Below are 56310 nucleotides of genomic sequence, written 5' to 3' on the forward strand. Positions count from 1 at the left end.
CTGCTCGCCGGCGCCAGCGCCCTGGCCCCGGCGGCCGTTCTGCTGATCACCGCGCGCCGTCGCCTCCGCGCCGCGACCGCGCCGGGAACCACCACGGCCCCTCGGCCCGAGAGCACGCGCTGAACGCACGAACCCCCGCCACCCATCGGGGTGGCGGGGGTTCGCGGGACGCGGAACTCAGACGTTGAAACCGAGAGCGCGCAGCTGCTCGCGGCCATCGTCGGTGATCTTGTCGGGGCCCCACGGGGGCATCCAGACCCAGTTGACGCGGAAGTCCTCGACCAGGCCACCGCTGACGAGCGCGGCCCGGGTCTGGTCCTCGATCACGTCGGTCAGCGGACACGCCGCCGACGTGAGCGTCATGTCGATCGTGGCGACGTTCGCGTCGTCGACGTGGATGCCGTAGACGAGCCCGAGGTCGACCACGTTGATGCCGAGCTCGGGGTCGACCACGTCACGCATGGCCTCTTCGACGTCGTCGATCTTCGCGATGTCCAGGGCGGCACCGCCGCCGGCTACCGGCTCCGTCATGCCTCAGCCCCTTCTTTGGCGACGGCCTGCGCCGTCGCGTCCTTGAACGCCATCCACGCCAGCAGCGCGCATTTCACCCGCGCCGGGTACTTCGCGACACCGGCGAACGCGATCGCGTCCTCCAGCACTTCCTCGTCCGGCTCGATCTGCCCACGCGACTGCAGCAGCTCGACGAACGTGTCGACGGTGGCGAACGCTGTGTCGACCGACTGCCCGACGATCAGCTCGTGCAGTACCGAGGCCGACGCCTGGCTGATCGAGCACCCGGCACCGTCGTACGACACGTCGACGACCGACTCACCATCGAGGTGCACCCGCAACGTGACCTCGTCACCACAGGTCGGGTTGACGTGGTGCACCTGCGCCTCGAACGGGTCGCGCAGACCCTTCCCGTGCGGGTGCTTGTAGTGGTCCAGGATGATCTCCTGGTACATCGAATCGCCGAATAGTCCGCTCATGACCCGAAGAACCTCACAACCTGGTTCAACCCGTCGACGAGCGCATCAATTTCCGCTTCGGTCGTATAGAGGTAGAACGAGGCCCTGGTCGTCGCCGGAACACCGAACCGCACGCAGGTCGGACGGGCGCAGTGATGCCCCACCCGCACCGCGATGCCCAGCTCGTCGAGGTACTGGCCGATGTCGTGCGGGTGGATCTCCCCGAGCGAGAACGAGATCGTCCCGCCCCGGTTCTCCGCGGTGTCGGGGCCGACGATCGTGAGCCCGGGAACCGACTTCAGCCGCGGCAGCGCGTACTCCACCAGCCGGTGCTCGTGCGCCTGGATGTTCTCCAGCCCCAGGTCGGTCAGGTACCGCACGGCCGCGCCGAGCCCGACGGCCTCGGCGATCATCGGCGTGCCGGCCTCGAACCGGTGCGGGATCTCGGCGAACGTCGAGCCGTCCATCGAGACGGTCTCGATCATCTCGCCGCCACCGAGGAACGGCGGCATCGAGTTCAGCAGGTCGGCCCGGCCCCAGAGCACTCCGATGCCGGTGGGGCCGACCATCTTGTGCCCGGTGAACGCGATGAAGTCGACGCCCAGGTCGGCCACGTTCACCGGCATGTGCGGCACCGACTGCGACGCGTCGAGCATCACCAGCGCGCCCACCTGGCGGGCCCGCGACACGATCGGCTCGACCGGGTTCTGGGTGCCGAGGATGTTCGACTGGTGGACGTAGGAGACGAACCGCGTCCGCTCGTTGATCAGCGTGTCGAGTTCGGACAGGTCGAGCCGTCCGTCGTCGGTGATCCGGAACCACCGCAGCGTCGCGCCGGTGCGCTGGCAGAGCAGCTGCCACGGCACGATGTTCGAGTGGTGCTCCATCTCCGAGATCACGATCTCGTCGCCCGGGCCCACCAGCGGGAACTCCGAGTCGGCCGGGCGGCCGGCGGTGTTGCCGAGCGAGTACGCGACGAGGTTGAGCGCCTCGGACGAGTTCTTCGTGAAGATGACCTCGTTGCGGCTCGGCGCGTGGATCAGGCCGGCCACCGCGTCACGCGCGGCCTCGTAGGCCAGCGTCGCCTCCGAGCCGAGCGTGTGCACGGCCCGGGCGACGTTGGCGTTGTGGCGGGCGAGGTGCTCGCTCATGGCGTCGATGACGACTTGCGGCTTTTGTGAAGTGTTTGCCGAGTCGAGGTAGATCACGGGAACGCCGTCGCCGCCGCCCTCGGTGTGCAGGCGACGGGAGAGGATCGGAAAGTCCTTCCGAACCAGCTCGACGTCATAGCTCATGAGGTGGCTCCGGCGGTGAGGAAGCGCTCGTACCCCGAGGCCTCGAGCTCGTCCGCGAGTTCCGGGCCGCCCTCCTCGACGATGCGCCCGCCGACGAACACGTGCACGAAGTCCGGCTTGATGTAGCGCAGGATCCGCGTGTAGTGCGTGATCAGCAGCGTGCCCAGCTCGCCGGACGCCTTGGCCCGGTTCACGCCCTCGGAGACGACGCGCAGCGCGTCGATGTCGAGGCCGGAGTCGGTCTCGTCGAGGATCGCGACCTTCGGCTTGAGCAGCTCGAGCTGGAGGATCTCGTGGCGCTTCTTCTCACCACCGGAGAAGCCCTCGTTGACGTTGCGCTCGGCGAACGACTGGTCGACGCCGAGCTGCTCCATCGCGCCCTTGACCTCCTTCACCCAGGTGCGCAGCTTCGGCGCCTCGCCCCGGACCGCGGTGGCCGCGGTGCGCAGGAAGTTCGACACCGAGACGCCGGGCACCTCGACCGGGTACTGCATCGCGAGGAACAGGCCGGCGCGGGCCCGCTCGTCGACGCTCATCGCGAGGACGTCCTCGCCGTCGAGCAGCACCGCGCCGCTGGTGACGGTGTACTTCGGGTGCCCGGCGATCGAGTAGGCCAGCGTGGACTTGCCGGAGCCGTTCGGCCCCATGATCGCGTGGGTCTCCCCCGACTTCACGGTGAGGTCGACCCCGCGCAGGATCGGCTTGCTGTCCTCGCCCGTGTTGACGCTGACGTGCAGGTCGCGGATCTCGAGCGTGCTCACTGGGGTGACTCCTGGTCGTTTGTCAGAGATACAAGAACGTCGTCGCCGTCGACCCGCACCGGGTAGACGGGCACCGGCTTGGTGGCCGGCAGGCCGGTGGGTTTGCCCGAGCGCAGGTCGAAGCGCGAGCCGTGCAGCCAGCACTCGATCGCGCAGTCCTCCACGTCGCCCTCGGAGAGCGGGACGATCGCGTGCGAACACTCGTCGCGGATCGCGAAGAACTCGCCGTTGCTCCGGACCACCGCGACCGGCTGACCGTCGAGTTCGACGGCGAGGGCGCCTTCCTCCTCGACGTCGGCCACCGCGCAGACCCTGGTGTACGTCATCACGCGCCTGCCTTGGCCAGCCGGGCGTCGATCGTGGCGGTGATGGCCTCGACCAGCTCCGGGTCGCCGATCTTCTGGGTGATCTCGGCGAAGAAGCCGCGGACCACCAGGCGCCGGGCCTCGTCGGCGGGGATGCCCCGCGACTGCAGGTAGAACAGCTGCTCGTCGTCGAAGCGGCCGGTGGCGCTGGCGTGGCCGGCGCCGACGATCTCGCCGGTCTCGATCTCGAGGTTGGGCACCGAGTCGGCGCGTGCGCCGTCGGTGAGCACCAGGTTGCGGTTGATCTCGTACGTGTCGGTGCCGGTGGCCTCGTCCTGGATCAGCACGTCGCCGACCCAGACCGTGTGCGCGTCCGCGCCCTGCAGCGCGCCCCGGTAGACGACGTTCGAGCGGCAGTCGGGCACCGAGTGGTCGACGAACAGCCGGTGCTCGAGGTGCTGGCCGGCGTCGGCGAAGTAGATGCCGTACGCGTCGACCTCGCCGCCGCGCCCGGTGAACTCCACCGACGTGTACTGCCGGACCAGGTCGCCGCCGAGCGTCACCGCGATGTGGGTGATCCGCGCGTCGCGGCCGAGCTTGATGCGCTGGTGCTGCAGCTGCACCGAGTCGGCCGACCAGTCGGTGCGGGTGACGAGCGTGACGCCCGCGTTGTCGCCGACGAGGATCTCGACGTTGTCGGCCAGCGCGACGTTGCCGGCCTGGTCGAGCAGGATCTTGACCTCGGCGTTCGGCTTGATGTCGAGGACCAACTGGCGGTAGCTGGCCTTGCTCGCGTCCCGGCCGGTGAGGTCGATGACGACGTACTCGTCGACGACCCCGTCGACCGTGACGACGGTGGCCTGCCCGGCCCGGCCGTAGGCCTCGGCCGAGGGCCGGTCGAACGGGGTCAGCGCGCTCCCGACCCGTGGGTCGTCGGTGCCCACGTGCTCGATCCGGACGCCCTCCGCTGCGCCGACGCGCTCGTCGAGCGCGTCGGCGGCGGGTTCGGCGCTGCTGTCGTGCAGGCCGCGGAGCCGGTCGAGCGGCGTGAACCGCCACTCTTCCTCCCGGCCGGTGAGCCGGGGGAAGTCGGCCACGTCGTAGGAGCGCAGCGCCTCGGCCTTGCTGGCCGGCGGCTTGCCGTCGACGGGGCCACCGTGGCTGTGGGCAGCGACATCGCTAGACACTTACTCGTTCCCTCTTCGATCGTCGTCAATGTGAGCGCGGTAGAAGCGGCACTCTGAGCAACCCTGCGAAAAGACGCCATAGATCGCCCGCGGCCGCGGAGCGGCCGCTAACCAACCGCGCCTTCCATCTGGAGCTCGATGAGGCGGTTGAGCTCCAGCGCGTACTCCATCGGGAGCTCGCGGGCGATCGGCTCGACGAAGCCGCGGACGATCATCGCCATCGCCTCGTCCTCGGTCAGTCCTCGGCTCATCAGGTAGAACAGCTGGTCGTCGCTGATCTTGGAGACCGTGGCCTCGTGCCCCATCGCCACGTCGTCCTCACGGACGTCGACGTAGGGGTAGGTGTCGGAGCGGGAGACCGTGTCGACCAGGAGCGCGTCGCACTTCACCGTCGACTTCGAGCCGACCGCGCCGTCGAGCACCTGCACCAGACCGCGGTAGGAGGTGCGGCCGCCGCCGCGGGCCACCGACTTGGAGACGATCGTCGACGAGGTGTTCGGGGCCGCGTGCACCATCTTGGCGCCGGCGTCCTGGTGCTGACCCTCGCCCGCGAACGCGATCGAGAGCACCTCGCCCTTGGCGTGCTCACCGGTCATGAAGACGGCCGGGTACTTCATCGTCACCTTGGAGCCGATGTTGCCGTCGATCCACTCCATGGTGGCGCCCTCGTGGCAGACCGCGCGCTTGGTGACCAGGTTGTACACGTTGTTCGACCAGTTCTGGATCGTCGTGTACCGGCAGCGGGCGTTCTTCTTCACGATGATCTCGACGACCGCGGAGTGCAGCGAGTCCGACGAGTAGATCGGCGCCGTGCAGCCCTCGACGTAGTGCACGTAGGCACCCTCGTCGACGATGATCAGCGTCCGCTCGAACTGGCCCATGTTCTCGGTGTTGATCCGGAAGTAGGCCTGCAGCGGGATCTCGACGTGCACGCCCTTCGGCACGTAGATGAACGAGCCACCGGACCAGACCGCGGTGTTCAGCGCGGCGAACTTGTTGTCGCCGACCGGGATCACCGAGCCGAAGTACTCCTTGAAGATGTCCTCGTGCTCCTTGAGCGCGGTGTCGGTGTCGAGGAAGACGACGCCCTGCTCCTCGAGGTCCTCACGGATCTTGTGGTAGACGACCTCGGACTCGTACTGGGCCGCGACACCGGCGACGAGGCGCTGCTTCTCCGCCTCCGGGATGCCGAGCTTGTCGTAGGTGGCCTTGATGTCCTCGGGAAGCTCTTCCCAGCTCTGGGCCTGCTTCTCGGTGGAGCGCACGAAGTACTTGATGTTGTCGAAGTTGATGCCGCCGAGGTCGGCGCCCCAGTCGGGCATCGGCTTCTTGCCGAACAGGGTCAGACCACGCAGGCGACGGCGGAGCATCCACTCGGGCTCGGACTTCTTCGCCGAGATGTCCCGGACCACGGCTTCGTTCAGACCACGGGTGGCGGCCGCGCCGGCCACGTCGTTGTCGGACCAGCCGAACTGGTAGTTGCCCAGCGCCGCGATCTGCTCGTCCTGCGTGAGCGGCACGGTCGCGACGGGCGCGCCGGCCTCCGAGCGGTTCTCGGGCGTGATGGCGGTCATGAGGACGTCCTCCCGGGACGGGTGTGGGTCAGGTGGTTCAAACTGCTTTGCGCACCGGTATGTGCGTCGTACAGACGCCGTCGCCGTGCGCGATCGTCGCGAGCCGTTGGACGTGGCTGCCGAGCAACCGGGAGATGACCGCGGTCTCGGCTTCGCACAGCTGCGGGAACTCGGCCGCGACCTGGGCGACCGGGCAGTGGTGCTGGCACAGCTGCCCGCCGCCGGCCAGAGCCGACGCACTGGCCGCGTAGCCCTCCGCGGAGAGCGCACCGGCCAGGGCCTCGGCGCGGGCCAGCGGGTCGTCCCCCGCGTCGGCCATCGCCGAGCGGCACCGCTCCTCGAGCACCCGGACGCGCTCGGCGGCGAACGTCGCCACCGCGTCCTGCCCGTGGAGGCGGGCCAGGAACCGGAGCACCTCGGCGGCCAGATCGTCGTACATGTGCGGGAACGTCTGCCGGCCGGCGTCGGTGAGCACGAATTCCTTGGCCGGGCGCCCGCGGCCGCGCGGACCGCGGCCGGGCTTCTCCCGGCTCTCGACGGCCCCTTCGGCCAGCAGGGCGTCGAGGTGGCGGCGGACCGCGGCCGGGGTGAGCCCGAGCCGTTCGCTCAGATGCGTGGCGGTGGCGCCGCCGTCCTCGAGCAGCATTCGGGTGATCCGGTCGCGCGTTTTCACGTCAGAGCCCAGCCGGACGTCGGCACCCGGGGTGGGTGCCGCCGCGGTGGGCGTCTCGACGTTTTTCACAACATCATTGTTGCGGATATCCGCGCACCCGGCCAGTTCGGGTTACGCGGCGGTAGCAGTGAACAGGATCACGCAGGGTAGCCTAACCTGACTTCGAGACTTCCGTGATTGCTGTGATCTGGGGGGATTCCCGCGTGGCGGCCGCGTGCACCGTTCGCACCCACGGCACTATCTCCCCCGTGATCGTCCCGTCGAATTACGCAACACCGCCGGCCCTGGACCGCGAAGCCGCGGTCGTGGCCCGCACGCCGGCGCCGCGCACCCGGCGGACGCTCGCCGCCGACCTGCGCGCGCTCGGCGTGGAACCCGGCGACGTCCTGCTCGTGCACACCGCGCTCTCGGCGCTCGGCTGGGTGGCCGGGCGCGAACAGGCGGTCATCCTGGCCCTGCAGGACGCGGTCGGGCCGACCGGCACGATCGTCGTGCCGACACAGACCGGCAGCAACTCCGACCCGGCCGAGTGGCAGGCGCCCGCGGTGCCGTCGGACTGGTGGGACGCGATCCGCGACGGGATGCCGGCGTTCGACCCGGCACGCACGCCGTCCGACGGCATGGGCTGGCTGCCCGAGACGCTGCGCTCCTGGCCGGGGGCGATCCGCAGCGGGCACCCGCAGACGTCGTTCGCCGCGCTCGGCCCGGCCGCGTCGGACCTGCTGCGCCGGCACGACCTGGACTGCCGGTTCGGGAACCGCTCGCCGCTCTCGGCGCTGGCCGCGGCCGGGGCCAGGGTGCTGCTGCTCGGCGCCGGCTACGACACCTGCACCGCGTTCCACCTCGGCGAGGCGCGCTCGGCCGGGGCGCCCCGGGAGCGGCTGTCGTGCGCGGCGCTGGACTCCGACGGCGAACGCCGCTGGGTGCGGTACGTCGACGTGGTGGCCGACGAACGGGACTTCGCCGCGCTGGGTGCGGCGTTCGAGGCCACCGGCGCGGTCACGACCGGGCCGGTGGGGAGCGCCACCGGCCGCCTGTTCGCCCTGGACGAAGCCGCCCGCTTCGCCGCTACCTGGATCCCCGCCAACCGGACGGGCTGGAGCACCGGCGGGTAGCGGGCGCGACGAGCTCCCGGGCCTACGACCGATTCCCGGCCCTTCCCGGGCCGTGGAAGGCCCGGAGAAGCCGTCCGTCAGTCGAAGACCACCGTGCGGTCGCCGTTGAGCAGCACCCGGTGCTCCACGTGCCACCGCACCGCCCGGGAGAGCGCCAGGCACTCGACGTCCCGGCCCACCGCGACCATCTCGTCGGGGCTGTCGGTGTGGTCGACCCGGGCCACCTCCTGCTCGATGATCGGCCCCTCGTCGAGCGCACCGGTGACGTAGTGGGCGGTCGCGCCGATCAGCTTGACGCCACGCGCGTGCGCCTGGTGGTAGGGGCGGGCGCCCTTGAAGCTCGGCAGGAACGAGTGGTGGATGTTGATCGCCCGTCCGGCCAGGTCACGGCACAGGTCGTCGGAGAGCACCTGCATGTAGCGGGCGAGCACGACCAGGTCGATCCGCTGCTCCTCGACCAGCGCGCGCAGCTTCTCCTCCTGCTGCGGCTTGGTGTCGGGCGTCACCGGGAGGTGGTGGAACGGGACGTTGTGCCAGCGGGCGAGCGCGGCGAAGTCCGGGTGGTTGGACACGATCGCCGGCACGTCGATCTTCAACGCACCGGTCTCGCGTCGGAACAGCAGGTCGTTGAGGCAGTGCCCCTGCTTGCTGACCAGGATCAGCACCCGCGGGCGCACGGCCAGGTCGTGCACCGCCCACTCCATGCCGAACTCGGTCGCGGTCGCGGCGAACTCCTCGCGCAGCCCCCCGACGGTCGCGCCGGCCGGACCGCTGATGTGCACCCGCATGAAGAAACGACCGGTGAACGGGTCACCGAACTGCTGGCTCTCCAGGATGTTGCAACCGGCGGCGGCGAGTTGGCCGGCGACCGCGTGAACGATGCCTGGACGATCGGCGCAGGAGAGCGTCAGGACGTACTGGGGGGACGATTCGGGCACGTCGTGGAGGCTACCCGCCGACCCCGTCCATCCCGTTCCCGGGGAGAACGTCTACAGCCCATAGAATGCCCGCCATGAGCACCGCGACCGCGCAGCCCGCGACGGCCCCGCCCCGGGAACCCGGCCGGTTCGACCGTCTCCGGAACGCACCGAAGCTCGTACGGTGGCTCGCGTTCGGCACGATCGTCGGCAACATCGTGATCGTGCTCACCGGGGTGGCGGTGCGGCTGTCCGGGTCCGGCCTGGGCTGCCCCACCTGGCCCAAGTGCACCGACGACAGCTACACGAACACGCCCGAGTACGGCATCCACGGCTACATCGAGTTCGGCAACCGGCTGCTGACGTTCGTGCTCTCGGCGATCGTCGGCGCGGCGATCATCCTGGTCTGGCTCCAGCGGCGGCGGCGCCGGTCGCTGGTCTGGCTGTCGCTGGCCCAGTTCTTCGGCATCGTGGCCCAGGCGGTGGTCGGCGGCATCACCGTGCTCACCGGGCTCAACCCGTGGACGGTGTCCGCACACTTCCTGGTCTCGATGGCGCTGATCTACGCCGGCTACGCGTTCTGGCACCGCACCGGCGAGGGCGACGGGCCGCGCGAGTGGCGCGTCGGGGTGCCGCTGCGGTGGCTGGCCCGGGCCATTCCGATCGCGGCCGGGCTCACGATCGTGATCGGCACCGTGGTCACCGGCAGCGGCCCGCACTCCGGCGACCGCGGCGCCGGGCGCACCGGGTTCGACCCGGCCCTGGTCAGCCAGCTCCACGCCGACGCGGTGTTCCTGCTGATCGGGCTGACGATCGGCGGCGTGTTCGCGTTCCGCGCGGTGCCGGTGGCCCGCAACGCCGTGCTCGCGCTGCTCGTCGTCGAGCTGGCCCAGGGGCTGATCGGGTACGTGCAGTACTTCACGCACCTGCCGGTGCTGCTGGTCGCGCTGCACGTGCTCGGCGCGGCCGTGCTCTGGGTCTACGCGGTACGGGTGCTGTTCACGGTGCGGGAGCGACCTACAGTCGCCTAGTGGAGCTCAGACCTGAACAAGGTGGCCGGGGGCGCGGTGTCGCGGCGGTCATCGAGGGATTCTTCGGCGCGATGTGGTTCGCCTGGGCCACCAGCAGCGCGCCCGGCTGGCTGTTACCGGTGCTGATCGCCGGGGCGGTGGCCGGCCTGGCGGTGGTGGTGCTCGGCGTCGTCCTCGCCCGGCGGAGCCCGTCCGGCTCGTCGCCGATGGCCGACCCGGCGGTCCGCAAGCGCTACAACATCATCGTCGCGGTGGAGTTCGGGCTGATCTTCGCCGGCGCCGCCGTGCTCGGCCAGGTCGCCGAGGGCTACATCGCGGCCTGGATCGCGTTGATCGTCGGGCTGCACTTCGTGCCGCTCGGCCGCGTCTTCGCCCAGCGGCTGCTCGAGGCCGCGGGCTGGGTGATCACGGCCGTCGCGGTCGTCGCCGCGGTGGTCGCACTGGCCACGGACGGTGAGACCAGCACGGTCGCCGGCATCGGGGCCGGCGTCACGCTCGTCGCCACCGGCGTGCTGACCTTCCTGGGTGTCCGCGTGTTCGGCGACGGTCAGCCGGTCACGGAACGCTGACGCCGGTGGCGCGCTCGGAGAGGTCCCAGAGCCGCCGGGCGTGCGTCTCGTCGTAGCCGGTCGCGGTGTAGCGCACCCGCACCGGGTGGCCGCGGTACTCCCCCGGCCCGGACGGCCCGTAGTACTCGCCGCCCCGGACCGCCGGATCGGCCGCCGCACGCAGCGTGGGCAGCGCTCCGACCCGGTCGGACTGGCCCAGCACCTTCGTCGCCGCGCTCGACACGCGGGTCCAGAGCGTCGCTCCGTCCGCACCCGGCCCGGTGGTCACCAGGTTCGTGTCGGTGTACCCGGGGTGCGCGCCGACGCTCAGCACCGCCGCGCCGGCCGCACGCAGCCGCCGGTCGAGCTCGAGCGTGAACCACGCGTTCGCGAGCTTGGAGAAGCTGTACGCGCCGGTCGCCGAGTACGACCGCTCGCTCTGCGGATCGTCGAGCTGGGCGGCCCGGCCGAACCGGTGCATAACGCTGCTCACGGTCACCACCCGGGCGCCCGGACGGTTACGCAGCCGGGGCAGCAGCAGGCCGGTGAGCGCGAAATGACCCAGGTGGTTGGTGCCGAACTGCAGCTCGAAGCCCTGAGCGGTGGTGTGCCGGCTGGGCACGTGCATGATCCCGGCGTTGTTGATCAGCAGATCCACGTCATCGGAGGTGGCCGCGGCGAACGCGCGGACCGAATCCAGGTCGGCCAGGTCGAGCGGGCGCACCTGCGCCGACGCGCCCGGCACCGCCGCACGCAGGCGGGCGAGCGCCTCGGCGCCGCGGCCGGCGTGCCGGACCGCGAGCACGACCGACGCTCCGGCGCGGGCCAACCCTTCCGCGGTGCGGTAGCCCAGGCCGCTGTTGGCGCCGGTGACGATCGCCACCCGGCCGGTCAGGTCGGGCAGGTCGGCGGCGGTCCAGCGGGCCACGACGGCCCCTCAGCGCGTGCCGCCGCCGCGTGGGGTCTGATGGCCACCCATGTAGTCCCACTCGTACGAGCCGGTCTTGATGCCGGTGACGAGGTCGCGCTCCCACTCGTCCTTCACCGGGACGCCGGCCTCGTCGCACGCGGTCCGCGCGGCCTCGACACCCCCGGCGACGACCTGGTCGCCCCAGCGTCCGTCACTCCCGACCAGGACGATGCGCGCGCCCTTCTGCCCGAGGTACTCCACCACCGCGGTGGCCCCGCCGTGTGCGCCCGCGAAACCCTTCAGGCGCTTCACGATCGGCCCGATCTTGGGCTGGGGGGTGGTGGTCTCTTCCACGGTCTCCGCCATGGACGCATGTTACCGACCGGTACAGCGAATGTGCACGTTACGACAGCAGTGCGTCCACGGCCACGGCGACGAACAAGACGGTGAGGTACGTGATCGAGAGGTGGAACAGCCGCATCGGCTTGACCTTGAGTTCGCGTCGCACCTGCGAGTTGAGCCGATGAGCCTCGAGCAGGAACACCCCGCCGACGACGAGCGCGGTGACGCCGTAGATCCAGCCGGTGGCCAGCGGCCAGAGCAGCAGCGAGCACGCCACCATCGCCCACGAATACGCGAGGATCTGTCCGGTCACGACCTTGGGCGCGGCCACCACCGGCAGCATCGGCACGCCGGCCTTCGCGTAGTCGTCCCGGAACTTCATCGCCAGCGGCCAGTAGTGCGGCGGCGTCCAGAAGAAGATGACGCCGAACAGGACCAGCGGCGCCCAGGCCAGCGAGTTCGTGACCGCGGCCCAGCCGATCAGCACCGGCATGCAGCCGGCCGCGCCGCCCCAGACGATGTTCTGGCTGGTGCGCCGCTTGAGCACGGCGGTGTAGACGAGGACGTAGAACAGGATCGCGGCGAGCGCGAGGCCGGCCGCGAGCGCGTTGGTCTGCCACCAGAGGAAGCCGACCGCGACGACGCCGAGCAGGATGCCGAAGATCAGCGCGTTGCGCGGCTCGACGGTGTGCTGGGCCAGCGGGCGGCGCTTCGTCCGGGACATCTTCTCATCGATGTCGCGGTCGATGTAGCAGTTGAGCGCGTTGGCGCTGCCGGCGGCGAGGGTGCCACCGAGGACGGTCGCCACGATCAGCCAGAGCGAGGGCATGCCCTGCTCGGCCAGGAGCATCGTCGGCACCGTGGAGACGAGCAGCGTCTCGATGATGCGGGGCTTCGTCAGTGCCACGTAGGCCCGGACGACGGCGAGGCCACGGAGCCGCGTGGGCCGCTCGAGCTGGAGGGTCACGATGACTCCTGGATGCGGGGGGTCACAGCAGACCGTCCACCTTCCGATCGTTCCAGCCGCGCGCCGCCGAAAACCGGGCAACTGGCCGGGCACTGTCGCGCCTGGGTCATGGTAGACCGCGTCGAATCGTCTACACGCTGTGGGTGGGTCGGACGCGCCGAACGCGGGTCCTTCATTCACACGACACCAACCAGAGACGCGTCGTTACTTACTGGGTGGGTAGGGTTTTCAGAGGAGCCGGTCGCGGAACTCCCCCGGCCGGAACGGCATTCCGTCCTGAAGAAGGACATCGGACGAGGGACAAGCCTGTGAGCAGCTCGGAGAACGACGCAGTACTGGACTGGAACGATCAGGACGGCAAAGCGGTCGACACGGTTCGACTTCTCGCCGCCGACGCCGTTCAGAAGTCGGGCAACGGCCACCCGGGCACCGCGATGAGCCTGGCCCCGCTGGCCTACCTGTTGTTCAACAAGGTGCTCAAACACGACCCGACGGACCCCAACTGGACCGGGCGGGATCGTTTCGTGCTCAGCGCCGGGCACTCGAGCCTGACGCTCTACATCCAGCTCTTCCTGTCGGGCTACCCGCTGACGCTGGACGACCTGAAGTCGCTGCGCCAGTGGGGCAGCCAGACCCCGGGTCACCCGGAGCACGGCCACACGCCGGGCGTCGAGACCACCACCGGCCCGCTGGGCCAGGGTGTCGGCAACGCGGTCGGCATGGCGATGGCCGCCCGCCGCGAGCGCGGCCTGTTCGACCCGGACGCACCGGCCGGCCAGAGCCCGTTCGACCACCACATCTGGGCGATCGCGTCCGACGGTGACCTGGAAGAGGGCATCAGCGGCGAGGCGTCGTCGATCGCCGGCACCCAGCAGCTGGGCAACCTGACGCTGGTCTGGGACGACAACAAGATCTCGATCGAAGACGACACCAACATCGCCTTCACCGAGGACGTCGCGGCCCGCTACGAGGCCTACGGCTGGCACGTCCAGACGATCGACTGGACCGCCGGCGAGAAGTACCACGAGGACGTCGAGGCCCTCTGGAACGCGCTGCAGGCGTCGAAGGCGGAGACCAGCCGCCCGTCGTTCATCCAGCTGCGCACGATCATCGGCTACCCGGCGCCGAAGCTGCAGGGCACCGGCAAGGCGCACGGTGCCGCGCTGGGTGAGGACGAGGTCAAGGCCACCAAGGAGATCCTGGGCTTCGACCCGGCGAAGACCTTCGACGTGCCCGAGGACGCCCTGAGCCGGGCCCGCGAGGTCGTGGCCCGCGGCCGCGAGCGGCACGAGGCCTGGGACGCCGAGTTCGCGAAGTGGGCCGAGGCCAACCCGGAGCGCAAGGCGCTGTTCGACCGGATGGCCACCCGCACGCTGCCCGAGGGCTGGGCCGACAAGCTCCCGTCGTTCCCGGCCGACGCCAAGGGTGTCGCCACCCGCAAGGCCTCCGGTGACGTGCTGACCGCGATCGCGCCGTCGCTGCCGGAGCTGTGGGGCGGTTCGGCCGACCTGGCCGAGTCCAACCTCACCACGCCCAAGGGCGAGCCGTCGTTCCTGCCGCCCGACCGCCAGACCAAGATGTTCAGCGGCGGTCCGTTCGGCCGGGTGCTCCACTTCGGTATCCGCGAGCACGCGATGGGCTCGATCCTCAACGGCATCGCGCTGCACGGTGGCACCCGCCCCTACGGCGGCACGTTCCTGGTCTTCAGCGACTACATGCGACCGGCGGTCCGGCTCGCGGCGCTGATGAAGCTCCCGACCATCTACGTGTGGACGCACGACTCGATCGGCCTCGGTGAGGACGGCCCGACGCACCAGCCGGTCGAGCACCTCACCGCGCTGCGGGCGATCCCCGGCCTCGACGTCGTCCGCCCCGCGGACGCCAACGAGACCGTGATCGCGTGGAAGCAGGCGCTGGAGCACACCGACCGGCCGACCGCGCTGGCGCTGTCCCGGCAGAACCTGCCGACGTTCGACCGGTCCAACGGCGAGTACGCGCCGGTGGAGAACGCCGCGAAGGGCGCCTACGTGCTGGCCGAGGCGAGCGGCGGCACCCCGCACGTGATCCTGCTGGCCACCGGTTCCGAGGTGTCGATCGCCGACGAGGCGCGCAAGCGCCTGGAGGCCGAGGGCACCCCGACGCGGCTGGTCTCGGTGCCGTGCCTGGAGTGGTTCGAGGCCCAGGACGAGTCCTACCGCGAGTCGGTGGTGCCGCGGGGCGTCAAGGCCCGGGTCAGCGTCGAGGCCGGCATCGCGATGTCGTGGCGCGGCCTGATCGGTGACTGCGGCGAGTCCGTGTCGATCGAGCACTTCGGCGCCAGCGCGCCCTACACCGTGCTGTACGAGCAGTTCGGCTTCACCCCCGACCGCGTCGTCGCGGCCGCGCACGCCAGCCTCACCAGGGTCGGGGCCATCACCGGCAGCCCGACCGGTAACTGAAGGAAGGACGTCCACATGTCCGACGCACTCGCCGACCTGTCCGCCGCCGGCGTGGCAGTGTGGCTCGACGACATCTCCCGCCAGCGCCTGAACAGCGGCAACCTCGCTCAGCTGGTCAAGGAGAAGCACGTCGTCGGGGTCACCAGCAACCCGACGATCTTCGCCAAGGCGCTCGAGGACATCGACACCTACGCCGAGACGCTCACCGACCTGAAGGCCCGGAAGGTCTCGGTCGATGAGGCCATCCGGATGGTCACCGCGACCGACATCCGCGACGGCGCCGACCTGCTGCGCCCGGTCTACGACGCCACCGACGGCGTCGACGGCCGCGTGTCGCTCGAGGTCGACCCGCGCCTGGCGCACGACACCACGGCGACGATCGCCGAGGCCAAGGCGCTCTGGTGGCTGGTCGACCGGCCGAACGTGCTGATCAAGATCCCGGCCACCAAGGCCGGCCTGCCGGCCATCACCGCCGCGCTCGCCGAGGGCATCAGCGTCAACGTCACGCTGATCTTCAGCCTCGAGCGGTACGGCGAGGTCATGGAGGCGTTCGTCGCCGGCGTCGAGAAGGCCAAGGAGAACGGCCACGACCTGACCAAGCTCGCCTCGGTCGCGTCGTTCTTCGTCTCCCGCGTCGACTCCGAGATCGACAAGCGCCTGGACAAGCTCGGCTCGGACGAGGCCAAGGCGCTGCGCGGCAAGGCCGCGATCGCGAACGCGCGCCTGGCCTACCGCGACTACGAGCAGGTCTTCTCCACCCCGCGCTGGAAGGCGCTGGCCGACGCGGGCGCCAAGCCGCAGCGTCCGCTGTGGGCCTCCACCGGCGTGAAGGACCCGGCCTACGACGACACCCAGTACGTCGTCGAGCTGGTCGCCCCGGGCACCGTGAACACGATGCCCGAGGCCACGCTCAAGGCCGTCGACGACCACGGTGTGGTCCGCGGCGACACGATCACGCCGTACTACGCCGAGGCCCAGGCCACGCTCGACGCGCTGGCCGGCATCGGGATCAGCTACGACGACGTGGTGAACCTCCTGGAGAAGGAGGGCGTCGAGAAGTTCGAGCAGTCCTGGACCGAGTTGCTCGACTCGGTGAAGAAGCAGCTCTCCGCGGTAGATGCCTGAGTTCAGACGTTCCACCGCCGGCCCCGGCACGCGCGCGTCGCGTGCCGGGGTCGGCGTTCCGCTCGCCCCCTCGCCGGCCGCTCCGGCCGGCACCTTTCCGGATCCGGGCGGCCGCCCGGGTGTCCGGCTTCACCTCGCCGACCGGGCCGCCGGCCCGGTTCAGCTCCTTCCCGAGGCGGTGCGATGACCCAACCGGCCGCGGACGCACCAGAGGCGTCCGCCACGACTCCCGAGACCACTGACGCCGGGGCACCGCCGCCCGGCACGCCCGCCGAGGGCTCTCCCGCGACGAACACCATTCCGGCCGCGGAGCCCGCGGAGCCCGCCGGGACGAGCCCGATCCCGCCCGGGCAGCTCACCGCCACGCCCGGAGGCCGCGCGGCGAACCCCCTGCGTGATGCGGCCGACCGGCGCCTCCCGCGGGTGCCGGAACCGTGCGCGCTGGTGATCTTCGGCGTCACCGGCGACCTGTCACGCAAGAAGCTCATCCCGGCGATCTACGACCTCGCCAACCGCGACCTGCTGCCGCCCGGCTTCGTCGTCCTCGGTTTCGCCCGGCGGGACTGGGGCGACGGCGAGTTCGAGGACGTCTGCCGCGAGTGGGCCAAGAGCGGCGCGCGCACTCAGTGGCGTGAGGACGCCTGGGAGCGCCTCAGCGAGAACATCAAGTTCGTCGCGGGTTCCTTCGACGACGACGCCGCGTTCGACCACCTGGACGCCACGCTCAAGGAACTGCACGACGAGCACGGCATCCTCGGCAACGCCGCCTTCTACCTGTCGATCCCGCCATCGCTGTTCCCGGTCGTGCTCAACCAGATCGAGCGCACGAAGATGGCCGACACCACCACCGACGGCGGCTGGCGTCGCGTCGTGGTGGAGAAGCCGTTCGGCCACGACCTGGAGTCGTCCAAGGAGCTCAACCGCCTGGTCGACAACGTCTTCTCGCCGGAGAACGTCTTCCGCATCGACCACTACCTGGGCAAGGAGACGGTTCAGAACCTGCTGGCGCTGCGCTTCGCCAACCAGCTGTTCGAACCGATCTGGAACGCCCACTACGTCGACTCGGTGCAGATCACGATGGCCGAGGACGTCGGCATCGGCACCCGCGCCGGGTTCTACGACAAGACCGGCACGGCCCGCGACGTCATCCAGAACCACCTGCTGCAGCTGCTCGCGCTGGCCGCGATGGAGGAGCCGGTGAGCTTCACCGCCGACGCGATCCGCACCGAGAAGCTCAAGGTGCTGCACGCGACCAAGCCCCCGGCCGACCTGGAGCACGACGCGATCCGCGGCCAGTACGAACAGGGCTGGCTGGCCGGTCAGCGGGTGCCCGGGTACCTGCAGGAGAAGGACATCCCCGGCGACTCGACGACCGAGACGTACGCGGCGATCAAGCTGGGCATCCACACCCGGCGCTGGGCCGGGGTGCCGTTCTACGTCCGGGCCGGCAAGCGGCTGCCGCGCCGGGTCACCGAGATCGCGGTGCTGTTCAAGAAGGCGCCGCACCTGCCGTTCGCCAACACCGACACCGAGGCGCTGGGCCGCAACCAGCTGGTGATCAAGGTCCAGCCGGACGAGGGCATGACGCTGAAGTTCGGCTCGAAGGTGCCCGGCTCGGCGATGGAGGTCCGCGACGTCGCGATGGACTTCCTCTACGGCGAGGCGTTCACCGAGTCCTCCCCCGAGGCCTACGAGCGGCTGATCCTCGACGTGCTGGTCGGGGACTCGACGCTGTTCCCGAACGCCGACGAGGTCGAGGCCAGCTGGGTCGTCATCGACGCGCTGGAAGACTTCTGGCAGGGCACGACACCGCACAAGTACCGGGCCGGCGAGTGGGGCCCGCGGGCCGCGGACGAGATGCTGGAGCGCGAAGGCCGGAACTGGAGGCGACCGTGACGACACTCTGGGACACCACCGGCACCGACGTGGTGCGGGCGCTGGGCGAGTCGCGGCGTGCGGCCGGGTTCGTCGCGAGCGGCGTGGCGCTGACGCTCGTCGTCGTGGCGAACGAGAAGCACGTGTCGGCCGCCGAGGAGGCCGCCAGCGTCGCGGCCGCCGCGCACCCCTGCCGCCTGCTGATCGTCGTGCGGCGCCAGATCGACGCCCCGATGCCCCGCCTGGACGCCGAGATCTCGGTGGGTGGGCGGCTCGGCCCCGGTGAGGCCGTCGTGATGCGGATGTACGGCCGGCTCGCGCTGCACGCCGAGTCGGTCACGCTGCCGCTGCTCGCGCCGGACGTGCCGGTCGTGACGTGGTGGCACGGCGAGCCGCCGGAGAAGATCGCCTACGACCCGCTGGGCGTGTTCGCCGACCGCCGGGTCACCGACTCCCGCGAATCGGCCGACCCGATGAACTGCCTGCACGCCCGGGCCGAGGACTACGCGCCCGGCGACACCGACCTGGGCTGGTCACGCACCACGCCGTGGCGGACGCTGCTCGCGGGCGCGTTCGACACGGTCACCGGCCGCCCGAAGTCGGTCACCGTGGTCGCCGCGCCGAAGAACGTCACCGCGACGCTGCTCGTCGGCTGGTTGAAGGCCCGGCTGGGGCTGCCGGTCGACCTGCAGGAGACCGCCAAACGCGGCATCGGCGAGGTCACGATCGAGATCGACGACGGCACCCGCATCCAGGTGACGCGGCAGGACAGCAACCACGCGGTGCTGCGCCGCACCGGCGTTCCCGACCGGATCCAGCCGCTGGCCCGCCGCTCGCTCGGTGAGCAGCTCGCCGAGGAGATCAAGCGGCTCGACCCCGACCAGCCCTACGGCGAGGCGCTCGGCGCGGCTACCGGCCTGACCGGGCTCAACCACCGCTCGCCGTTCCGCTCCCACGTCTGGAAGGACCCGATGCCCACCGCAGCCCCCGCCAATCCCGCATGACCGTCGGCGAACTCTCCGTCGTCGTCCACCGCGACGCCGAGGTGCTGGCGGCCGCGGCGGCGGCGCGGCTCATGGTGCGCATCGTCGACGCGCAGAACGCCCGCGGGCGCGCGTCGATCGTGCTGACCGGCGGCGGCGTCGGCATCGGCACGCTGAAGGCGCTGAACGCGAGCCCGGCACGGCACGCGATCGACTGGGCCGCCCTCGACATCTGGTGGGGTGACGAGCGGTTCGTCGCGCCCGGCGACCCGGAGCGCAACGAGCTGCAGGCCAACGAGGCGCTGCTCGACCACGTGCCGGTGGACCCGGCGCGGGTGCACCGGATGCCCGCCGACACCGGCGGGTCACCGGAGAGCGCGGCCGAGCAGTACGCGGACGAGCTCGCGAAAGCCGCCCGGCCCGGGGCCGACCTGCCCCGGTTCGACGTGCTGATGCTGGGCGTCGGGCCGGAGGGTCACGTCGCGTCGATCTTCCCGGAGTCCCCGGCCGCCTACGACGAGGGCCTGGTCACCGCGGTACGCAACTGCCCGAAACCGCCGCCCACCCGGGTCTCGCTGACGTTCGGCACGATCACCAGCGCCGACGAGGTGTGGCTGCTGGCCGCCGGTGAGGGCAAGGCCGAGGCCGTCGGGCTCGCGCTGGCCGGCGCCGGGCGCGTGCAGATCCCCGCGGCGGGCGCGCGCGGTGGCGTCCGCACGCTGTGGTTGCTCGACGAAGCCGCCGCGGTCAACGTGCCGGCGGAGCTCCGGCTCCGCCGGTCGTGAACGAGCCGGCCCCCGCCCATCGGGCGGGGGCCGGCTCGAACGAATTACTCGCCGCGGCGCGCGCGGACCTTGGCCAGGGCCTCTTCGAGGATCGCCTCGCCGTCCGCGTCGCTGCGCCGTTCACGCACGTAGGCCAGGTGCGTTTTGTACGGCTCGTTGCGCGGAGCAGCCGGAGGAGCTTCCCGGTTCTTCCCGGCGGGCAGCCCGCAGCGCGGACAATCCCAGTGCTCCGGCTCCGCCGCCTCGACCGCGAACGACACACGGGTCATGTGCCCGTTCGCGCAGTAGAAGGGGATGTGACGACGGGGCGCTGATTCCCCCCGCTCCGCCTCACCCATCGGCCCCGCACCGACGCGGGTACCTCGGATGGCATTTCCACCAGCCACGGTTACAGCGCTCCGTTCCTTCCCAGAGGGGGTGGGGGTGGGTTGACCGCTGTCGACGGACCGACCGCCGCCCGGACTCAGGCGCCGGCGGTCGACTTCAGCAGCAACCCGAGCGTGATGATGCACGCCAACCAGATCACGCCGGTAGCGATCGTGATCCGGTCGAGGTTCTTCTCCGCGATCGAGGAGCCGGAGAGGTTCGAGGAGACCCCGCCGCCGAACATGCTGGACAAGCCTCCACCCTTACCGCGGTGGAGCAGGATCAGCAGAATCAGCGCCAAGCTCGTCAGGACGAGCACGGTCGACACGGCGATGGTCATTGCGGGTGGAGTTTCCTCTCGCTCTCGCGGGGGTCGTAAGCATCGGCCCGGTTCTCCGGAGTGCCGCGCTGGGGCCGCAGCACCACTCGCACAGGATAACTGCCGCGACGGCGGACACGTGCCATGGTCACCATCCACCCCGTTTTTCGTGGACGATGCAGCCGTTTTCGGATTTGGACCACCCGTTGGGACTAGGGCCTGTTTCACAGGTTCAGGCCGCCGTGGGCGTGGTCCAGGCGGCGAGCGGCAAGGCGGAGGTCTTTCCGGATACCGCTGTTGTATCCGGAAAGGCCGACAACGCGGCCGGTCGTCGTCTGGGCCGCGGCCACGGTGGGCTGCTGGCCTGTGAAACAGGCCCTAGTGGGGTTGCGGCCGGGCGACACCGCGGACGCGTGCGGGGGCCGCCTCCCGGGCCGGAGCGGTGAGCGCGGCCGCGACCGCGGGGTCCGCCGCCGGGATCAGCACGGTCACCTCCAGGCCACCGCCGGGCCGGGCGACCGCCTGCACGGTGCCGCCGTGCGCGCCGGCCACCGCGCGCACGATCGACAGGCCCAGGCCGGCGCCGCGCGTGCCGGTGCGTTCCACCCCGCCGCGCCGGAACGGTTCGAACAGGCCGGGCACCTCACGCTGGTCCAGTTCCGGCCCGTCGTTGGCGACCACCAGCCACGCCTGCCTGCCGTCGCCGCCCGTGCGCACGTTCAACACGCCGTGGCTGACGTTGTAGCGCACCGCGTTCTCGACCAGGTTGCCGGCCAGGCGCTCCAGGAGGCTGGGGTCGCCGATCACGACGGCGGGCGCGAAATCCGTGCTGACCTGCAACGACAGCCGCTCGGACTCGGCCTTCACGGCGGCCAGCGTGGACGGGACGCCACGCGCCAGGTCGACCGGGACCTGCTTGGCCAGCCGCCCGGCCTGCGCCTCCGTGCGTGCCAGCAGCAGGAGCGCCTCGATCAGCTCGTTCGCCCGGCTGGACGCGTCGCGCACGACCGTGCCCATCCGGCGCAGGTCGTCGACGGTGGCGTCGGGGTCGGCCATCGTCACGTCGATCTCGGTACGCATGACCGCGAGCGGTGTGCGCAGCTCGTGGCTGGCGTTGGCGACGAATCTCTTCTGGCTGCCGAACGCGGCCGACAACCGGTCGAGCATGCTGTCGAACGTGTCGGCCAGCTCCTTGACCTCGTCGTCCGGGCCGGTGTGGTGCAGCCGGTGATCGAGCGTCTCGGTGGACAGGCGCCGCGCGGTGGCGGTGACCTGGTGCAGCGGGCGCAGGGCCCGGCCGGTCAGCAGGTGACCGCCGACGACGCCGGCCACGCCGATCGCCAGCAGTGCCAGGAAGCCCTTCACGAGCAGCTCGGTCGTCGTGGTCGACGCCATGCTCGCCTGCCAGGCGGTGGCGCTCTCGGTGTGCGTGCTGCCGTCCGCGTCCACCAGCGTGACGTTGGAGCCCGGCGCGAGCTGGTCGGTGGAGATCAACTGGTCGCGGACCAGGAGCCAGGCGAGGACGAGCAGCAGCAGCCCGGCGCCGAAGAGCAGGACGCCGTTGAGCAGCGTGAGCCGGAGCCGCAGCGTCGGCCGGAGCGTCGGCCGCAGCCGCGCCGGGGCGTTGCCGCCGTAGACGGTCATCTCGGTGTCACCCGGTAACCGGCTCCGACCACCGTCTCGATCAGCGGCGGGTCACCCAGCTTCTTGCGCAGCGTCATCATCGTCACCCGCACGGTCGTGGTGAACGGGTCGGCGTTGGCGTCCCAGACGCGTTCCAGCAGCTCCTCGCTGGAGACGACCGCGCCCCGCGCGGAGAGCAGCACCTCGAGGACGCCGAACTCCTTGCGGGTCAGGTCGACCGGGCGGCCGGCCCGGCTGACCACTCTGCGGGCCGGGTCGAGCTCGACGTCGCCGACGGTCAGCACCGGGGGCGCCGGTGGCGTGGCCCGCCGCCCCAACGCGCGGACCCGGGCCACCAGCTCCTCGAACGCGAACGGCTTGGCCAGGTAGTCGTCGGCGCCGATGCCGAGGCCCTCGACGCGGTCGGCCACGGTGCCGCTGGCGGTGAGCATCAGCACGCGGGTGAGCGAGCCGGAGGCCGCCAGCTCCGTGCAGATCACGTCGCCGTGCACGCCCGGCAGGTCGCGGTCGAGCACGACGACGTCGTAGCGGGTGACGGTGGCCATCTCCTGGCCGTCGGTGCCGTTGTACGCGGTGTCGACGGCCATTCCCTCGCGGCGCAGCCCGCGCGCCACCGCGTCGGCCAGATTGCGCTCGTCCTCGATCACCAGCACCCGCACGTCCGTGCCCCTCACCGTCGTCCCGTACCGCCACGACGGTAAGCCGTTAAGTCACGTCACTGCCAGAACCCGGCGCGCGGAGCACCACCGTGGTGCCGGGCGCGTCGGCGGCCTGGAGCGTGCGCAGGTGGAGCAGCGCCGGGTGCTCCTCGAGCAGCCGGGCGGTGTTGGCCAGCGCGCGCAGCGCCGCCGCCTCGCCCCGGGCCCGCTCGAGCTCGGCGCGGGCCCGCTCGGTGGCGAGCGCGGTCTCCGCGTACGCGCGACGCAGCTCGGCTCCGAGCATGAGGTCCTTGACGTCGACCGCGTCGACCGTGACGCCGAGCGCCTCGACCGCGGTGGCCACCGTCGCCGTCAGACCCTCACCGAGGGCCGCACGATCGCGCAGGGCGTCCCCGAGGGCCAGCCCGGTCACCCGGTCGCGCAGCGCGGCCTGCACGGCCGCGTAGAGCATCTCCAGCGCGTCGGCGGCGGCCGCGTGGAACGTCGCCGGCTCGGCGACCCGCCACCGCACCGTCGCGCTCACCTTCACGGTGAGGCCGTCGGCGGTCAGCAGCTCCTGGCCGGGGACCGTGAGCAGCCGCGGCCGCAGGTCGACCGGGAACAGCTGGGTGCGGCGACGCCGGTAGGTGTGCCGTCCCGGCCCCAGCACGGGACCGGCCACGCCGTCCCGGTACGTCACGACCCGCTCGTACTCCATCACGGTGACCTTCGCCATCGTCGCCTCCTTTCGGTCTTTGTGGACACGGATCCGCGGCCTCCGACGCGGTGGTGGGGGCGTCGCCACGAGGGCAGCCCGCAGAACCACCGAACCGGGGGTTCGGCCGCGGACCCGTGCCGGGAGAGGGTGTGTGCAGCACCTGTTGGTGGAGCGCCTACACGCGGGACGAGGCCGGTGATACCGGTTCGCCGCTGGCCACCCCGGATTCACGGTAAGCCGGACCCGCCGAAGCGGCAATTGATAAACGGTGCATCACGACTTTTCCCGGGCACCACGCGCGATGCCCGATACGTCCACGTTGGACAGCGTCTGTCGCCGACCGTGCGTGAAGCGGTGTCGGCGCGGTGTGGTATCGATCGCGGGTGCGCATGCTGTCGACTCCCCCACCACCGCCCCCATCGACCCCGACACCACTCGTGGGCCTCGATGCGGTCCCGTGGAACCGGCTGCACCACGCCTACGGTGCCGCCACGGACGTCCCGGGGCACCTGCGATCGTTGCGGTCGAGCGACCCGGACGTCCGGCAGAACGCCTGCGCGGCGCTGCTCGGCACCGTCTACCACCACGGCACCCGCTGGCAGGCGACGCGGTACGTGGTGCAGTTCGTCGTCGGCCTGGTGGAGGCGCGGGACACTCCCGACCGCGCGGTGCTGATCGGCCTGCTGCGCGCGCTGTCGGTCGGCGACCGCGAGGACGGCGAGCTGCCGTTCTCGGCCGCCGCGGCGTTCGCGGCGGCGCGGGGCGTCACGTCGGAGACCGAGCGCACGGTGCTCACCTGGCTCTACGACGAACAGACGCGCCCCGACGAGGCCCAGCTGGCCGCCACCGACGCGGTCGCCGCGTACTGGGCCCAGGCCGCCTACGAGGCCGGCGCCCGCCACGGCTACCGGTACCTGAACTGGCTCTCCGACCCCGACCCCGCGGTCGCCGCCGGCGCCGCCGAGCTGCTGGTCTGGTTCCCCGAGACGCCGGGCATCGTCCCGTCGCTGCTCGCCGTACCGGCCGACGACGCGCACGCGCTCGCCCGCTCGTCGGCCAACCTGAGCCTCGGCCACCTGGCCCGCAGCACCGACGGCGGGAACGTCGAGATCGACTCCCGGCTGGTGGGCCTGCTCAGCGCACCGCACGTCACGGTGTCACTGACCGCCGCGGTGGCGCTGGCCTACCGCCACGGCACGTCGCTGCCGCCCGGTGCGCTCCAGGTGCTCGAGAACGCCCGCACCCACAAGGTGGGGCGCCGCGAGTGGGCCGACAGCTGGCCCTGGGACCGCCCGCCGGCCGCCTTCGCCGAACTAGCCCTCCGCCGGGCGACCCGCACCGCGCCCTGACGAGAGCGTTCCGACCTGCCCCCACCGACGCGATAATTCCTGGCGATGGACATCGTGTCCGCGCAAGGGGGGCTCAGTGAACGAGCGGGTAGCGACCACGTCCGGTTCCGGATCCAGCTACAAATTCGGTGACACCGATCTGGCGGCGACGCGACTGCGAACGGTTGCTCAGGTTTTCGAGCATTCGAGTCGCGATTTCATCACTGGAGCTGTCGATCGTCCGATCGGTTTGGCGGTAGACCTCGGTAGCGGCCCCGGTTACACCACTCGAATCGTGGCGGAGAGCACGCGGGCGGCAAACACCGTCGGCTTGGACAGTTCTCCGTCATTCCTCGCCGCGGCCGCCGCAGACACAAGTCGGCCGGGTCTCGTGTTCCACCAGCACGACGTCACGATCGTCCCGTTCCCTGTCGGCCCGGCGGACCTGCTCTATTGCCGATTTCTGCTCTCTCATCTGACCGATCCGGACGCCGTGCTGACGCGGTGGGCGGGCCAGCTCGCCGACGGCGGACTCCTCCTGATCGATGAGGTCGAGTACGTACGCACCGACCATCCGGTGTTGGCGTTCTACCAACAGGTGGTCACGACCCTGCTGGGTCGCAACAACCAGTTGCTCGAGATCGGCTCCACCCTGGCTCGCATGTCCGCGCCGCCGCGGACCGAACGTCTGGAGAGCGCACTCGTCACGGTCCGGCCCGCCGCACGCGACATCGGCACCATGTTCCTGTTGAACCTGAGCACCTGGCGACGCGACACCTCAATAACAGAGATATTTTCCTCCGTCGATCTGGATAGGCTCGAAGCCGACTTGAGCGACGTAGCTGAGGGCCGATTGGTCGCTAGCGCCGAGTGGGGAATGCGGCAAATACTGTATCGGCGCGTTCACGAGTGACACGCCGCGCAGTGGGGGGACCATGCCGGATTCCGCGCGACCGGATTCTGACGGCCGCAAGAACTTCTTCATCAGCTACACCGCCGCGGACCGGCAGTGGGCGGAATGGATCGCTTGGCAACTCGAGGGCGCCAATTATTCGGTCGTGATTCAAGCCTGGGATTTCCGGCCGTCGGAGAACTTCGTCAGCCGGATGAACGAGGCGCTCGAGATCGCCGACTGCACTCTTGCCGTCGTGTCACCCGCCTATGTGGCCTCGAAATACTGCACCAAGGAGTGGACGGGTGCATTCATCCGCGCGACGGAAGGCGACGGGCGCCTGCTCCTGGTCCAGGTGGAAAAGTGCAGCATGCCAGCCTTGCTGGAGGGTGAGATACGCATCGGCTTGACTGGTCTCGACGACCCGGCCGAGGCGCGTAAGACGCTGCTCCAAGGCCTGACGACAGGACGGGTCAAGCCGGACGAGGAGCCGCGCTTTCCGCGCGAGCGGCTCGGAGCGGCACCGTTTCCCGGCACGCCGACGACGCTCGCCGGTCCGATCGCTGGGCGGGATCCTCATTTCACCGGCCGGCTGGATGCCCTGGCGGCGATCCACTCCACGCTTCGGGGAATCGACGAGCCCATGGTCATCCAGGCCGTGCACGGCCTGGGCGGCATCGGGAAGACCCACCTGGCGACCGAGTACTGCTATCGGTTCCGGATGGACTACCGGATGGTCTGGTGGGTCCCGGCGGAACGACCCGAGCTGATCACGGCCGAGCTCGACGCGATGGCGCGCCGCCTGAAACTGCCGGATCTACCGGTCGCCGACGACCCGAATGACCACCTCGTCCAACGCCGCAACCAGGTCTACGATCGCCTCGACCAGTACGGCGACTGGTTGATCGTGCTCGACAACGCGCCCGACCCGCAGGCGGTACGCGACTACCTCCCCCGTGAGCGACGCGGAAGAGCGCTCATCACGTCTCGGCACACTGCGTGGAGCGGCTTGGCACGGCCGCTGGGTCTCGACGTCATGCACCGGCCGGAGTCGGTGCTGCTGCTCCAGAAGCGTTTGCCGGAGTTGACGATCGAGGACGCCGACCAGTTGGCGCACCTGCTCGGCGACTTGCCGCTCGCGTTGGATCAGGCCGCTTCCTACCTCGAGTTCGCGAAGGTCGATCTCGCGACCTACCGCACGCTCTTCGAGAGCGCCCGTTCGCGCCTCTTCTCCGACAAGACGGCGCGGCCGACGCACTATCGCTTGAGCATTGAAACCACCTGGCGCATGGCGATCGAGACGATCGGGTCGCCCGCCGCCAGTTACCTGCTCTATCTGATTGCGCTGCTCAATCCCGACCAGATCCCCCGGGCCGCTCTGCAGCGGGTTGCCGACCATCTGCCGGAATCGCTCGGCGCAGCTTTTGCCGGCACCGCGGACTACGTGGAGGCGACCGCGCAACTTCTCGGCTTCTCGCTGATCAAGGGCAACAGCAGTCACCTGTCGATCCACCGTCTGATGCAGTTCGTCGTGCGGGATCACCTCGAGGAAGTCGATCCGGAGGCCGCCCGGGCTCTGCACAACGGGCTGGTGTCGTGGCTCGCCGCCGAAGTTCGATCTAGTTCGGACCGGCAACACGACGAACTCATGCCCCATGTCCAGGCGGTTCTCGATCGAGCCACTCCGGAGATCGACGCCGCACCGGTCGTCCGCCTGTGCGAGTTCGCCGGTACCTACCTGCATCACCGGCTCCGACTGGCCGACGCACACGACCTGATTCGGCGCGCGATCACGTTGAGCGTGGGGGCCGACCTCAACGACGACCTGCCGCTGTGGCAGATCAAGGCCGAGTACGCGGCGATCTTGCAGGAGCAGGGCCGCAATGCCGACGCACGGGTGGAGTACGCGACCGCGTTCGTCACGGCCGAGACGATGTACGGCCCGGACGACATGCGCGTAGCCGTTCTGGTCAGCCAGATCGGGCGGCTACTGCAGGTCGACGGCGACCTGGACGGAGCCTACGACCGGCTCACGCGCGCTGATGCGGTGGCCGCGGCCAGCGGTAACGCGAGCGATCCACGACGCGCCCGCATCGTCAGCAATCTCGGCCGCGTGCTGCAGGACCGGGGGCGGATGTTCGAGGCCCGCGACGCCTACCAGCGTGCGCTCGACCTCGCGATCGCGGCCTACGGCGCTGACGATCCCCACCCGGCGATGTACCGCAACGATCTCGCGGGTGCGTTGCAGTACATCGGCGACGTCCGCAGAGCCCGCCGCGAGCTCAAACGGTGCCTCACCACCCTGGACGCGCACTACGGACCGGACAGCACGCGAACGGTCGCGCCGCGCGCCAATCTCGGCGGCGTGCTCCATGACTCCGGCGACCTCGTCGGAGCACGAACCGCGTTCGAGACCGCGTTGGACATTCTCCACCGCAATCCGAGAGGGAACACCACCCGTATCGCCGATCTGTCCGCCGCCCTGGGTGTGGTGCTCCGCGACTTGGGTGAGCACGACGAAGCGGTACGCCTCCTGACCTACGCGCTGGAGCAGGAAGAGTCCGCTTACGGGCCAGGGCACCCTCGCACCGCAACGATCCGCGTGCACTTCGGTGTGGGTCTTCTCGGCCAGGACCCGGCGCGAGCACACGCGCTACTGAAGCAGGCCTTGACGACAACGGCGAATACCTATGGAACTCACCATCCGCGCGTCGCGGCCATCCGGACGAACCTCGGCATCGCCCAGCAGGACATCGGAGAGCTCGCCGCAGCCAAGGAGTCCCACCTGCGGGCATTTCTCGATACCGAGACCGCATATGGTCACAAACACCGCCGCATCGCAGCGATCTGCGCCAATCTCGCTCGCGTCCTGGTCGTCGAGGAGCCGCCGGCCGCCCTCCGGCAGCTCGAACGGGCCGCGGCCACCGCACGCAAAGCGGTTCCGCCACGGCACTGGCGTCTTCCCGTGTTCGACCGGAGCGTGCAGGAGCTTCGACAGCGCATCGAGGACGGCACGGCTGCCGGCCTCGAGTTGCCGTTCGTCCCCATCACGCTCCGGACGTATCAGCAATCGGCGGTGATCGACCTCTAGCGGCCCGCTCAGCTGGTGAACGAGCCCTCGGTGGGTTGCTCGGCCAGGGAGGCGACCCACTCGGTGATCTGCCGGGCGATGTCCTGCGCGGTGAGCCCCAGGTCGGTGAGGATCTCCGAGCGCGAGCCGTGCGGGTGCCAGGCGGCGGGCACGCCCAGGTCGCGGACCGGCACCGAGACGCCGGCGTCGGAGAGGGCCTGGACCAGCGCCGTGCCGACGCCGCCGGCGCGGACGCCGTCCTCCAGCGACACGACGAGCGCCGCGTCGCCGGCCAGCGTCACGAGCGCGTCGTCGACCGGGCGCACCCAGCGCGGGTCGACCACGGTGACGCGGATGCCGTGCTCGGCGGCGCGGGTGGCGACCTCGACCGCCGTGTGGGCGAACGCGCCGACCGACACCAGCAGCACATCGGGCTTCTGGCCGGCGTCGACGAGCACGTCGACCCCGCCGACGCGGGACACCGCGGGCAGGTCCACCGGCACCGCACCGGTGGGGAACCGCACCACGGTCGGGCCGTCGGACACCGCGACGGCCTCGCGGAACTCCTCGCGCAGGGTCGCCGCGTCACGGGGAGCCGCCACCCGGATGCCCGGCACGACACCGAGGATCGACAGGTCCCAGATGCCGTAGTGGCTCGGCCCGTCGGGCCCGGTGATGCCGGCCCGGTCGAGCACGAACGTCACCGGCAGGCCGTGCATCGCGACGTCGAGCAGCGTCTGGTCGAACGCGCGGTTGAGGAACGTGGCGTAGACCGCCACCACCGGGTGCATGCCGCCCATCGCCAGGCCGGCCGCGGAGGTCACCGCGTGCTGCTCGGCGATACCGACGTCGAACGCGCGCTCGGGGTAGCGGGCCGCCAGCTTGTCGATGCCGGTGGGGATGGCCATCGCCGCGGTGATGCCGACGACGTCGGGCCGCTCGTCGGCCACCTCGACGAGTTCCTCGGCGAAGACCTTGGTCCACTTCAGCGCCGGGGCCGCGAGCGGCTTGCCGGTGGCCGGGTCGAACGCGCCCGGGCCGTGGAAGTTGTCGGCCTCGTCGGCCTCGGCCGGCGCGTACCCGAAGCCCTTACGGGTGACCGTGTGCACGATCACCGGGCCGCCGAACGACTTCGCCCGGCGCAGCGCCGACTCCAGCGCGCCCAGGTCGTGCCCGTCGACCGGGCCGACGTACTTGAGGCCGAGGTCCTCGAACATGCCCTGCGGGCTGATCGCGTCCTTCAGGCCCCGCTTGACGCCGTGCAGCGCGTCGTAGAGCGGCGCGCCGACCAGCGGGGTACGTGACAGCGAGTCACGCACCAGGTCGAGCACCCGCTCGTACCCGGGGTTGAGGCGCAGCGTCGCGAGGTGGTTGGCCAGGCCGCCGATCGTCGGCGCGTAGGAGCGGCCGTTGTCGTTGACCACGATCACGACCTGCCGGTCCTTGCCGGCGGCGATGTTGTTTATCGCCTCCCAGCACATCCCGCCGGTAAGCGCGCCGTCCCCGACGACCGCGACGACCGCCCGCTTCTCCTCACGCAGCGCGAACGCCTTGGCCAGGCCGTCGGCGTAGGAGAGCGCGGTGGAGGCGTGCGAGTTCTCGATCAGGTCGTGCGGCGACTCGGCGCGGCTGGGGTACCCGGAGAGGCCGCCGCGCTGGCGGAGCTTCTCGAAATCCTGCCGGCCGGTGAGCAGCTTGTGCACGTACGCCTGGTGCCCGGTGTCGAACAGGATCTTGTCCGTCGGCGAATCGAACACGCGGTGCAGCGCGATCGTCAGCTCGACCGCACCGAGGTTGGGGCCGAGGTGCCCACCGGTGCGTGACACCTTGGCCACCAGGAAGTCACGGATCTCCGCGGCCAGCGTCGGCAAGGCCTCCGCGGGCAGGGCCCGCAGGTCCTCAGGAGTGGACACGCTGGCCAACAGCTCATGGGCCTGGTCGGTCACGGTGGCGGCAACTCCTCGCGCTGCGGGGTGTGGGGGGCGAGGTTTTCGAGTCTAGCTACGCCCTGCTCATCTGCATCTCGAGGTCGGAAACGCGCACCGGAACTTCACAAAACAACTACATCACTGGAGGCCGGCCGTTTTGCAGGCCGTCGCGTAGTCGGGCGTGCAGATCTGCGCCACCGTGTAGAACTGGTCGGCGACGACCGTGCGCTTGATGTTGTCCTTGGTGACCGCGACCGGGGGCAGCAGCACCGAGGGGACGTCCTTGACGCCGTTGTTCACCTTCGCGTCGGCGCCGACCACGTCGCGGCCCAGCACCAGGGCCACGGCCATCTCGGCGGCCTTCTCGGCCTCCGGCTGGATGGCCTTGTACACGGTCATGTACTGGTCACCGTTGATGATCCGCTGGATCGCGGCGAGCTCGGCGTCCTGGCCGGTGACCGGCGGGAGCGGGCTGACACCGGCGGCCTTCATCGCGGCGATCGCGCCACCGGCGGTGCCGTCGTTGGCGGCGTAGACGCCGACGAAGCCGTCCTTGCCCAGCGCGGAGATCTGGCCGTCCATGAACGTCTGGGCGTTCTCCGGCTTCCACTCCGGCGTGAAGTAGTCGCCGGCCGGCTGGAGCCGGAAGCCCGACGTGCTCAGCACCGACTTCGCGCCCTTGTTGAACAGCCGCGCGTTGTTGTCGGTCGGCGAGCCGTTGATCATGACGACGTTGCCGCTGGTGGTGCCGTCGGCCTTGAGCTTCTCGACGAGCGAGGTGGCCTGCAGCGCGCCGACCTTCTCGTTGTCGAACGAGATGTAGAAGTCGACGTCGGCGCCGGTGACCAGCCGGTCGTAGGAGATGACCGGGACGTTCTTGGCCTTCGCCGCGCGGACGATGGTGGCGGCCGCGGCCCCGTCGACCGGGTCGAGGACGAGCACCTCGGCGTCGTCGTTCAGCGCGGACTCGGCCTGCTGCTGCTGCGTGTCGGTCTGCTGGTTGGCGTTGCTGTACACGACGTCGCAGCGGGCGCAGAGCGCCTTGACCTTCGCCTCGAACAGCGGTTTGTCGAACTGTTCGTACCGGGTCGTCTGGGATTCCGGGAGCAGCAGGGCGATCTTGGCGGTGTCGCTGCTGCGGTCGGAGTCGGGATCCTGGTCCGAGCTCTCGCACGCGGTCGCGGTGAGCGCCAGCAGCATGGCAGCGGCTACAGCGACGCCGCGACGCAGAGTGAACACCAATCCTCCCGATGGGGACACCTCGGTAACACCGGATCGACACACGGGGTCGATGGTCTGCACCTTCGCTTTGCACGCGGGTTCCGTCAAGGAGCACCCGTAACGGTTTGGTTTCGTCGGTGACCCTACGCTTCGCTGGATCGATAAAGGCAATGAAAGCCGCTAAACAAGCAGTTCAAGGCCCATGCCGAGCCCCAGTTTTGTGTCGCGTTGACAGAACTGACGACACGCCCGACGATGCGTCCATGACGGACCAGGTGTCAGGAGTCACCGCGCTGGGCGGAAACCAACGCCGCCTCGCCGATGCCCTGCGGGCGATGGGACCGAGCACCCGAGCGGATCTGGCGGCGGCGACCGGCCTCTCCAGAGCCACCGTATCGACGACGCTCAGTGATCTCGCGGACATCGGGCTGGTCGTCGAACCCGGGGGCACCGCACCCGCCGGTCCCGCCGGTGGCCGGCCGGCCGCGGTCGTCCAGCTCGCGCCCGGTGCGGGCGTCGTGGCCGGCGTGGACATCGGGCGACGTCACGTGAACGTCGCCGTCGCCGACCTCGCGCACACCGTCATCGCCGAGCGCGGCGAACGGCTCGCGCCCAACGGGGAGCCCACCGCCGAGCACACGCTCGACCTGGCCGCGTCGCTCGTCGTCGAGGCGGTGGAGGAGTCCGGCCACCGCATGGCCGACGTCATCGGGGTCGGTCTCGGCCTGCCCGCGCCGGTGGTGAGCGGCACCGGGCTGCTCGGCGCGTCGAACATACTGCCCGCCTGGGCCGGGCTGGCCCCCTCGCTCGAACTCGGGCGGCGCCTCGCGCTCCCCGTCCACGTCGAGAACGACGCCAACCTGGGCGCGCTCTCCGAACACACCTGGGGCGCCGGGCGCGGCAGCGAAGCACTCGTCTACCTGAAGCTCGGCACCGGGATCGGCGGCGGGCTCGTCGTCGGCGGCCGGTTGTTCCGCGGTATCTCCGGCACCGCCGGGGAGATCGGCCACCTGAGCCTGGACGCGGCCGGCGACGTGTGCCGGTGCGGCAACCGCGGCTGCCTCGAGCTGGTGGCCGGCGGGGCGGCGCTGGTCTCGGTGCTGGGACGCGGGCGACCGGAGGTGCGGACGCTGGCCGACGTCGTCCGGCTGGTCGCCGACGGTGACGCCCCGTGCCGGCGGATCGTCTCGGACGCCGGCACCGCGATCGGCATCGCGCTCGGCGGCCTGGTCAACCTGCTCAACCCGGACCGGGTCGTGGTGGGCGGCGAGCTGGCCGCCACCGGCCGCGTCCTGCTCGATCCGCTGCGCCACGCGCTGGGCCGCAGCGCGGTGCCGTCGGCCGTCGACGCGGTGGACGTGGTGCAGGGCACGCTGGGCGGCCGCGCCGAAGCCCTCGGCGCGGTGGCCCTGGTCCTGCGCGAACCGTCCCCGGCCGTTCCCTAAGCGCGCACCAGCGTGCCGACGCACTCCACGTGGTGGGTCATCGGGAACGCGTCGAACGCGCGCACCCGGGTGAGCGCGTACCCCTCGTCGGCGAACGTCGCGACGTCGCGGGCGAACGCCGCCGGGTCGCACGCCACGTAGGCGACGGCCCGGGGGCTGCGCGACGCCACCTCACGCACCACCGCGGCGCCCGCGCCGGAGCGGGGCGGGTCGAGCACGACCAGGTCGTGCTTCCCGGCCAGGCCGCCGTCCAGCGCCTTGTCGACCCGCGCGGTGACGACCTCGACGTGGGCCAGGTCACGCAGGTTGCGGCGGGCGTCGTCGCAGGCGCCCTTGTCGGCCTCCACGGCCACCACCCGGCCGTCCGGCCCGACGCGCTCGGCGAGCACCCCGGCGAAGAGGCCGGCTCCGGCGTACAGGTCGAGCACCGACTCGCCCGGCTGCGGCGCCAGCGCCTCGAGGACCGCGTCGACGAGCGCGCCCGGGGCCTCCGGGTGCACCTGCCAGAACCCGTCGGCACGCACGTACCACCGGCGCCCCGCGGCGACCTCGCGCACCCGGCGGTGGCCGCGCACCGCCTCGGCGGCCGGCCGCCCGGTGTTGCGTACCGGCGAGGACGCCGCCAGCACCGCGACCGACTCGGGCAACTCCTCGGGCAGCTCCACGACGACCGGCCGGCGCGGTGCGGGCCGGCCGTGCGGACGGCGCCGGTGCTCACGCGCACCCGACGGCTTGACGTCGAGCACCAGCGCGTCGTCGCCGGCGCCGGAGGCCACCGCCTCCACCGCGGTCGTCCCCGGCCACGGCAGGTCGGTGACGCCGAGCGCCTCGATCCGCGGATCGGCGATCAGGCAGCGCTCCACCGGCAGCACCTCGCGGGACCGGTGCGGGTGCAGCCCGGCCCGACCGGCGGGATCCACCGCGAACTGCACGCGCGTCCGCCAGCCCAGCGAGCCGCCGGCCAGCTCCTCGACGCCGTCGAAGATCTCGTCGACCGCGGCCACCCGGCCCAGCCGCGTCAGTTGCTCACGCACCACCGCGGCCTTCAACGAGCGCTGCGCCGGCGGAGCCACGTGCTGCAGGTCACATCCGCCGCACCCGCCCGGGTGCGCGTACGGGCACGGCGGCTCCACCCGGTCGGGGGACGCACGCACCACCGACACCGCGTCCGCCCGGCAGAACGACCCGCCGCGGTCCTCGGTCACCGCGGCGACGACCCGCTCCCCCGGCAGCGCGTGCCGGACGAACACCACCCGGCCCTCGTGCCGCCCGACGCAGTGCCCGCCGTGCGCGAACGCCTCGACGTCCAGCTCGAACGACTGCCCCACCCAGCTCATGGCGTCCCCGTGCGGTCGAGACCACGACGCACCGCGCCGGGCCCGGTCACCCGGTCCGCCCGGTCCGGATCGCGGCCCTCGGTGGACGACAGCTGCCACGGCACACTCGTCACCATCACCCCGGGTTCGAACAGCAGCCGGCCCTTGAGCCGCAGCGCGCTCTGGTTGTGCAACAGGTGCTCCCACCAGTGCCCGACCACGTACTCCGGGATGAACACGGTCACCACGTCACGCGGCGACTCCCGGCGCAGCCCGTGCACGAAGTCGAGGATCGGCCGGGTGATCTCCCGGAACGGCGATTCCACCACGGTCAGCGGCAGCGTGATGCCCCGCCGGTCCCACTCCTCCTGCAGCGTGCGCGTCGACTGGTCGTCGACGTTCACGGTCACCGCGGTCAGCGAGTCCGGCCGGGTCGCCTTCGCGTACGCCAGCGCCCGCAGCGTCGGCTGGTGCAGCGTGGACACCAGCACGACCGCGTGGTTGCGCGAGGGCAGGATCGGCTTCTCCTCGGTGGGGCGCAGCTCCTCGGCCACCCGGTTGTAGTGCTTCCGGATGCCCAGCATCAGCAGGTAGATGAACGCCATCGCGGCGATCGCGATCCAGGCGCCCTGCAGGAACTTCGTGGCCAGCACGATGATCAGCACGGTGCCGGTCATCACCAGGCCGAACGCGTTGATGCCCTGGGAGCGGCGCATCCGGCGGCGCGTTCCCGGGTCGCGCTCGACGCGCAGCAGCCGGTTCCAGTGCCGCACCATGCCGATCTGGCTCAGCGTGAACGAGACGAACACGCCGACGATGTAGAGGTGGATCAGCGCGCTGGGGTCGGCGTCGAACGCGACCAGCAGGATCCCGGCGGCCACCGCGAGGAACACGATGCCGTTGCTGAACGCCAGCCGGTCACCGCGGGTGTGCAGCTGCCGGGGCAGGTACCGGTCCTGGGCGAGGATCGAGGCCAGCACCGGGAACCCGTTGAACGCGGTGTTCGCGGCCAGCACCAGGATCAGCGCGGTCATGAACGTGACGAAGTAGAAGCCCGGGCTGAAGCCGGCGAAGATCGTCTCGCCGAGCTGGGCCACCACGGTCTTCTGCACGTACCCCTCGGGGGCGCCGGCGAGCTGGGTGGCCGGGTCCTCCACGTACTGCAGGCCGGTCAGCCGGGCCAGCCAGATCATGCAGAGCATCATCGCGACCGAGATCAGCCCGAGCATGAGCAGCGTCGTCGCGGCGTTCTTGCTCTTGGGCTTGCGGAACGCCGGCACGCCGTTGCTGATCGCCTCGACGCCGGTCAGCGCCGCACACCCGGACGAGAACGCCCGGGCCAGCAGGAACACCAGCCCGATGCCGGCCAGCGTCTCCTCGCCGTGGAACTCGAAGCCGGCGCTCTCGGCACGCACCTCGTCGCCGGAGACGAAGATCCGGAACAGGCCCCAGAGCACCATGCCGAAGATCGCGACCATGAAGCCGTAGGTGGGGATCGCGAACGCCACCCCGGACTCGCGCACCCCGCGCAGGTTCAGCGAGGTCAGCAACGCGACGAGCAGGACCGCCACCAGCATCTGGTGGTTGTCGAGCGCCGGGATCGCGGACGCCAGGTTCTGCACGCCGGAGGCCACCGACACGGCCACGGTCAGCACGTAGTCGACGAGCAGCGCGCTGGCCACGACGAGCCCGAAGCCCGGGCCGAGGTTCGTGTTCACCACCTCGTAGTCGCCGCCGCCGGACGGGTACGCGTGCACGTTCTGCCGGTAGGAGGCCACGACCGTGAGCAGGACGACGACGACCGCCAGCCCGATCCACGGCGAGAGGTGGTAGGTGGCCAGGCCCGCCGCGCTCAGCGTCGCGAGGATCTCGGCGGGGGCGTAGGCGACCGACGAGAGGGCGTCGGAGGCGAAGACCGGCAGCGCGACGCGCTTGGGCAACAGCGTTTCCGCGAGCTTGTCGCTGCGGAGCGCCCGTCCGATGACGAGGCGCTTGAACACGGACGTCGGGGACGGCACGGCGATAGCGTACGTCTGCCCCCTGCGCGCGGCCGGATAGGGCGGCAGGTAGTACCGTGCGGACCAGTCAGCGCTGGAAGGATGCGCACGTGCACATCGTCATCATGGGCTGCGGTCGCGTGGGTTCGACGCTCGCGCAGAGCCTGGAGAAGCGCGGGCACACCGTGGCCGTCATCGACCAGAACCCCGACGCGTTCCGCCGTCTCGGCCCGAACTTCGCCGGTTCGACGGTCACCGGGGTGGGGTTCGAGCGCCGCACGCTCGAGGAGGCCGGCATCGACCGGGCCGACGCGTTCGCGGCGGTGAGCAGCGGCGACAACTCGAACATCATCTCCGCGCGGCTGGCCCGCGAGACGTTCGGCGTGCAGCGCGTGGTCGCGCGCATCTACGACCCCCGCCGCGCCGCGGTCTACGAGCGGCTCGGCATCCCCACCGTCGCCACCGTGCGCTGGACCTCCGACCAGGTGCTCCGCGCGCTCATGCCGGAGAGCTCGGTCGAGGTCTGGCGCGACCCGTCGGGCTCGATCGTGATGATCGAACCGGCGCTGCACCCCGGCTGGCTCACCCAGAAGATCTCCGCGCTGGAGGAGGCCACCGGTTTCCGGGTCGCGTACCTCACCCGGTTCGGCGTCGGCCACCTGTGCAGCAACTCGACGGTCATCCAGGAGGGCGACCGGATCTTCATCCTGGCGTCCGAGGGTCAGGTCGACAAGATCAGCCAGATCGCCGGCTCCGCTCCGGCCGAATCCAGGGGGCACTGAGCATGCGCGTCGCGATCGCGGGTGCGGGCAACGTCGGGCGTTCGGTGGCCAACGAGCTGGTGGAGAACGGTCACCAGGTGCTGCTGATCGACCGGGACCCCCGCCAGATGCGCAGCCACCTGGTGCCGGAGGCCGAGTGGATCCTGGCCGACGCGTGCGAGCTCGCCTCGCTCGACGACGCCGGGCTGGCCGGGTGCGACGTCGTGGTGGCCGCCACCGGTGACGACAAGGTCAACCTGGTCGTGTCGCTGCTGGCCAAGACCGAGTTCGCGGTGGCCAGGGTGGTGGCGCGGGTCAACCGGGCCGAGAACGAGTGGCTGTTCACCGACCAGTGGGGCGTCGACGTCTCGGTGAGCAAGCCGCGGCTGATGGCCGCGCTGGTCGAGGAGGCCGTGACGGTCGGTGACCTGGTGCGGCTGATGACGTTCCGGCAGGGCCAGGCCAACCTGGTCGAGATCACGCTGGCTCCCGACGCGCCCTACGTCGGGCGTCCGCTGCGTGAGGTACCGCTGCCGTCCGACGCCGCGCTGGTGGCGATCCTGCGGGGCGCGCGGGTGCTGGTGCCTACCCCCGACGACCCGCTGGAGTCCGGCGACGAGCTGATGTTCCTCTGCCCGCCCGACGCCGAGGACCGCGTCCACGCGGTGGTCAGCGGCGACGGCTCAAGCAGCTGACGCGATCGCTTTACGGCCGTACCAGACCGTGAACAGCAGGCACGCGCCGAACATCGGCCAGCCCATCGCCAGCGACGCCCAGCCCAGCGCGTCGGCGTTGTGCTGCGACCACAGGTAGATCTGCACGCCCGCCCGGATCGCGAACATCAGCGCCCACACCAGGCTGATCAGCGAGAACGCCCGCACGAGCGGCTTGCTCTCGCGCCAGGCCGGCGGAATCTCGGAGATGAACCGCCACGCGTACCCGATCACCGGGCGCCGGACCAGCACGGAGCCGGCGCACAGCAGCGCGCCGCCGCTGTTGCGGGCGATGTTGAGCAGGTAGAAGTCCTCGGCCTGGCCGGTGCGCGCCGCGATGAACGCCGCGATGCCGACCGCGAACAGCCCGTTGAGCGCGTGCCGCACCGAGTCCTTGCGGATCAGCCGGTAGGCCGCGATGAGCGCCGCGGACCCGACCGCCGCCCACAGCGCCGGCTTCAGCGACGTCGCCATGTTGACCAGGACGAACACCAGGACCGGCAGCGAGCTCTCGACCAGCCCGCGCAGGCCGCCGAGCTGCTCGCGGACCTGGTCGGCGATCGAGATCGGCTCGTCGTCCTTCGCGTCGTCGTCGGCCACCGCCTCGGCCGGCGCCTCCGGCGGGGTGATGACGACACGACGCCGCGGCGCCGGGTCACCCGGCGGAACATCCGTGATCAGCCGGACGGCCTCGTCCGCCATGACGTCCGCGACCCGGTCGGCGAGCTGCTCGTCGTCGACCCTGCGCGGCTCGGCGTCGACATACCTGCGCTGCTCGGCACCGGAAGACTGATCGGTACGGTCGCCGGTCGGCCGGGCGCGGTGGTCGGTCACGGTGTGGTCGGCTCCAGCGTGTAGAAGGGGTTGAAGATCACCTTACGACCATCCCGCAGAGCGAGACGCCCCTCGGCCGACAGTGAGCGGCCGGGCTCGATCCCCGCGATGCGGCGCCGGCCGAGGAACACCAGCGTGACCGAGCCGGTGCCGTCGAACAGCTCGGCCTCCAGCGTCGGCTGGTTGGTGCGCGGCGTGTACCGCACCGAGGTCAGGCGGCCGGCGACGGTGGCGACCCTCCCCCGCGGGCAGTCGCAGGCCTTCTGGGCGCCGGAACGGACGCTGGCCTCTTCCAGGGCCTCGGCGTCGAGTTCGCGGTCGGAAGCAGTGAAGCGACGCAACAGGCGTTTCAGACCCGAGTCCTCGTGGGTCCGCGGCAGCGTGTCAGTCATGGTGGGCACCTCAGCGACGAGTCGGCGCGGCTATGCCGTAGAACGCGTTAGCGTCTGTGTGACATACCCGGTACCGCGCCGTCGTGAATCAGGGTACGCACCGTTTTCTCCACCACAATGGGGAACCGTGTCGCCCGCGTCACGGTTCGAAGCGGTAGCCCATGCCGGGTTCGGTGATCAGGTAGCGGGGGTGCGCCGGGTCGGGTTCGAGTTTGCGGCGCAGCTGCGCGATGTAGACGCGCAGGTAGTTGCTCTCGTCGGAGTAGGCGGGCCCCCACACCTCGCGCAGCAGCTGTTTGCGGGCCACCAGGCGGCCCGGGTTGCGCACCAGCACCTCGAGCATGCCCCACTCGGTGGGGGTGAGCCGGACGTCGCTCCCGCCGGCGATGACCTTCTTCGCGGCCAGATCCACCGTGAACGCGTCGGTGGTCACCACCACCGAATCCGGCGCCGGCGTGGCCCGGCGCAGCGCCGCGCGCAGCCGCGCCAGCAGCTCGTCCATGCCGAACGGCTTGGTGACGTAGTCGTCCGCACCGGCGTCCAGCGCGAGCACCTTGTCGTCGCTGTCCTGGCGGGCCGAGAGCACCACGATCGGCCCGGTGAACCACGGCCGCAGCCCTTCGATGACCTCGATGCCGTCCAGGTCGGGCAGCCCGAGGTCGAGCACGATCAGCTCCGGGTGCCGGTGCGCGGCCACCTCGAGCGCGCCCGCACCGTCGGCGGCGGTCTCGACCTCGTAACCGCGTGCTTTCAACGTGATCCGCAGCGCCCGGAGCAGCTGCGGCTCGTCGTCGACCACCAGCACCCTGGTCATCGGGCCACCTCCAGCGAAACCACCATCGTCAACCCTCCACCGGGGGTGTCCTCCGGCTCCAGCGTGCCGCCCATCGCCTCGACGAACCCCCGCGCCACCGCCAGCCCCAGCCCGACGCCGTTGCCGGCCGGCCGGTCCCCGAGCCGCTGGAACGGCGCGAAGATCCGCTCCCGGTCCTTCTCCGCGACACCCGGGCCGGTGTCGACGACCCGCAGCTCGACGCGGTCACCCAGCGCGCTCCCCCGCACCACCACCGGCGCACCGGCGCCGTGGCGCACCGCGTTGCCCACCAGGTTGGCCAGCGCGCGCTCGAGCAGCCCCGGGTCGGCGAGCACCGGCGGCAGCGTCTCCGGCACCTCGATCCGCACCCCCGCCGCTCCGGCCACCGCCCGCGGCACGACCTCGTCCAGATCCACCCCGCGCTGCAGCGGGTTCACCGCCCCGGTCTGCAGCCGGCTCATGTCGAGCAGGTTGTCGATCAGCGCGGCCAGCTGATCGGCCGACTCGTCGATCGTCGCGTGCAGCTCGTCGACGTCGTCGGGCCCGAGCGTCACGGTGGTCATCCGCAGCGCCGAGATCGCCGCCTTGATCGACGCGAGCGGCGTCCGCAGGTCGTGGCTGACCGCCGCGAGCAGCGCGGTACGCATGCGGTTGCCGTCGGCGAGCTCGGCGGCCCCGGCCGCCTGGGCCGCCAGCCGGGCCTGGCGGAGCGCGACCCCGGCCTGGGCGGCGAACGCCGTCAGCACCCTCCGGTCCGACGCCGGGAGCGGGCGGCCGCGCAGCACCAGGTGGAGCGTCTCGGAGACCGGCACCTCGGTGCCGGGAGGGCCGGCGGGGTCGCCGACCGCGTCGATCACCAGCCAGCGCCCGTCGACCTGCTCCCGCAGCGTCACCGAGTCCTGCCCGAACGCGTCCCGTACCTGGGTGAGCAGGGCCGGCAGGGCGCGTCCTCCGGCCAGCACACCCCGGCTGAGCGCGGAGAGCAGCTCCGCCTCCGCCTGGGCCCGCGCGGCCTCCCGCCGCCGCCGGGCCGACAGGTCGACGACCCCGGCCACCGACAGCGCCACCAGCGCGAACACCCCCAACGCGACGAGATTGTCGAACTCGGCGATCGTGAACGTCCGCACCGGCGCGGTGAAGAACCAGTTCACCAGCAACGTGCCGGCCGCCGCCGCGAACACCGCCGGGTACCCGCCCCCGACCAGCGCGACCACGACCACGAACGCCAGGTAGAGCAGCAGGTCGCTGGACAGGTCCAGGTTGCCGCCCGCCCGCTCGAGCAGCAGCGTGAGCAGCGGGAGCCCGAGCGCCGCCAGCCCGAACCCGAGCACCCGCCGCCGGGTGGTGAGCCCGCCGGTGAGCGACGGCAGGCGGGCCCGGCCCGCCGCCTCCGGGTGCGTGACCAGGTGCACGTCGATCGGCCCGGACGTCGCCGTCACCCGGGAGCCGACGCCCTCCGACAGCGCACGCTGCCAGCGCGGCCGGCGGCTGGTGCCGAGCACCAGCTGGGTCGCGTCGGCGCTGCGGGCGAAGTCCAGCAGCGCGGTGGGCACGTCGTCGCCGACCACCGCGTGGAACGTCCCGCCGAGCGACTCGACCAGCTCCCGCTGCGTCGCCAGCCGGGCCGGGTCGGCGCCGACGAGGCCGTCGCCCCGCGAGACGTGCACCGCGAGCAGGTCGCCGCGCCGGCTGCGGGCGGCGATCCGGGCCGCGCGGCGGATCAGCGGATCGCCCTCGGGGCCGCCGGTCACCGCGACGACGACCCGCTCGCGCGCCTCCCAGGTGCTCGTGATGCCGTGCGCGTCGCGGTAGGCACGCAGCGCCTCGTCGACCTGGTCGGCGGTCCAGAGCAGCGCGAGCTCACGCAGCGCGGTGAGGTTGCCGAGCCGGAAGTAGTTGCCCAGGGCGGCGTCGATCGTGTCGGCCGGGTAGATCTCGCCGCCGGCCATCCGGCGGCGCAGCGCCTCGGGCGCCAGGTCGACGAGCTCGACCTGGTCGGCGGCGCGCACGATGGCGTCCGGAACGGTCTCGCGCGGCGGCACGCCGGTGATCGTCGCGACGACGTCGTTGAGCGACTCCAGGTGCTGGACGTTCACCGTGGACACGACGTCGATGCCGGCCTCGAGCAGCGCTTCGACGTCGTGCCACCGCTTGCCGCCCCGGACCTTCGGACGGGCGAGCTCGTCGACGAGCACGATCTCCGGGCGCCGGGCGAGAACCGCGTCGAGGTCCATCTCCTCGACGTCGGCGCCGCGGTGGGTGAGGTGGGCGCGCGGGACGATCTCCAGGTCCCCGATCTGCGCGGCGGTGCCGGCGCGGCCGTGGGTCTCGACGAACCCGATCACGACGTCGGCTCCCCGTTCGGCGCGCCGCCGGCCCTCCTCGAGCATCCGGAACGTCGTGCCGACGCCCGGAGCTGCCCCGAGGTAGACGCGCAGAGTCCCCCGCACCACGCCTCCCCCCGCTCCCCCTCCACCACGACGCCCGGTGCGCCGTCGGCACACCGGGCGTCCTCGATCGTGCGTCAGTCCTGGTTGGCCGCCTGCTCGACGACCTCACGCGGCAGCCGCAACGGCAGCGGGTCACGCACCGGCATCGGGTCGGAGCCGCGGGCCACCACGGTCCGGCGCACCGACTCGGCCAGCTGCGGCCCGGCGTTCGCGTCGGCGGCGGCCGCTCCGGTGAACGTCGCCCGCAGGAACCACCGCGGCCCGTCGATGCCCACGAAGCGCAGCAGTTGCTTGCTGCCGTCCGGCGCCTTCACGGTGGCGCGCAGCTCGGGGCCGAACTCGCCGACCTCCTGCTCGACGACACCGGCGTCACCGCGGATGTTGGCCTCCAGCTCCGCGCGCACCTCGTCCCAGATGCCCTCGGTACGCGGAGCGGCGAAGGCCGCCAGCTCCAGCGCGCTGCTCCCGTCGGTCAGCACGACCGACGCCACCTGGCCGTTCTGGTCGGCTTCGACGCGCAGCTCCACGTCCGGCAGCGTCGGGACGCGCAGCGCACCCAGGTCGACGCGCTGGACCTCGTCCTCGGGCGCCGCCTCGGCGTCCCACGGGCCGGGGCCCGTGTCCTCCACCGACTCGACCTCGGCGGCCTCCAGGTCTTCCTCCCGGCCGTCCGCAGCGTGCCGGCCACGCCGACGTCGAAACACCCCGTCACTCCTCTCGTGCGGTGACCAAGCCGCGATGTCCGCCGGTCGAGCCGTGGCCGCCCGTCCCGCGAACCGACTCGGGCAGCTCGCTCGCCACCCGGAATTCGGCTCGCTCGACGCGCTGAACCACGAGCTGGGCGATCCGGTCGCCTCGCGCGAGTGTCACGGTCTCGGTCGGATCGAGGTTGATCAGGTTGACCTTGATCTCACCTCGGTATCCAGCGTCGACGGTACCGGGTGCGTTGACGATCGAAACGCCGAACCGCGCCGCCAGGCCGGAGCGCGGGTGGACGAACCCGGCGTAGCCCTCGGGAAGCGCGATCGCCACACCCGTTCCGACCAGCGCGCGCTCGCCCGGGCCGAGCCGGACGTCCTGCGCCGTGACCAGATCGGCACCGGCGTCGCCCGGCCGCGCGTAGGCCGGGGGCGGCAGCTCCGGGTCGAGCAGTTGGACGAGAACCTCTACGTCGGGCATGGCATCCGTTCGGGTATCGGGGTGGGTCGGTGGCACGATACCCAGCATGGGCTCCGCGACGACGATCACCGACACGTACCGCGAGCGGTGGACGGTGCCGTGGTGGGGCTGGGCCGGCGCGGCCGCGGTCGCGACGCTGCTGGCCGCCGAGATCCACCTCGGGCACGACGGCCTGCGGTCCTGGTTGCCGTACGTCCTCCTGATCCCGCTCGCGCTGCTCGCGGTGGCGGCGCTCGGGCGCCTCACGGTGGTGGTGACCGCCGAGGAACTCCACGTCGACGACGCCCACATCCCGCGCCGCTTCCTGCTCGCCGCCGAGGCGCTGGACGCCGACGGGCGCCGGGAGGCGCTCGGCCCCGAACTCGACCCGGTCGCGTTCGTCGTCCACCGCCCGTGGGTGCGTGGCACGGTGCGGGTCTATCTGGACGACCCGGACGACCCGACGCCGTACTGGATCTTCTCGTCCCGGCGTCCGCAGGCGCTGCTCGACGCGCTCGACCTGCCCCTACCCGCCCCCGACGAGAGCTAGTAGAGCGCCGTCCGATCCGAGGACGGCGGCAGGGTGCGGTTCTTGCGCAGGTCGGCGCGCACCTCGTCGCCGAGTTTGCGGGTGGCCCGCCGGTTGAGCTCGGCGCCGATCGCCGCCCCGGTGAACAGCGGGCCGAGCGTCGTCAGGTTGCGACCCATCCGGCGCAGCAACCGGTCGCGCAGCTCCTTGCGCATGGTGCCGCCGAGGATCGTGGTGAAGCCCCGCCCGCCTTGCAGCAGCGTGACGCCGCGGCGACGGGCCCAGGCGGTCAGCAGGGCGCTGGCGCGCTCGCTCGCCGAACCGCGGACCGGCGTGCCGTAGACCTCGTGCAGCTCGGCCAGCAGTTTCACCTCGACGGCGACGACCGCGGCGGTCTCCACCGCCAGCAGCACCGGAGCCGAGAGCAGCGACGGCGGCACGGTCCACTCGACGGCGGCGATGCCACCGCCGGCGGCACCGAGGCTCGCGGTGACCCGGGCGGCGTTGCGGATCACGGCGTCGGCCAGCTCGTCGCCGGACTTGCCGCCGTAGTGGCGCTGCAGCGTCTCGAGGTCGCGGATGGTCAGATGCGGCGCGGCGGCGATCAGCAGGTCGGTGGCCCAGCCGGCGGCGGCGCGTGGCCCGCGCATCGCCCGGCCGGCACCGCGGCCGAACCCGGAGACCGCGCGGCCGAGCAGGCGGCGCCGGTCCGTCGTGGACAGGTCCGAATCGGTCAGCCGGGCCAGAGCGCCGGATGCTTCGGCGCTGACGGCTCCGGACCCGGTCGCGTCCGCATCGGTTTCGACGGACGACGGAGCCGGGTCAGCGGGTGGAGTGGAGTCGGACGACTTCTCCGGAAGAGTCATGGCGGCAGTCCCTCGGGGCTCGTGGAGCGGGTGCCGGCGCGGCACCGACAATTGTCGGATACCCACGCCACTGGCACCGCTCCTGCTCTACCCCGAACGGTCGGGGTCGTACCCCCCGGACCCCCGACCGCTCCGTACTTACGGGACGCCCGGTGGACGTACCCCGATGACGCGTGACCGACCGGGGAGTCAGGCCGCGCATTCGGTGCAGACGTACTGGCCGTTCTTCTCTTCGGCCAGCTGGCTGCGGTGGTGGACGAGGAAGCACTGAGAACAGCGGAACTCGTCGTTCTGCATGGGCAGTACCTTGACGGTGAGCTCTTCGCCGGACAGATCAGCGCCCGGCAGCTCGAAACCTTCGGCAACTTCAGCCTCGTCGACGTCCACACTGCCGGACTGCGAATCCGTCCGGCGTGCCTTCAGCTCCTCGAGGCTGTCCTCGCCGATCTCCGATTCCTCGGTTCGACGTGGCGCGTCGTAGTCGGTGGCCATCGTGATGGTCCTCTTCTTTCGTTCGGATGACAGCCGGGTCACGCCGTCAACGGCCAGGTTCCCCGGCCAGGAAGGAAACCCGTTCGACCCGGCGAGCGCGGAACCTTACCGTTTCCAGCGCCCCTAATACGCACAGCCCACCGGATGTGTTCCCGATGTGATCGAGGTGACACCGATGCCCGTCTTTCCTGCACCGGGCCCGCCGGACCAGGAACAGGCCGCCGGTCCGGTGCCCACCCTCGGTAGCCGGCGTAGCCGTTTCCGGCTCCGCCGCCTCGGGTGGTCGGACGAATGGGACGCACGGTACCGGATGGCTACGGCAACTGGCAGATGCCCCACGACGCCGGATTCCCGGGCCGCGGATGGCGACCTTACCCAAGAGCCCGACGCCGACGGGGACCGTCGAGCGGGCCGCTCACCAGGCGGGACGTCCCGAGGCCGGTACGCCGCGCCGCGGTGGCCCCCGTCCGGTGGACACCCGGCCCCGGTCCGGCGGCCTTCCGTCCCCGCGCGCGTGACCGACGTCGCCGGTTCCGAGTGCGGCTGCCTGACGCCGGCCGGGCCGGTCCGGGCGCTCGCCCGGCCGGGTCTCACCCCGGTCGCCGGTGACTGGGCCGTGCTGTCGGGCCCGGATCTGCTCACCGTGCTGCCCCGCCAGACCGTCGTCCGGCGCGGCCGCGGTCCGGACGACGTCCGCGGCGAGGTGCTGGCGGCCAACGCCGACCTGGTCCTGGTCGTCCAGGCCTTCACGCCCGAGCTGACGCCGGCACGCACCGAGAAGCTGCTCGCGCTGGCCACCGCGGGCTCGGCGATGCCGGTGCTGGTGCTCAGCCAGCTCGACCGGGCACCGGACGGCGCGGCCGCGCGGTCGGTGCTCGCCGACCTGGCCGTCCTCGCGGAGAGCTGCCCCGGTACCCCGGTCCTCGGACTCAGCACCGCACCCGGGTACCTCGGTCTGCAACGGCTACGCACGCTGATCGCCGGCTCCGTGACCGCCGTCTTCGGCGAGCCTGGCTGCGGCAAGACCAGCCTCGTCGAGGCGCTCACCGGCACCGCACCGGCGGGAACGGGCGGCGCCCACCTGGTTCCGCTACCCGGCGGAGGCGCGGTGATCGACACCCCGGGCTGCGATCCGGACGCACCCGACTGGCTGGCCGAGCGCTATCTGTCCCGCCTGCGTGCCGCTCAGCGGGCCCGGTGGCGAGCGGCGTCGGTGTCGCGTCGCCGGCTCCGGCCGCTCGCCGGAGGCGCCTGACCGGCCCCTGGTCACCGGCGGATTGCCGGGACGTCACCGAGGATGACCGGGGACGCTAAAGTTTGGCCCCATGACGACCGGGGTGGTGGGGCGGTGAGCCTGGCGCGAGTCAGGGCGCTGACGGTAATCGGGGTATTGGCGCTGGTCGCCGTCATCACCGTGGTGTGGGCGATCGTCACCGACGACCAGACCGGCACCACGGCGATCGGCTGCAACACCGTGCAGACCGACATCCCGGAGCCTTCGGCCGTGAAGGTCCGGGTCTACAACGGCACCGACGAGGCCGGGCTGGCGAGCAAGGTCGCGAACGCGCTCAAGAAGCGCAAGTTCCAGATCGTCACCACCGGCAACGACCCGCAGGGCGAGCCGGTCACCCAGGCCGCCCAGATCCGCTACGGGCCCACCGGCGCGGGCGCCGCGCAGCTGCTCCAGGCCACCGTCCGCGGCAGCGTCATCGTCGACGACGGCCGCGAGGACGGCAGCGTGGACGTCGTGATCGGGATCGACTTCAAGGACCTCACCCCCGAGAAGGACGTGCCGGCCGAGATCAAGACGCTCGACCCGCCCCAGCCGTCGACCCCGGCCGGCTGCTAGCCGTGCAGTGGCGTCAGGAAGTCGTCGAGGAGGGCGTGGAGCGCCGGCGGCGCGGCTAGCGTCATCGCCTCGCCCGCGTCCTCGCCGCGCAGGCCGGTCACCAGCAGGCCGGCCTCCTCGGCGATCAGGCCGCCCGCGGCGCGGTCCCAGGGGTTGAGGCCGCGCTCGTAGTAGGCGTCGAGGCGCCCCTCGGCGGCCGCGCAGAGGTCCAGTGCCGCCGAGCCGATCCGCCGGATGTCGCGGATCTCCGGGAGCAGCCGCAGCAGCACCTCGGCCTGCTCGCGGCGGCGCTCGCGCGCGTAGCCGAACCCGGTGCCCACCAGCGCACCGGCGAGCGTCGCCACCGACGACCCGCGCAGGCGTTCACCGTCGCGCCAGGCGCCCTGGCCGCGCACCGCGGTCCACTCCTCCCCGGTGACGACGTTGCGCACGACACCGGCCACGACGACGCCGTCCACCTCCGCGGCCAGCGACACCGCGTAGGCCGGGATCCCGTAGACGAAGTTGACCGTGCCGTCGATCGGGTCCAGCAGCCAGCGCACCGCGTCGGGGGACGCCTCGGCCCCCACCGGTCGGAAGCCGCCCTCCTCGCCGAGCACGAGGTCACCGGGGCGCGCCGCGGCCAGCCCGTCGACCACGAGCTGCTCGGCGGCCCGGTCGGCCGCCGTCACCGGATCCGTCGGCGTCGATTTGGTCTCGATCGAGGTCACCGCCGCTGTCCGCTGCTCGGCGATCCCGACCGCGGCCTTCCGCACCAGCTCGACCGCGAGGCTGAGGAGTTCGGTGGGTTCCACTACTGGCATGACGGCTGTGCTCCCTGCTCGAGGACTACTGCTGAATCGTTCTGTTCAGGTCAAGTGACACGTCAAGTGAATGTTGGGTCGTGGCGGTCGTGGCCAGAACCCGGGCGGCGACGTACAGTCCAGCACGGCGTCGAGCCCCGTCAGGCCGGTCAGCCCCCACCAATCAGACACAACGGATGGATCGATGGTGGGAGCCGTCTCCCCCGACCCGGCGGTACAATTCGTTGCCATGCCACCGGGGAAGACAGTCCCGGAGGAAATAGCTCCTGGTAGATCAGCCCCCCGGTCAGCCCCCTGACCGGTGAGGTGTGCCCGCCGCACCGACACGTGGAAGGTCACTTCGTGACAGACGCCGACCGCACCCCTCCGCGGGCCGACATCGTCCGTTCCCTCGTCGACACGCTGACAGCGCAGGCGGGTGATACCGCCTCCCTCACCTCGGACGAGGTGGGACGGATCCTCGGTGGTGCGGGGGTGTCACCCGCTCAAGGTAAGAAGATCCTGCAGGGCCTGTCCATGGCGGGCGTCACCGTGGTCGTGAACGGCTCGGCCGACCCGCGCCCGGCCCGCCGGCGAGTAGCCGCCGCCCGCTCGGCCACCACCCCGGCCTCGAAGGCGACGACCGCCAAGACGACGCGGCCCGCCGCGACCCCCGCGGCCGCCGCCGCGACGGACGCTGCGGCCGCCCCCGCCGCACCGAAGCCCGGCCCGACCAAGCGTGCCCCGGCCAAGAAGGCCGCCGCGCCCGCCGCCGCGAAGGCGTCCGCGGACGGCGCACCGACCGCCGGCCCCGCGAAGGAAGGCGGCCTGGCGGTCGACGAGCCGGTCGTGCTCGCGGACGGCGAAGAGGAAGAGTTCGCGTTCGACGAGGAAGAGGAGGAGTCCGAGGCGCTGAAGCAGGCGCGCAAGGACGCCGAGCTCACCGCGTCGGCCGACTCCGTCCGCGCCTACCTCAAGCAGATCGGTAAGGTCGCGCTGCTCAACGCGGAAGAGGAGGTCGACCTCGCCAAGCGGATCGAGGCCGGTCTCTACGCGGCCGAGCGGATGCGCCAGGGTGAGGACCGCGGCGAGAAGATGCCGCACCAGCTCCGCCGCGACCTGCTCTGGATCATCCGTGACGGCGAGCGCGCCAAGAACCACCTGCTGGAGGCCAACCTCCGCCTCGTGGTCTCGCTGGCCAAGCGCTACACCGGCCGCGGCATGGCCTTCCTCGACCTGATCCAGGAAGGCAACCTCGGTCTGATCCGCGCGGTCGAGAAGTTCGACTACACCAAGGGCTACAAGTTCTCCACGTACGCCACCTGGTGGATCCGGCAGGCGATCACCCGGGCCATGGCCGACCAGGCCCGCACGATCCGTATCCCGGTGCACATGGTCGAGGTCATCAACAAGCTCGGCCGAATCCAGCGTGAGCTCCTCCAGGACCTGGGCCGGGAGCCCACCCCGGAAGAGCTCGCCAAGGAAATGGACATCACCCCGGAGAAGGTGCTGGAGATCCAGCAGTACGCCCGGGAGCCGATCTCGCTCGACCAGACGATCGGCGACGAGGGCGACAGCCAGCTCGGTGACTTCATCGAGGACTCCGAGGCCGTGGTCGCGGTCGACGCGGTCAGCTTCACGCTGCTGCAGGACCAGCTCCAGTCGGTGCTCCAGACGCTCTCCGAGCGCGAGGCCGGCGTCGTGCGGCTGCGCTTCGGCCTGGCCGACGGTCAGCCCCGCACGCTGGACGAGATCGGCCAGGTCTACGGCGTCACCCGCGAGCGCATCCGCCAGATCGAGTCCAAGACGATGTCGAAGCTGCGCCACCCGTCGCGCTCGCAGGTGCTGCGCGACTACCTCGACTGACCCAGCGGTTCCCGGCCCCGGAGTTGGTAGCGGCTCCGGGGCCGAACTCTGCCCGAGGGCGTCCGCGGTACTACGGTCGGTGACGACGTCGGGCACGTTCCGGTGCGCCGCCGCGTCGGGCGCGCGGGCGCACCGGGCGGGCGCCGACGCGTCGGGGGCCAAAAGTCCGTCTTTCACGGGGGATTTCGGCCCTCCGCACGTGTTCCAACTTGATGACCGCAGCATGTCAGAACGTCGCCAGAGCCCCGGTTCTGCGAAGTTTGTACCGGATGTACCGGAAGTGTTTTGACGGGCCCGGATGTCTGTCCGAGATCCGATCTCCGGAACTCGTCTTCGCGTGGCACTCTGGTGATGGGACCACCGCACATCATGCGCGGAGGCCCCGAGACACCCGGTCACTCGCTGTGTGACATGGAACATGGCGGCGGGCTGGGAACGTCTCAGCACACTGATGTGTTGGACGATGTGTGAGCGGTAAGCACAACGAACAGCACGGTGAGAGCAGAGGAGGAGGCCAATGACCCCGACCCTGACCCCGCCGCCGACCGAGGCGCCGTCAGCTGGCGAGCGTTGCGACCGGTGCGGTGCGGCTGCCAAGGTCCGGGCAGTTCTGCCCGGCGGCGGAGACCTCGTCTTCTGCGGACATCACGGAGCCAAGTACGCCCCGGACCTCGAAAAGGTCGCCGTCCAGATTTTGAAAACAGAAGACTGAGATCGCGCAAGTCAGATGAAGCCCCGGAGCCAGTTGGCTCCGGGGCTTCTTCGTTGTCTCAACGCTCCCAGGTCTGGATGGTCGCGATCCGTTCCTCGAGCTGTTCGATGGTCGCCTGGGCGCTCGGGGGGCCGCCGCAGAGGCGGCGGAGTTCGGCGTGGATCTGGCCGTGCGGCCGGTTCGTGCGGTGGTGCTGCGCGGCCACCAGCGTGTTGAGCTGTTTGCGCAGCGTCTGCCGGCGCACGAACGTGGACGAGGGCACGACCTCGGGTTCCGGGACGTCCGGACCGCCGGCCGCCTTGCGCTCGGCGGCGGCCTTCTTCTGCGCCGCGACCTGGTCGGCCTGGCGCTTGGACAGCAGCGTCGCGATCTGGTCGCCGGTGAGCAGCCCGGGCAGGCCCAGGTACTCCTCCTCCTCGGCCGTACCGGGCGCCGCACCGGTGCCGAACGAGGCGCCGTCGTAGATCACCTGGTCGAGGTGCGCCTCCGACGACAGCGCCATGAACTTCGGCTTGTCGTCGGTGTCCTCGTCCTCCTGCTTGTTCGCGGCCGCGACGAGGTCGTCGTCGAGCAGCTTCTCCCGGTGCGGCCGGTCGAGCACGTGGTCGCGCTGGACCTCCATCTCGCCGGCCAGCCCCAGCAGCACCGGGACGCTCGGCAGGAACACCGTGGCGGTCTCCCCCGGGCGCCGGGCCCGGACGAAGCGCCCGATCGCCTGCGCGAAGTACAGCGGGGTGCTGGCGCTGGTGGCGTAGACGCCGATCGCCAGCCGCGGGATGTCGACCCCCTCGGACACCATCCGCACCGCGACCATCCACCGGTCCTCGGAGTTCGCGAACGCGGCGATCTTGGCGCTCGCGGTGCCGTCGTCGGAGAGCACGACGACCGGTGCCTTGCCGGTGACCCGGCGCAGGATCTCGGCGTAAGCCTTGGCGGCCGCGTGGTCGGTGGCGATGACCAGCCCACCGGCGTCGGGCATACCGTGCTGCCGGACGACGCTCAGCCGGGCGTCGGCGGCGCGTAGCACCTGCGGCATCCAGTCGCCCTTGGGGTCCAGCGCGGTGCGCCACGCCTGCCCGGTCTGTTCGGCCGTCAGCGGCTCACCCAGGCGGGCGGAGAGCTCCTCCCCCGCGCTGGTGCGCCACTTCGCCTCACCGGAGTACGCCAGGAACAGCACCGGGCGCACGACCTGGTCGCGCAGCGCGTCGGCGTAGCCGTAGCTGGAATCCGACCGCGAGCGGGTGAGGCCGTTGCGGTCCTTCTCGTACTCCACGAACGGGATCGGGTTCGCGTCCGACCGGAACGGGGTTCCGGTGAGCGCGAGCCGCCGGGTGGCCGGCTCGAACGCCGTGCGCACCCCGTCGCCCCAGGTGCGCGAGTCACCGGCGTGGTGGATCTCGTCCAGGATCACCAGCGTCGGGCGCGTGGTGCAGCGCCGCCGGTGCAGATCCGGGTAGAGGCCGACCTGCGCGTACGTGACGACGATGCCGTGGAAGTCCGACGACGTGATGCCCTGCGAGGTGTACGTCGGATCCAGCTGGATACCCACCCGGGCCGCCGCCTGCGCCCACTGCGTCTTGAGGTGCTCGGTGGGGGCGACGACCGTCACCTGGCTGACCGTGCGGTCGGCGAGCAGTTCGGCCGCGATGCGCAACGCGAACGTCGTCTTGCCGGCGCCGGGGGTGGCGACCGCGAGGAAGTCCTGCGGGGACTTGCGAAGGTATTCGACGAGGGCTTTGCGCTGCCAGACGCGAAGCGGCGGAGCGGCTCCGCCGACCGTACCGGCGGACGCAGCCACTGGGTTCGCGGTCAAGCCACAACCTCCACGACAGGTAACCGAACACCAGTGCGCCCCCGAGCGGCATCCGCGGCGCGAGGGCTTCACAGACACTACCCGGCGTTCGTGCGGGATGATGGAAAGCGGCTCCCGCCCCGTCGGCGGAGAAAAATCACCCATCCGGCCGATCGGACTCGACGCCGGTGCGACATGCTGCGACGACACCGGGTCCGGACGCGACTCCCGCGACCCGACCCCGTAATTTGATCGGTTGACATGCTCACACTTCCCGCCGGGCGCGTCGCGCGGATGCGCGCGACGGTCTCGAGAGGCGCGCGCCGCGCGCTCGGGCCCGCGTTCCGACCGGTGGTGAATACTTTGCGTCCCGTGCTGACCACGCTGCGGTTCATCCGGTCGATGCTGTCGAAAGCGTGGCAGGACCGGATCCTCGGGCTCTCGGCCGAGGCCGCGTTCTGGCAGCTGCTGTCGGTGCCGCCGCTGTTCCTCGCGATCCTCGGTGTGCTCGGGTACGCCGGGCAGTGGACCGGAACCGACCTGGTCGACCGCACCGAGTCGCACGCGCTGCGGCTCACCGCCCGGCTGGTCAGCCCGGCGGTGCAGCACGACGTCGTGACGCCGATCGTCGGTGAGCTGCTGCGCCACGGGCGCGGAGACGTGGCGACGCTGGCGCTCGTCCTGTCGCTGTGGGCCGGCTCGTCGTCGACGGCGACGTTCGTGAACACGGTGTCGATCGCGTACGGGCAGCGGGACCTGCGTGGCGCGGTGGCCAGCCGGCTGATGGCGCTCTGGCTCTACATCTTCACGCTCGCCACCGCGGTGGTGGCGGTGCCGCTGGCCATCCTCGGGCCCGACTTCGTGGTCAACCGGCTGCCGGACGGCTGGCACTCGGCGGCCGAGGCCGTGATCCGGCTGGTGTACTGGCCGCTGACGGTGGCGATCGTGTTCACCGCGCTCTCGGCGTTCTACCACTACGCGACGCCGCTGCGGCTGCGGTGGCGGCGGGCGCTGCCGGGTGCGGCACTGGCCCTGGGCCTGTTCGTCGGGCTCTCGTGGGTGCTGCGCCTGTACATCGGCCGCCTGGCCGGCGACATGCTGCTGTTCTCGACGCTCGCGGCGCCGATCGTCGCGCTGCTGTACTTCTACGTGCTGGCGTTCGCGGTGCTGCTCGGGGCGGAGCTCAACGGCACGCTCGAGCAGCTGCACCCGGCCGGGCCCCGGCCGCGGCACCTGCACCGCGTGGCCTACCTGTGGCGCAGGCTCGCCGCGGCGCTGCGCGGGCGACGCAAGCCCGACCCGGACGAACTCCCGCCGGACGAGCCGGGTGCCGATCCGGCCACCGCCGAGCCGACGCGGTCAGCGTCGGCCGGCGCCGCCGCGGGTCACTCGCCCGTGGGCAGCGACTCGTAGATCTCCTTGCAGGCCGGGCAGACCGGCGAGTTCGGCTTGGGCGACTTCGTCACCGGGAACACCTCGCCACAGAGCGCCTGGACCATCGTCCCCATGACCGCGCTCTCGGCGATCTTGTTCTTCTTCACGTAATGGAAGACCTCGGGGGCGTTGTCTGTCGTGCTCTCACGGGTCTCCGGCCGCTCCAGCGTCTCGGCGAATCCCACGATGCTTCCTCCCTGCGATCGATGTGTCTCTCCCAGTTTGCCGCATGCCTGCTCGGACAGCCGCGCGGCAGCCACGTAATCACCAGGAAGTACGGTGTTCGCGTGGACATCGAACCGCCGCTAGGGCGATACCGGATCCGAGTCGGCGCCGACGTCGCGGAGGCACTGGGCACGGGAGCCCCGGTGGTCGCGCTGGAGAGCACGATCATCTCCCACGGGCTGCCCCGTCCACGCAACCTCGAGGTGGCCGCCGAGATCGAGCGCACGGTCCGGGCCACCGGCGCCGTCCCGGCCACGGTCGGCGTGATCGGCGGCGAGATCGTCGTCGGGCTGGACGAGCCGCAGCTGCGTCACCTGGCGCTGACCGACGGCGTCGCCAAGGCCAGCGTCCGCGACCTGCCGGTGCTGGCCGCCAAGCGGCTCGACGGGGCCACCACGGTGGCGAGCACGGCGGCGGTGGCGGCCGCGGTCGGCATCCCGGTCTTCGCGACCGGAGGGCTGGGCGGTGTGCACCGGGACGCGTCGACGACGTTCGACGAGTCCGCCGACCTGGGCACGCTGGCCCGCACGCCGATCGCAGTGGTGTGCGCGGGCGTGAAGTCGATCCTCGACGTGCCGGCGACGCTCGAGCGGCTGGAGTCCTCCGGCGTCACCGTGCTGGGCTACCGCACCGACCGGTTCCCCGGCTTCTACCTCTCCGACTCCGGCCACCCGGTGGGCTGGCGGGCCGACGAGGCGGCCGAGATCGCCGAGACGCTGCGTGCCGCCCGTGAGCTGAAGCTCGGCGAGGGCGCAGTCGTCGTCGCGAACCCGCTGCCGGTCGACGAGCAGCTCGACCCGGCCCTGCACGACCGGGTGCTCGCCGAGGGTCTGGCCGGGCTCGAACGCGACGGCGTCACCGGCAAAGATGTGACGCCGTACCTGCTGGCGCATTTCCACTCGGCCACCGAGGGGCAGAGCTTGACCGTGAACACACGCATCATCCTGCGCAACGCGGAGCTGGCCGGCCGGATCGCCGTGGCGTTCGCCGGAACGCGGACGGTCTCCGCATGAGCACGGCCTGCTGACGCCATGACCACGAGACGCGTGGCGGTGGTGGGTGATCTCGCCACGGACATCGTGATCAGCACCGACGGGCCGCCCGCGGTCGGTTCGGACCGCCCGGCACGCATCCGCTACAGCGGCGGTGGGGCCGCGGCGAACACCGCGGTGTGGCTCGCGCGGGTCGGGGTGCCGGTGACGCTCGTCGCCCGGGTCGGCGACGACGCGCCCGGGCGCGAACGCGTCGCCGAGCTGGTCGAGGCCGGGGTCGAACCGGCGGTCGCGGTCGACGCCGAGCTGCCGACCGCGTCGATCGCGGTCCTGGTCGACGGGGACGGCGAACGGACGATGTTCCCCGACCGCGCCGCGGCCGACCGGCTGGACCCCGCCGACGTCACCGCGGTCGTGGGCCGCGACGACGTCGGGCACCTGCACCTGTCGGGTTACGCGTTGCTGGACTCCGGGTCACGCAAGGCCGGGCTGGCCGCCCTGGACACCGCGAAACAGCGCGGTCTGACGATCTCGGTGGACGCCGCCTCGGCCGCGCCGCTCGAGGCGGTGGGCCCGGCCCGGTTCCTCGACTGGATCGCCGGGGCGACGCTCGTGCTGGCCAACACGGCCGAGGCCGCGGTGCTGACCGGGTTCGCCGACCCCTCGGTGGCGGCGGCCCGGCTGGCCGACGCGGTGGAGATCGCGGTGGTGAAGGACGGCGCCGGCGGGGCGTGGTGGCGCGGCACGAGCGGCGCCGCCTGGGTGGCCGCCGAACCGGCCCGCCGCGTCGTCGACACGACGGGTGCCGGCGACGCGTTCGCGGCCGGGCTCCTGGCGGCCTGGCTCAGCGGCGCGGGCCCGGCGGGCGCGTTGGCCGCCGGGGCGCGCGCCGGGACGCTCGCGGTCGGCCTTCCGGGCGCCCGGCCCTAATCCTGGTCGATGACCCGCGCTCCCGGCGGTAACTCGCG

General features: G+C 71.4%; 56 protein-coding genes (2 of these 56 cut by a window edge). 23 read left to right on the top strand and 33 right to left on the bottom strand.

The window, feature by feature from the left end; genetic code table 11:
- Window positions 1–123, top strand: partial view of an MFS transporter gene (locus ABD437_RS26365; protein ID WP_344651613.1) — the end only. It extends 1110 nt beyond the left edge of the window; the window shows 123 of its 1233 coding nt (coding positions 1111–1233); its start codon lies beyond the left edge, outside the window; it ends in the stop codon at window positions 121–123.
- A gap of 54 nt (window positions 124–177) precedes the next feature.
- Here the strand turns inward: ABD437_RS26365 and ABD437_RS26370 are convergent, their stop codons facing one another.
- The 8 genes from ABD437_RS26370 to ABD437_RS26405 all read right to left on the bottom strand — a co-directional run bounded on the left by ABD437_RS26370 (window position 178) and on the right by ABD437_RS26405 (window position 6832).
- A complete protein-coding gene (locus ABD437_RS26370; RefSeq protein ID WP_344651614.1) occupies window positions 178–531 on the bottom strand; it encodes a metal-sulfur cluster assembly factor in 354 nt (117 codons plus the stop codon).
- Entirely contained in the window at window positions 528–989 is a 462-nt protein-coding gene (gene sufU / locus ABD437_RS26375) for a Fe-S cluster assembly sulfur transfer protein SufU (RefSeq protein ID WP_344651615.1), read from the bottom strand. Before sufU ends, ABD437_RS26370 begins: the two co-directional genes overlap by 4 nt.
- Entirely contained in the window at window positions 986–2263 is a 1278-nt protein-coding gene (locus tag ABD437_RS26380) for a cysteine desulfurase (RefSeq protein WP_344651616.1), read from the bottom strand. Before ABD437_RS26380 ends, sufU begins: the two co-directional genes overlap by 4 nt.
- Window positions 2260–3024, bottom strand: a complete 765-nt coding sequence (gene sufC, locus ABD437_RS26385) for a Fe-S cluster assembly ATPase SufC (protein ID WP_344651617.1) — start codon at window positions 3022–3024, stop codon at window positions 2260–2262. The genes ABD437_RS26380 and sufC overlap by 4 nt, the downstream gene beginning before the upstream one ends.
- Entirely contained in the window at window positions 3021–3350 is a 330-nt protein-coding gene (locus ABD437_RS26390; protein ID WP_344651618.1) for a non-heme iron oxygenase ferredoxin subunit, read from the bottom strand. The genes sufC and ABD437_RS26390 overlap by 4 nt, the downstream gene beginning before the upstream one ends.
- Complete coding sequence (gene sufD, locus ABD437_RS26395; protein WP_344651619.1) at window positions 3350–4516, bottom strand: Fe-S cluster assembly protein SufD; 1167 nt, start codon at window positions 4514–4516, stop codon at window positions 3350–3352. The genes ABD437_RS26390 and sufD overlap by 1 nt, the downstream gene beginning before the upstream one ends.
- Before the next feature lie 107 nt (window positions 4517–4623).
- Window positions 4624–6090 carry a Fe-S cluster assembly protein SufB gene (gene sufB, locus ABD437_RS26400; protein WP_344651620.1) on the bottom strand — a complete coding sequence of 489 codons (1467 nt, stop codon included), beginning with the start codon at window positions 6088–6090 and terminating at the stop codon, window positions 4624–4626.
- 37 nt (window positions 6091–6127) lie between these two features.
- Complete coding sequence (locus ABD437_RS26405) at window positions 6128–6832, bottom strand: helix-turn-helix transcriptional regulator (protein WP_425558237.1); 705 nt, start codon at window positions 6830–6832, stop codon at window positions 6128–6130.
- A gap of 236 nt (window positions 6833–7068) precedes the next feature.
- On the opposite strand from ABD437_RS26405, the gene ABD437_RS26410 reads away from it, so the two are divergent.
- A complete protein-coding gene (locus ABD437_RS26410) occupies window positions 7069–7878 on the top strand; it encodes an AAC(3) family N-acetyltransferase (RefSeq protein ID WP_344651745.1) in 810 nt (269 codons plus the stop codon).
- Window positions 7879–7955: 77 nt separating this feature from the next.
- Here the strand turns inward: ABD437_RS26410 and purU are convergent, their stop codons facing one another.
- Window positions 7956–8816 carry a formyltetrahydrofolate deformylase gene (gene purU, locus ABD437_RS26415; RefSeq protein WP_344651621.1) on the bottom strand — a complete coding sequence of 287 codons (861 nt, stop codon included), beginning with the start codon at window positions 8814–8816 and terminating at the stop codon, window positions 7956–7958.
- A gap of 74 nt (window positions 8817–8890) precedes the next feature.
- Between purU and ABD437_RS26420 the strand changes: the two genes are divergently transcribed.
- The gene (locus ABD437_RS26420; RefSeq protein ID WP_344651622.1) at window positions 8891–9826 is read left to right on the top strand and encodes a COX15/CtaA family protein; all 936 of its coding nucleotides are present in this window, start codon (window positions 8891–8893) and stop codon (window positions 9824–9826) included.
- Window positions 9826–10395, top strand: coding sequence for a hypothetical protein (locus ABD437_RS26425; protein WP_344651623.1), 570 nt, complete (start codon window positions 9826–9828; stop codon window positions 10393–10395). The genes ABD437_RS26420 and ABD437_RS26425 overlap by 1 nt, the downstream gene beginning before the upstream one ends.
- Here ABD437_RS26425 and ABD437_RS26430 read toward each other — a convergent pair.
- The 3 genes from ABD437_RS26430 to ABD437_RS26440 are packed head-to-tail and all read right to left on the bottom strand — an operon-like array spanning window position 10382 to window position 12596.
- A complete protein-coding gene (locus ABD437_RS26430; protein WP_344651624.1) occupies window positions 10382–11302 on the bottom strand; it encodes an oxidoreductase in 921 nt (306 codons plus the stop codon). The two genes, ABD437_RS26425 and ABD437_RS26430, sit on opposite strands and share 14 nt — an antisense overlap.
- A gap of 9 nt (window positions 11303–11311) precedes the next feature.
- Window positions 11312–11650 carry a hypothetical protein gene (locus ABD437_RS26435; RefSeq protein WP_344651625.1) on the bottom strand — a complete coding sequence of 113 codons (339 nt, stop codon included), beginning with the start codon at window positions 11648–11650 and terminating at the stop codon, window positions 11312–11314.
- A 37-nt stretch (window positions 11651–11687) separates the two neighbouring features.
- The gene (locus ABD437_RS26440; RefSeq protein WP_425558246.1) at window positions 11688–12596 is read right to left on the bottom strand and encodes a heme o synthase; all 909 of its coding nucleotides are present in this window, start codon (window positions 12594–12596) and stop codon (window positions 11688–11690) included.
- A 332-nt stretch (window positions 12597–12928) separates the two neighbouring features.
- Between ABD437_RS26440 and tkt the strand changes: the two genes are divergently transcribed.
- The 5 genes from tkt to pgl all read left to right on the top strand — a co-directional run bounded on the left by tkt (window position 12929) and on the right by pgl (window position 19799).
- Window positions 12929–15031, top strand: a complete 2103-nt coding sequence (gene tkt, locus ABD437_RS26445; protein WP_425558247.1) for a transketolase — start codon at window positions 12929–12931, stop codon at window positions 15029–15031.
- 15 nt (window positions 15032–15046) lie between these two features.
- A complete protein-coding gene (tal, locus tag ABD437_RS26450) occupies window positions 15047–16156 on the top strand; it encodes a transaldolase (RefSeq protein ID WP_344651628.1) in 1110 nt (369 codons plus the stop codon).
- A 183-nt stretch (window positions 16157–16339) separates the two neighbouring features.
- Window positions 16340–18052 carry a glucose-6-phosphate dehydrogenase gene (zwf, locus tag ABD437_RS26455; protein ID WP_344651629.1) on the top strand — a complete coding sequence of 571 codons (1713 nt, stop codon included), beginning with the start codon at window positions 16340–16342 and terminating at the stop codon, window positions 18050–18052.
- Window positions 18049–19035 carry a glucose-6-phosphate dehydrogenase assembly protein OpcA gene (locus ABD437_RS26460; RefSeq protein WP_344651630.1) on the top strand — a complete coding sequence of 329 codons (987 nt, stop codon included), beginning with the start codon at window positions 18049–18051 and terminating at the stop codon, window positions 19033–19035. The genes zwf and ABD437_RS26460 overlap by 4 nt, the downstream gene beginning before the upstream one ends.
- The gene (gene pgl / locus ABD437_RS26465) at window positions 19032–19799 is read left to right on the top strand and encodes a 6-phosphogluconolactonase (protein WP_344651631.1); all 768 of its coding nucleotides are present in this window, start codon (window positions 19032–19034) and stop codon (window positions 19797–19799) included. Before ABD437_RS26460 ends, pgl begins: the two co-directional genes overlap by 4 nt.
- 44 nt (window positions 19800–19843) lie before the next feature.
- Here pgl and ABD437_RS26470 read toward each other — a convergent pair whose 3' ends face one another.
- The 5 genes from ABD437_RS26470 to ABD437_RS26490 form a co-directional block, all read right to left on the bottom strand.
- Complete coding sequence (locus tag ABD437_RS26470; RefSeq protein ID WP_035856852.1) at window positions 19844–20185, bottom strand: RNA polymerase-binding protein RbpA; 342 nt, start codon at window positions 20183–20185, stop codon at window positions 19844–19846.
- Between the two features lie 77 nt (window positions 20186–20262).
- On the bottom strand, window positions 20263–20505 hold the full coding sequence (secG, locus tag ABD437_RS26475; RefSeq protein WP_035856853.1) for a preprotein translocase subunit SecG: 243 nt from the start codon (window positions 20503–20505) through the stop codon (window positions 20263–20265).
- 357 nt (window positions 20506–20862) lie between these two features.
- Complete coding sequence (locus tag ABD437_RS26480; protein WP_344651632.1) at window positions 20863–22128, bottom strand: HAMP domain-containing sensor histidine kinase; 1266 nt, start codon at window positions 22126–22128, stop codon at window positions 20863–20865.
- Window positions 22125–22787, bottom strand: a complete 663-nt coding sequence (locus tag ABD437_RS26485; RefSeq protein WP_035856854.1) for a response regulator — start codon at window positions 22785–22787, stop codon at window positions 22125–22127. The genes ABD437_RS26480 and ABD437_RS26485 overlap by 4 nt, the downstream gene beginning before the upstream one ends.
- Before the next feature lie 46 nt (window positions 22788–22833).
- Complete coding sequence (locus ABD437_RS26490; protein WP_344651633.1) at window positions 22834–23502, bottom strand: slipin family protein; 669 nt, start codon at window positions 23500–23502, stop codon at window positions 22834–22836.
- Between the two features lie 419 nt (window positions 23503–23921).
- Between ABD437_RS26490 and ABD437_RS26495 the strand changes: the two genes are divergently transcribed.
- From ABD437_RS26495 to ABD437_RS26505, 3 genes are all read left to right on the top strand, one after another.
- A complete protein-coding gene (locus ABD437_RS26495; protein WP_344651634.1) occupies window positions 23922–24833 on the top strand; it encodes a hypothetical protein in 912 nt (303 codons plus the stop codon).
- Window positions 24834–24909: 76 nt separating this feature from the next.
- Window positions 24910–25725 carry a class I SAM-dependent methyltransferase gene (locus tag ABD437_RS26500; RefSeq protein WP_344651635.1) on the top strand — a complete coding sequence of 272 codons (816 nt, stop codon included), beginning with the start codon at window positions 24910–24912 and terminating at the stop codon, window positions 25723–25725.
- 22 nt (window positions 25726–25747) lie between these two features.
- Window positions 25748–28795, top strand: a complete 3048-nt coding sequence (locus ABD437_RS26505) for a tetratricopeptide repeat protein (RefSeq protein WP_344651636.1) — start codon at window positions 25748–25750, stop codon at window positions 28793–28795.
- Window positions 28796–28803: 8 nt separating this feature from the next.
- Here the strand turns inward: ABD437_RS26505 and dxs are convergent, their stop codons facing one another.
- Together dxs and ABD437_RS26515 are read right to left on the bottom strand one after the other, a co-directional pair.
- A complete protein-coding gene (dxs, locus tag ABD437_RS26510; RefSeq protein ID WP_425558248.1) occupies window positions 28804–30699 on the bottom strand; it encodes a 1-deoxy-D-xylulose-5-phosphate synthase in 1896 nt (631 codons plus the stop codon).
- A 141-nt stretch (window positions 30700–30840) separates the two neighbouring features.
- Complete coding sequence (locus ABD437_RS26515) at window positions 30841–31902, bottom strand: sugar ABC transporter substrate-binding protein (RefSeq protein ID WP_425558249.1); 1062 nt, start codon at window positions 31900–31902, stop codon at window positions 30841–30843.
- A gap of 284 nt (window positions 31903–32186) precedes the next feature.
- On the opposite strand from ABD437_RS26515, the gene ABD437_RS26520 reads away from it, so the two are divergent.
- Entirely contained in the window at window positions 32187–33368 is a 1182-nt protein-coding gene (locus ABD437_RS26520) for an ROK family transcriptional regulator (RefSeq protein WP_344651639.1), read from the top strand.
- Here the strand turns inward: ABD437_RS26520 and ABD437_RS26525 are convergent.
- Together ABD437_RS26525 and ABD437_RS26530 are read right to left on the bottom strand one after the other, a co-directional pair.
- Window positions 33365–34705 (bottom strand): class I SAM-dependent RNA methyltransferase, encoded by a 1341-nt coding sequence (locus ABD437_RS26525; RefSeq protein ID WP_344651640.1) that lies wholly within the window; start codon window positions 34703–34705, stop codon window positions 33365–33367. The two genes, ABD437_RS26520 and ABD437_RS26525, sit on opposite strands and share 4 nt — an antisense overlap.
- Window positions 34702–36702 (bottom strand): APC family permease, encoded by a 2001-nt coding sequence (locus ABD437_RS26530; protein WP_344651641.1) that lies wholly within the window; start codon window positions 36700–36702, stop codon window positions 34702–34704. Before ABD437_RS26530 ends, ABD437_RS26525 begins: the two co-directional genes overlap by 4 nt.
- 89 nt (window positions 36703–36791) lie before the next feature.
- On the opposite strand from ABD437_RS26530, the gene ABD437_RS26535 reads away from it, so the two are divergent.
- Together ABD437_RS26535 and ABD437_RS26540 are read left to right on the top strand one after the other, a co-directional pair.
- On the top strand, window positions 36792–37463 hold the full coding sequence (locus ABD437_RS26535) for a potassium channel family protein (protein ID WP_344651642.1): 672 nt from the start codon (window positions 36792–36794) through the stop codon (window positions 37461–37463).
- A 2-nt stretch (window positions 37464–37465) separates the two neighbouring features.
- Window positions 37466–38137 (top strand): potassium channel family protein, encoded by a 672-nt coding sequence (locus ABD437_RS26540; RefSeq protein ID WP_425558238.1) that lies wholly within the window; start codon window positions 37466–37468, stop codon window positions 38135–38137.
- Here ABD437_RS26540 and ABD437_RS26545 read toward each other — a convergent pair.
- The 6 genes from ABD437_RS26545 to dut form a co-directional block, all read right to left on the bottom strand.
- Window positions 38126–38989, bottom strand: a complete 864-nt coding sequence (locus ABD437_RS26545; RefSeq protein ID WP_344651643.1) for a DUF3159 domain-containing protein — start codon at window positions 38987–38989, stop codon at window positions 38126–38128. The genes ABD437_RS26540 and ABD437_RS26545 overlap by 12 nt on opposite strands.
- Window positions 38986–39381, bottom strand: a complete 396-nt coding sequence (locus ABD437_RS26550; RefSeq protein ID WP_344651644.1) for an OB-fold nucleic acid binding domain-containing protein — start codon at window positions 39379–39381, stop codon at window positions 38986–38988. Before ABD437_RS26550 ends, ABD437_RS26545 begins: the two co-directional genes overlap by 4 nt.
- Before the next feature lie 139 nt (window positions 39382–39520).
- Window positions 39521–40195, bottom strand: a complete 675-nt coding sequence (locus ABD437_RS26555; RefSeq protein ID WP_344651645.1) for a response regulator — start codon at window positions 40193–40195, stop codon at window positions 39521–39523.
- Entirely contained in the window at window positions 40192–42648 is a 2457-nt protein-coding gene (locus tag ABD437_RS26560; protein WP_344651646.1) for a sensor histidine kinase, read from the bottom strand. The genes ABD437_RS26555 and ABD437_RS26560 overlap by 4 nt, the downstream gene beginning before the upstream one ends.
- 71 nt (window positions 42649–42719) lie before the next feature.
- Window positions 42720–43349 (bottom strand): DUF3710 domain-containing protein, encoded by a 630-nt coding sequence (locus ABD437_RS26565; RefSeq protein WP_344651647.1) that lies wholly within the window; start codon window positions 43347–43349, stop codon window positions 42720–42722.
- A gap of 4 nt (window positions 43350–43353) precedes the next feature.
- Window positions 43354–43824 (bottom strand): dUTP diphosphatase, encoded by a 471-nt coding sequence (gene dut / locus ABD437_RS26570; RefSeq protein WP_344651747.1) that lies wholly within the window; start codon window positions 43822–43824, stop codon window positions 43354–43356.
- Window positions 43825–43870: 46 nt separating this feature from the next.
- Between dut and ABD437_RS26575 the strand changes: the two genes are divergently transcribed.
- Window positions 43871–44353: a DUF3093 domain-containing protein gene (locus ABD437_RS26575; RefSeq protein ID WP_344651648.1), complete on the top strand. Its 483-nt coding sequence runs from the start codon at window positions 43871–43873 to the stop codon at window positions 44351–44353.
- On the opposite strand, the gene ABD437_RS26580 is transcribed toward ABD437_RS26575, so the two are convergent.
- Window positions 44350–45198: a hypothetical protein gene (locus tag ABD437_RS26580; RefSeq protein WP_344651649.1), complete on the bottom strand. Its 849-nt coding sequence runs from the start codon at window positions 45196–45198 to the stop codon at window positions 44350–44352. The genes ABD437_RS26575 and ABD437_RS26580 overlap by 4 nt on opposite strands.
- Window positions 45199–45387: 189 nt before the next feature.
- On the bottom strand, window positions 45388–45690 hold the full coding sequence (locus ABD437_RS26585; RefSeq protein WP_035856868.1) for a DUF4193 domain-containing protein: 303 nt from the start codon (window positions 45688–45690) through the stop codon (window positions 45388–45390).
- A gap of 514 nt (window positions 45691–46204) precedes the next feature.
- Between ABD437_RS26585 and rsgA the strand changes: the two genes are divergently transcribed.
- Both rsgA and ABD437_RS26595 read left to right on the top strand, forming a co-directional pair.
- Window positions 46205–46945 carry a GTPase RsgA gene (rsgA, locus tag ABD437_RS26590; RefSeq protein WP_344651650.1) on the top strand — a complete coding sequence of 247 codons (741 nt, stop codon included), beginning with the start codon at window positions 46205–46207 and terminating at the stop codon, window positions 46943–46945.
- A 93-nt stretch (window positions 46946–47038) separates the two neighbouring features.
- Complete coding sequence (locus tag ABD437_RS26595; protein ID WP_344651651.1) at window positions 47039–47539, top strand: LytR C-terminal domain-containing protein; 501 nt, start codon at window positions 47039–47041, stop codon at window positions 47537–47539.
- On the opposite strand, the gene ABD437_RS26600 is transcribed toward ABD437_RS26595, so the two are convergent.
- Window positions 47536–48342 carry an inositol monophosphatase family protein gene (locus ABD437_RS26600; protein ID WP_344651652.1) on the bottom strand — a complete coding sequence of 269 codons (807 nt, stop codon included), beginning with the start codon at window positions 48340–48342 and terminating at the stop codon, window positions 47536–47538. The genes ABD437_RS26595 and ABD437_RS26600 overlap by 4 nt on opposite strands.
- 342 nt (window positions 48343–48684) lie before the next feature.
- Here ABD437_RS26600 and ABD437_RS26605 point away from each other — a divergent pair, with 342 nt between their 5' ends.
- On the top strand, window positions 48685–50187 hold the full coding sequence (locus ABD437_RS26605) for an RNA polymerase sigma factor (RefSeq protein ID WP_344651653.1): 1503 nt from the start codon (window positions 48685–48687) through the stop codon (window positions 50185–50187).
- A 517-nt stretch (window positions 50188–50704) separates the two neighbouring features.
- Window positions 50705–50899: a DUF7455 domain-containing protein gene (locus ABD437_RS26610; protein WP_035856870.1), complete on the top strand. Its 195-nt coding sequence runs from the start codon at window positions 50705–50707 to the stop codon at window positions 50897–50899.
- 58 nt (window positions 50900–50957) lie between these two features.
- Here the strand turns inward: ABD437_RS26610 and ABD437_RS26615 are convergent, their stop codons facing one another.
- Complete coding sequence (locus ABD437_RS26615) at window positions 50958–52712, bottom strand: DEAD/DEAH box helicase (protein WP_344651654.1); 1755 nt, start codon at window positions 52710–52712, stop codon at window positions 50958–50960.
- A 351-nt stretch (window positions 52713–53063) separates the two neighbouring features.
- Between ABD437_RS26615 and ABD437_RS26620 the strand changes: the two genes are divergently transcribed.
- Complete coding sequence (locus ABD437_RS26620) at window positions 53064–54104, top strand: YihY/virulence factor BrkB family protein (protein WP_344651655.1); 1041 nt, start codon at window positions 53064–53066, stop codon at window positions 54102–54104.
- Here ABD437_RS26620 and ABD437_RS26625 read toward each other — a convergent pair.
- The gene (locus tag ABD437_RS26625) at window positions 54077–54310 is read right to left on the bottom strand and encodes a DUF3039 domain-containing protein (protein ID WP_035856872.1); all 234 of its coding nucleotides are present in this window, start codon (window positions 54308–54310) and stop codon (window positions 54077–54079) included. The two genes, ABD437_RS26620 and ABD437_RS26625, sit on opposite strands and share 28 nt — an antisense overlap.
- 102 nt (window positions 54311–54412) lie before the next feature.
- Between ABD437_RS26625 and ABD437_RS26630 the strand changes: the two genes are divergently transcribed.
- Window positions 54413–55363 carry a pseudouridine-5'-phosphate glycosidase gene (locus ABD437_RS26630; protein WP_344651656.1) on the top strand — a complete coding sequence of 317 codons (951 nt, stop codon included), beginning with the start codon at window positions 54413–54415 and terminating at the stop codon, window positions 55361–55363.
- Window positions 55364–55381: 18 nt separating this feature from the next.
- Window positions 55382–56272: a carbohydrate kinase family protein gene (locus tag ABD437_RS26635; RefSeq protein WP_344651657.1), complete on the top strand. Its 891-nt coding sequence runs from the start codon at window positions 55382–55384 to the stop codon at window positions 56270–56272.
- Here the strand turns inward: ABD437_RS26635 and ABD437_RS26640 are convergent.
- Window positions 56269–56310: the 3' portion of a DUF3099 domain-containing protein gene (locus tag ABD437_RS26640; RefSeq protein ID WP_344651658.1), read on the bottom strand. It continues 369 nt past the right edge of the window; the window shows 42 of its 411 coding nt (coding positions 370–411); its start codon lies beyond the right edge, outside the window; the stop codon is at window positions 56269–56271. The genes ABD437_RS26635 and ABD437_RS26640 overlap by 4 nt on opposite strands.

Source organism: Cryptosporangium japonicum (assembly GCF_039524755.1).
Taxonomy (GTDB): domain Bacteria; phylum Actinomycetota; class Actinomycetes; order Mycobacteriales; family Cryptosporangiaceae; genus Cryptosporangium; species Cryptosporangium japonicum.

Bases quoted from the DNA above. Each gene is read 5' to 3' on its own strand.
- pgl (WP_344651631.1), top strand. From the start codon at position 19,032: ATGACCGTCGGCGAACTCTCCGTCGTCGTCCACCGCGACGCCGAGGTG.
- ABD437_RS26515 (WP_425558249.1), bottom strand. From the start codon at position 31,902: ATGCTGCTGGCGCTCACCGCGACCGCGTGCGAGAGCTCGGACCAGGAT.
- ABD437_RS26610 (WP_035856870.1), top strand. From the start codon at position 50,705: ATGACCCCGACCCTGACCCCGCCGCCGACCGAGGCGCCGTCAGCTGGC.
- ABD437_RS26525 (WP_344651640.1), bottom strand. From the start codon at position 34,705: ATGAGCTGGGTGGGGCAGTCGTTCGAGCTGGACGTCGAGGCGTTCGCG.
- ABD437_RS26480 (WP_344651632.1), bottom strand. From the start codon at position 22,128: ATGACCGTCTACGGCGGCAACGCCCCGGCGCGGCTGCGGCCGACGCTC.
- ABD437_RS26420 (WP_344651622.1), top strand. From the start codon at position 8,891: ATGAGCACCGCGACCGCGCAGCCCGCGACGGCCCCGCCCCGGGAACCC.
- ABD437_RS26585 (WP_035856868.1), bottom strand. From the start codon at position 45,690: ATGGCCACCGACTACGACGCGCCACGTCGAACCGAGGAATCGGAGATC.
- dut (WP_344651747.1), bottom strand. From the start codon at position 43,824: ATGCCCGACGTAGAGGTTCTCGTCCAACTGCTCGACCCGGAGCTGCCG.
- ABD437_RS26390 (WP_344651618.1), bottom strand. From the start codon at position 3,350: ATGACGTACACCAGGGTCTGCGCGGTGGCCGACGTCGAGGAGGAAGGC.
- secG (WP_035856853.1), bottom strand. From the start codon at position 20,505: ATGACCATCGCCGTGTCGACCGTGCTCGTCCTGACGAGCTTGGCGCTG.
- sufU (WP_344651615.1), bottom strand. From the start codon at position 989: ATGAGCGGACTATTCGGCGATTCGATGTACCAGGAGATCATCCTGGAC.
- ABD437_RS26505 (WP_344651636.1), top strand. From the start codon at position 25,748: ATGCCGGATTCCGCGCGACCGGATTCTGACGGCCGCAAGAACTTCTTC.
- ABD437_RS26600 (WP_344651652.1), bottom strand. From the start codon at position 48,342: ATGCCAGTAGTGGAACCCACCGAACTCCTCAGCCTCGCGGTCGAGCTG.
- ABD437_RS26520 (WP_344651639.1), top strand. From the start codon at position 32,187: ATGACGGACCAGGTGTCAGGAGTCACCGCGCTGGGCGGAAACCAACGC.
- tal (WP_344651628.1), top strand. From the start codon at position 15,047: ATGTCCGACGCACTCGCCGACCTGTCCGCCGCCGGCGTGGCAGTGTGG.
- ABD437_RS26490 (WP_344651633.1), bottom strand. From the start codon at position 23,502: ATGGCGAAGGTCACCGTGATGGAGTACGAGCGGGTCGTGACGTACCGG.
- ABD437_RS26380 (WP_344651616.1), bottom strand. From the start codon at position 2,263: ATGAGCTATGACGTCGAGCTGGTTCGGAAGGACTTTCCGATCCTCTCC.
- ABD437_RS26580 (WP_344651649.1), bottom strand. From the start codon at position 45,198: ATGACTCTTCCGGAGAAGTCGTCCGACTCCACTCCACCCGCTGACCCG.
- ABD437_RS26555 (WP_344651645.1), bottom strand. From the start codon at position 40,195: ATGACCAGGGTGCTGGTGGTCGACGACGAGCCGCAGCTGCTCCGGGCG.
- ABD437_RS26540 (WP_425558238.1), top strand. From the start codon at position 37,466: ATGCGCGTCGCGATCGCGGGTGCGGGCAACGTCGGGCGTTCGGTGGCC.
- ABD437_RS26575 (WP_344651648.1), top strand. From the start codon at position 43,871: ATGGGCTCCGCGACGACGATCACCGACACGTACCGCGAGCGGTGGACG.
- ABD437_RS26635 (WP_344651657.1), top strand. From the start codon at position 55,382: ATGACCACGAGACGCGTGGCGGTGGTGGGTGATCTCGCCACGGACATC.
- ABD437_RS26435 (WP_344651625.1), bottom strand. From the start codon at position 11,650: ATGGCGGAGACCGTGGAAGAGACCACCACCCCCCAGCCCAAGATCGGG.
- zwf (WP_344651629.1), top strand. From the start codon at position 16,340: ATGACCCAACCGGCCGCGGACGCACCAGAGGCGTCCGCCACGACTCCC.
- ABD437_RS26370 (WP_344651614.1), bottom strand. From the start codon at position 531: ATGACGGAGCCGGTAGCCGGCGGCGGTGCCGCCCTGGACATCGCGAAG.
- ABD437_RS26550 (WP_344651644.1), bottom strand. From the start codon at position 39,381: ATGACTGACACGCTGCCGCGGACCCACGAGGACTCGGGTCTGAAACGC.
- sufB (WP_344651620.1), bottom strand. From the start codon at position 6,090: ATGACCGCCATCACGCCCGAGAACCGCTCGGAGGCCGGCGCGCCCGTC.